Annotated in this window: 69 protein-coding genes, 1 rRNA gene, 1 riboswitch and 1 other annotated feature (1 of these 72 only partly in view); of the genes, 68 read left to right on the plus strand and 2 right to left on the minus strand. The window is 48.6% G+C overall.

All coding sequences use genetic code 11. The annotated features are described in order from the left end of the window. Positions 1-10: 10 nt before the first annotated feature. Positions 11-127 (plus strand): 5S ribosomal RNA (gene rrf, locus EYB31_RS36515). 305 nt (positions 128-432) lie between these two features. Here rrf and EYB31_RS36520 read toward each other — a convergent pair. Together EYB31_RS36520 and EYB31_RS36525 are read right to left on the minus strand one after the other, a co-directional pair. Continuing rightward, on the minus strand, positions 433-1,731 hold the full coding sequence (locus EYB31_RS36520) for an ABC transporter ATP-binding protein (protein WP_131018499.1): 1,299 nt from the start codon (positions 1,729-1,731) through the stop codon (positions 433-435). 15 nt (positions 1,732-1,746) lie between these two features. Beyond that, a complete protein-coding gene (locus tag EYB31_RS36525) occupies positions 1,747-3,471 on the minus strand; it encodes an ABC transporter permease (RefSeq protein ID WP_206105527.1) in 1,725 nt (574 codons plus the stop codon). Positions 3,472-3,738: 267 nt separating this feature from the next. Then, a riboswitch (M-box (ykoK) riboswitch) is annotated at positions 3,739-3,910 on the minus strand. Between the two features lie 290 nt (positions 3,911-4,200). Here EYB31_RS36525 and EYB31_RS36530 point away from each other — a divergent pair. The 67 genes from EYB31_RS36530 to EYB31_RS36860 all read left to right on the plus strand — a co-directional run. Further along, positions 4,201-4,662: a CtsR family transcriptional regulator gene (locus tag EYB31_RS36530; protein ID WP_131018500.1), complete on the plus strand. Its 462-nt coding sequence runs from the start codon at positions 4,201-4,203 to the stop codon at positions 4,660-4,662. Between the two features lie 52 nt (positions 4,663-4,714). Next, positions 4,715-5,233 (plus strand): protein-arginine kinase activator protein McsA, encoded by a 519-nt coding sequence (locus EYB31_RS36535; protein WP_131018501.1) that lies wholly within the window; start codon positions 4,715-4,717, stop codon positions 5,231-5,233. Positions 5,234-5,248: 15 nt separating this feature from the next. Next, entirely contained in the window at positions 5,249-6,316 is a 1,068-nt protein-coding gene (locus EYB31_RS36540) for a protein-arginine kinase McsB (protein WP_131018502.1), read from the plus strand. Positions 6,317-6,395: 79 nt separating this feature from the next. Continuing rightward, entirely contained in the window at positions 6,396-8,837 is a 2,442-nt protein-coding gene (clpC, locus tag EYB31_RS36545; RefSeq protein ID WP_131018503.1) for an ATP-dependent protease ATP-binding subunit ClpC, read from the plus strand. A gap of 169 nt (positions 8,838-9,006) precedes the next feature. Next, a complete protein-coding gene (gene radA / locus EYB31_RS36550; protein ID WP_131018504.1) occupies positions 9,007-10,377 on the plus strand; it encodes a DNA repair protein RadA in 1,371 nt (456 codons plus the stop codon). A 19-nt stretch (positions 10,378-10,396) separates the two neighbouring features. Then, positions 10,397-11,476 (plus strand): DNA integrity scanning diadenylate cyclase DisA, encoded by a 1,080-nt coding sequence (gene disA, locus EYB31_RS36555; RefSeq protein ID WP_131018505.1) that lies wholly within the window; start codon positions 10,397-10,399, stop codon positions 11,474-11,476. 76 nt (positions 11,477-11,552) lie between these two features. Continuing rightward, complete coding sequence (pssA, locus tag EYB31_RS36560; protein ID WP_131018506.1) at positions 11,553-12,281, plus strand: CDP-diacylglycerol--serine O-phosphatidyltransferase; 729 nt, start codon at positions 11,553-11,555, stop codon at positions 12,279-12,281. 133 nt (positions 12,282-12,414) lie between these two features. Next, entirely contained in the window at positions 12,415-13,506 is a 1,092-nt protein-coding gene (locus EYB31_RS36565; protein ID WP_131018507.1) for a PIN/TRAM domain-containing protein, read from the plus strand. A 62-nt stretch (positions 13,507-13,568) separates the two neighbouring features. After that, complete coding sequence (gene ispD, locus EYB31_RS36570; RefSeq protein ID WP_131018508.1) at positions 13,569-14,267, plus strand: 2-C-methyl-D-erythritol 4-phosphate cytidylyltransferase; 699 nt, start codon at positions 13,569-13,571, stop codon at positions 14,265-14,267. Between the two features lie 3 nt (positions 14,268-14,270). Then, a complete protein-coding gene (gene ispF / locus EYB31_RS36575; RefSeq protein ID WP_131018509.1) occupies positions 14,271-14,756 on the plus strand; it encodes a 2-C-methyl-D-erythritol 2,4-cyclodiphosphate synthase in 486 nt (161 codons plus the stop codon). 51 nt (positions 14,757-14,807) lie between these two features. Then, positions 14,808-16,265: a glutamate--tRNA ligase gene (gene gltX, locus EYB31_RS36580; protein ID WP_131018510.1), complete on the plus strand. Its 1,458-nt coding sequence runs from the start codon at positions 14,808-14,810 to the stop codon at positions 16,263-16,265. A 404-nt stretch (positions 16,266-16,669) separates the two neighbouring features. Further along, positions 16,670-17,341 carry a serine O-acetyltransferase gene (gene cysE, locus EYB31_RS36585; protein WP_131018511.1) on the plus strand — a complete coding sequence of 224 codons (672 nt, stop codon included), beginning with the start codon at positions 16,670-16,672 and terminating at the stop codon, positions 17,339-17,341. Continuing rightward, positions 17,322-18,719 carry a cysteine--tRNA ligase gene (gene cysS / locus EYB31_RS36590; RefSeq protein ID WP_131018512.1) on the plus strand — a complete coding sequence of 466 codons (1,398 nt, stop codon included), beginning with the start codon at positions 17,322-17,324 and terminating at the stop codon, positions 18,717-18,719. The genes cysE and cysS overlap by 20 nt, the downstream gene beginning before the upstream one ends. A gap of 10 nt (positions 18,720-18,729) precedes the next feature. Further along, a complete protein-coding gene (locus EYB31_RS36595) occupies positions 18,730-19,149 on the plus strand; it encodes a Mini-ribonuclease 3 (protein WP_131018513.1) in 420 nt (139 codons plus the stop codon). Positions 19,150-19,195: 46 nt separating this feature from the next. Further along, positions 19,196-19,936 carry a 23S rRNA (guanosine(2251)-2'-O)-methyltransferase RlmB gene (rlmB, locus tag EYB31_RS36600; protein ID WP_131018514.1) on the plus strand — a complete coding sequence of 247 codons (741 nt, stop codon included), beginning with the start codon at positions 19,196-19,198 and terminating at the stop codon, positions 19,934-19,936. 11 nt (positions 19,937-19,947) lie between these two features. Next, complete coding sequence (locus EYB31_RS36605) at positions 19,948-20,460, plus strand: NYN domain-containing protein (protein ID WP_131018515.1); 513 nt, start codon at positions 19,948-19,950, stop codon at positions 20,458-20,460. A gap of 122 nt (positions 20,461-20,582) precedes the next feature. Beyond that, on the plus strand, positions 20,583-21,227 hold the full coding sequence (gene sigH / locus EYB31_RS36610) for an RNA polymerase sporulation sigma factor SigH (RefSeq protein ID WP_131018568.1): 645 nt from the start codon (positions 20,583-20,585) through the stop codon (positions 21,225-21,227). A 243-nt stretch (positions 21,228-21,470) separates the two neighbouring features. Continuing rightward, on the plus strand, positions 21,471-21,620 hold the full coding sequence (rpmG, locus tag EYB31_RS36615; RefSeq protein ID WP_131018516.1) for a 50S ribosomal protein L33: 150 nt from the start codon (positions 21,471-21,473) through the stop codon (positions 21,618-21,620). Positions 21,621-21,638: 18 nt separating this feature from the next. Next, a complete protein-coding gene (gene secE, locus EYB31_RS36620; RefSeq protein ID WP_131018517.1) occupies positions 21,639-21,842 on the plus strand; it encodes a preprotein translocase subunit SecE in 204 nt (67 codons plus the stop codon). A 27-nt stretch (positions 21,843-21,869) separates the two neighbouring features. Beyond that, on the plus strand, positions 21,870-22,403 hold the full coding sequence (gene nusG, locus EYB31_RS36625; protein WP_131018569.1) for a transcription termination/antitermination protein NusG: 534 nt from the start codon (positions 21,870-21,872) through the stop codon (positions 22,401-22,403). 106 nt (positions 22,404-22,509) lie between these two features. Then, positions 22,510-22,935, plus strand: coding sequence for a 50S ribosomal protein L11 (gene rplK / locus EYB31_RS36630; RefSeq protein ID WP_131018518.1), 426 nt, complete (start codon positions 22,510-22,512; stop codon positions 22,933-22,935). A 78-nt stretch (positions 22,936-23,013) separates the two neighbouring features. Beyond that, on the plus strand, positions 23,014-23,709 hold the full coding sequence (gene rplA, locus EYB31_RS36635) for a 50S ribosomal protein L1 (protein WP_131018519.1): 696 nt from the start codon (positions 23,014-23,016) through the stop codon (positions 23,707-23,709). 49 nt (positions 23,710-23,758) lie between these two features. After that, positions 23,759-23,909, plus strand: a sequence feature (ribosomal protein L10 leader region). A 78-nt stretch (positions 23,910-23,987) separates the two neighbouring features. Then, positions 23,988-24,500, plus strand: coding sequence for a 50S ribosomal protein L10 (gene rplJ, locus EYB31_RS36640; RefSeq protein WP_131018520.1), 513 nt, complete (start codon positions 23,988-23,990; stop codon positions 24,498-24,500). Positions 24,501-24,554: 54 nt separating this feature from the next. Beyond that, positions 24,555-24,917: a 50S ribosomal protein L7/L12 gene (gene rplL, locus EYB31_RS36645; protein ID WP_131018521.1), complete on the plus strand. Its 363-nt coding sequence runs from the start codon at positions 24,555-24,557 to the stop codon at positions 24,915-24,917. A 136-nt stretch (positions 24,918-25,053) separates the two neighbouring features. Further along, positions 25,054-25,650, plus strand: coding sequence for a class I SAM-dependent methyltransferase (locus tag EYB31_RS36650; protein WP_131018522.1), 597 nt, complete (start codon positions 25,054-25,056; stop codon positions 25,648-25,650). A 348-nt stretch (positions 25,651-25,998) separates the two neighbouring features. Next, positions 25,999-29,535, plus strand: coding sequence for a DNA-directed RNA polymerase subunit beta (rpoB, locus tag EYB31_RS36655; RefSeq protein WP_131018523.1), 3,537 nt, complete (start codon positions 25,999-26,001; stop codon positions 29,533-29,535). Between the two features lie 68 nt (positions 29,536-29,603). Beyond that, complete coding sequence (rpoC, locus tag EYB31_RS36660) at positions 29,604-33,224, plus strand: DNA-directed RNA polymerase subunit beta' (protein WP_131018524.1); 3,621 nt, start codon at positions 29,604-29,606, stop codon at positions 33,222-33,224. A 148-nt stretch (positions 33,225-33,372) separates the two neighbouring features. Next, the gene (locus EYB31_RS36665) at positions 33,373-33,624 is read left to right on the plus strand and encodes a 50S ribosomal protein L7ae-like protein (protein WP_131018525.1); all 252 of its coding nucleotides are present in this window, start codon (positions 33,373-33,375) and stop codon (positions 33,622-33,624) included. A gap of 130 nt (positions 33,625-33,754) precedes the next feature. Continuing rightward, entirely contained in the window at positions 33,755-34,174 is a 420-nt protein-coding gene (rpsL, locus tag EYB31_RS36670; RefSeq protein ID WP_131018526.1) for a 30S ribosomal protein S12, read from the plus strand. A 39-nt stretch (positions 34,175-34,213) separates the two neighbouring features. Continuing rightward, positions 34,214-34,684 (plus strand): 30S ribosomal protein S7, encoded by a 471-nt coding sequence (rpsG, locus tag EYB31_RS36675; protein ID WP_131018527.1) that lies wholly within the window; start codon positions 34,214-34,216, stop codon positions 34,682-34,684. A 33-nt stretch (positions 34,685-34,717) separates the two neighbouring features. Then, on the plus strand, positions 34,718-36,793 hold the full coding sequence (gene fusA / locus EYB31_RS36680) for an elongation factor G (RefSeq protein ID WP_131018528.1): 2,076 nt from the start codon (positions 34,718-34,720) through the stop codon (positions 36,791-36,793). 38 nt (positions 36,794-36,831) lie between these two features. Further along, positions 36,832-38,022 (plus strand): elongation factor Tu, encoded by a 1,191-nt coding sequence (gene tuf, locus EYB31_RS36685; protein ID WP_131018529.1) that lies wholly within the window; start codon positions 36,832-36,834, stop codon positions 38,020-38,022. A 261-nt stretch (positions 38,023-38,283) separates the two neighbouring features. Continuing rightward, positions 38,284-38,592, plus strand: a complete 309-nt coding sequence (gene rpsJ / locus EYB31_RS36690) for a 30S ribosomal protein S10 (RefSeq protein ID WP_005544556.1) — start codon at positions 38,284-38,286, stop codon at positions 38,590-38,592. Positions 38,593-38,652: 60 nt separating this feature from the next. Next, on the plus strand, positions 38,653-39,270 hold the full coding sequence (gene rplC / locus EYB31_RS36695) for a 50S ribosomal protein L3 (protein ID WP_131018530.1): 618 nt from the start codon (positions 38,653-38,655) through the stop codon (positions 39,268-39,270). A 25-nt stretch (positions 39,271-39,295) separates the two neighbouring features. Next, complete coding sequence (gene rplD / locus EYB31_RS36700) at positions 39,296-39,919, plus strand: 50S ribosomal protein L4 (RefSeq protein WP_131018531.1); 624 nt, start codon at positions 39,296-39,298, stop codon at positions 39,917-39,919. Beyond that, entirely contained in the window at positions 39,919-40,209 is a 291-nt protein-coding gene (gene rplW / locus EYB31_RS36705; RefSeq protein ID WP_131018532.1) for a 50S ribosomal protein L23, read from the plus strand. Before rplD ends, rplW begins: the two co-directional genes overlap by 1 nt. A gap of 30 nt (positions 40,210-40,239) precedes the next feature. After that, positions 40,240-41,070 (plus strand): 50S ribosomal protein L2, encoded by an 831-nt coding sequence (rplB, locus tag EYB31_RS36710; RefSeq protein ID WP_131018533.1) that lies wholly within the window; start codon positions 40,240-40,242, stop codon positions 41,068-41,070. A gap of 39 nt (positions 41,071-41,109) precedes the next feature. Next, positions 41,110-41,391, plus strand: coding sequence for a 30S ribosomal protein S19 (gene rpsS / locus EYB31_RS36715; protein ID WP_131018534.1), 282 nt, complete (start codon positions 41,110-41,112; stop codon positions 41,389-41,391). A gap of 54 nt (positions 41,392-41,445) precedes the next feature. After that, entirely contained in the window at positions 41,446-41,778 is a 333-nt protein-coding gene (gene rplV / locus EYB31_RS36720; RefSeq protein WP_131018535.1) for a 50S ribosomal protein L22, read from the plus strand. Between the two features lie 13 nt (positions 41,779-41,791). Further along, complete coding sequence (gene rpsC / locus EYB31_RS36725; RefSeq protein ID WP_131018536.1) at positions 41,792-42,457, plus strand: 30S ribosomal protein S3; 666 nt, start codon at positions 41,792-41,794, stop codon at positions 42,455-42,457. A 2-nt stretch (positions 42,458-42,459) separates the two neighbouring features. Further along, on the plus strand, positions 42,460-42,894 hold the full coding sequence (gene rplP, locus EYB31_RS36730) for a 50S ribosomal protein L16 (protein ID WP_131018537.1): 435 nt from the start codon (positions 42,460-42,462) through the stop codon (positions 42,892-42,894). Continuing rightward, on the plus strand, positions 42,884-43,084 hold the full coding sequence (gene rpmC / locus EYB31_RS36735) for a 50S ribosomal protein L29 (protein WP_131018538.1): 201 nt from the start codon (positions 42,884-42,886) through the stop codon (positions 43,082-43,084). Before rplP ends, rpmC begins: the two co-directional genes overlap by 11 nt. A gap of 24 nt (positions 43,085-43,108) precedes the next feature. After that, entirely contained in the window at positions 43,109-43,375 is a 267-nt protein-coding gene (rpsQ, locus tag EYB31_RS36740; RefSeq protein WP_131018539.1) for a 30S ribosomal protein S17, read from the plus strand. A gap of 35 nt (positions 43,376-43,410) precedes the next feature. Next, positions 43,411-43,779, plus strand: coding sequence for a 50S ribosomal protein L14 (gene rplN / locus EYB31_RS36745; protein ID WP_131018540.1), 369 nt, complete (start codon positions 43,411-43,413; stop codon positions 43,777-43,779). A 45-nt stretch (positions 43,780-43,824) separates the two neighbouring features. Continuing rightward, positions 43,825-44,178 carry a 50S ribosomal protein L24 gene (gene rplX / locus EYB31_RS36750; RefSeq protein ID WP_131018541.1) on the plus strand — a complete coding sequence of 118 codons (354 nt, stop codon included), beginning with the start codon at positions 43,825-43,827 and terminating at the stop codon, positions 44,176-44,178. 33 nt (positions 44,179-44,211) lie between these two features. Further along, positions 44,212-44,754, plus strand: coding sequence for a 50S ribosomal protein L5 (gene rplE / locus EYB31_RS36755; protein WP_131018542.1), 543 nt, complete (start codon positions 44,212-44,214; stop codon positions 44,752-44,754). Between the two features lie 63 nt (positions 44,755-44,817). Then, complete coding sequence (locus EYB31_RS36760; RefSeq protein ID WP_113022649.1) at positions 44,818-45,003, plus strand: type Z 30S ribosomal protein S14; 186 nt, start codon at positions 44,818-44,820, stop codon at positions 45,001-45,003. 31 nt (positions 45,004-45,034) lie between these two features. Next, complete coding sequence (gene rpsH, locus EYB31_RS36765; RefSeq protein ID WP_131018543.1) at positions 45,035-45,433, plus strand: 30S ribosomal protein S8; 399 nt, start codon at positions 45,035-45,037, stop codon at positions 45,431-45,433. A 31-nt stretch (positions 45,434-45,464) separates the two neighbouring features. Continuing rightward, positions 45,465-46,007 (plus strand): 50S ribosomal protein L6, encoded by a 543-nt coding sequence (rplF, locus tag EYB31_RS36770; RefSeq protein WP_131018544.1) that lies wholly within the window; start codon positions 45,465-45,467, stop codon positions 46,005-46,007. Positions 46,008-46,065: 58 nt separating this feature from the next. Beyond that, positions 46,066-46,434, plus strand: a complete 369-nt coding sequence (rplR, locus tag EYB31_RS36775) for a 50S ribosomal protein L18 (protein WP_131018545.1) — start codon at positions 46,066-46,068, stop codon at positions 46,432-46,434. Positions 46,435-46,464: 30 nt separating this feature from the next. Further along, positions 46,465-46,962 (plus strand): 30S ribosomal protein S5, encoded by a 498-nt coding sequence (rpsE, locus tag EYB31_RS36780; protein WP_131018546.1) that lies wholly within the window; start codon positions 46,465-46,467, stop codon positions 46,960-46,962. 11 nt (positions 46,963-46,973) lie between these two features. Continuing rightward, positions 46,974-47,162, plus strand: a complete 189-nt coding sequence (rpmD, locus tag EYB31_RS36785; RefSeq protein ID WP_131018547.1) for a 50S ribosomal protein L30 — start codon at positions 46,974-46,976, stop codon at positions 47,160-47,162. Between the two features lie 36 nt (positions 47,163-47,198). Continuing rightward, positions 47,199-47,642: a 50S ribosomal protein L15 gene (rplO, locus tag EYB31_RS36790; RefSeq protein WP_131018548.1), complete on the plus strand. Its 444-nt coding sequence runs from the start codon at positions 47,199-47,201 to the stop codon at positions 47,640-47,642. Beyond that, positions 47,642-48,943: a preprotein translocase subunit SecY gene (gene secY, locus EYB31_RS36795; protein ID WP_131018549.1), complete on the plus strand. Its 1,302-nt coding sequence runs from the start codon at positions 47,642-47,644 to the stop codon at positions 48,941-48,943. The genes rplO and secY overlap by 1 nt, the downstream gene beginning before the upstream one ends. 86 nt (positions 48,944-49,029) lie before the next feature. After that, positions 49,030-49,680, plus strand: coding sequence for an adenylate kinase (locus tag EYB31_RS36800; protein ID WP_131018550.1), 651 nt, complete (start codon positions 49,030-49,032; stop codon positions 49,678-49,680). Next, entirely contained in the window at positions 49,681-50,427 is a 747-nt protein-coding gene (gene map, locus EYB31_RS36805) for a type I methionyl aminopeptidase (protein WP_131018551.1), read from the plus strand. A gap of 20 nt (positions 50,428-50,447) precedes the next feature. After that, positions 50,448-50,756 carry a KOW domain-containing RNA-binding protein gene (locus EYB31_RS36810; RefSeq protein ID WP_131018552.1) on the plus strand — a complete coding sequence of 103 codons (309 nt, stop codon included), beginning with the start codon at positions 50,448-50,450 and terminating at the stop codon, positions 50,754-50,756. Positions 50,757-50,758: 2 nt separating this feature from the next. Beyond that, complete coding sequence (gene infA / locus EYB31_RS36815) at positions 50,759-50,977, plus strand: translation initiation factor IF-1 (protein WP_009676800.1); 219 nt, start codon at positions 50,759-50,761, stop codon at positions 50,975-50,977. 113 nt (positions 50,978-51,090) lie between these two features. After that, positions 51,091-51,204 carry a 50S ribosomal protein L36 gene (rpmJ, locus tag EYB31_RS36820; RefSeq protein ID WP_003333770.1) on the plus strand — a complete coding sequence of 38 codons (114 nt, stop codon included), beginning with the start codon at positions 51,091-51,093 and terminating at the stop codon, positions 51,202-51,204. 16 nt (positions 51,205-51,220) lie between these two features. Then, entirely contained in the window at positions 51,221-51,589 is a 369-nt protein-coding gene (rpsM, locus tag EYB31_RS36825; RefSeq protein ID WP_131018553.1) for a 30S ribosomal protein S13, read from the plus strand. A 25-nt stretch (positions 51,590-51,614) separates the two neighbouring features. After that, positions 51,615-52,010, plus strand: a complete 396-nt coding sequence (rpsK, locus tag EYB31_RS36830; RefSeq protein WP_131018554.1) for a 30S ribosomal protein S11 — start codon at positions 51,615-51,617, stop codon at positions 52,008-52,010. Between the two features lie 128 nt (positions 52,011-52,138). After that, positions 52,139-53,083: a DNA-directed RNA polymerase subunit alpha gene (locus EYB31_RS36835; protein ID WP_131018555.1), complete on the plus strand. Its 945-nt coding sequence runs from the start codon at positions 52,139-52,141 to the stop codon at positions 53,081-53,083. A gap of 37 nt (positions 53,084-53,120) precedes the next feature. Then, positions 53,121-53,486 carry a 50S ribosomal protein L17 gene (gene rplQ / locus EYB31_RS36840; protein WP_131018556.1) on the plus strand — a complete coding sequence of 122 codons (366 nt, stop codon included), beginning with the start codon at positions 53,121-53,123 and terminating at the stop codon, positions 53,484-53,486. Between the two features lie 101 nt (positions 53,487-53,587). Next, complete coding sequence (truA, locus tag EYB31_RS36845; RefSeq protein ID WP_131018557.1) at positions 53,588-54,367, plus strand: tRNA pseudouridine(38-40) synthase TruA; 780 nt, start codon at positions 53,588-53,590, stop codon at positions 54,365-54,367. A 151-nt stretch (positions 54,368-54,518) separates the two neighbouring features. Continuing rightward, complete coding sequence (gene rplM, locus EYB31_RS36850; RefSeq protein WP_131018570.1) at positions 54,519-54,956, plus strand: 50S ribosomal protein L13; 438 nt, start codon at positions 54,519-54,521, stop codon at positions 54,954-54,956. 20 nt (positions 54,957-54,976) lie between these two features. Continuing rightward, complete coding sequence (rpsI, locus tag EYB31_RS36855) at positions 54,977-55,369, plus strand: 30S ribosomal protein S9 (protein ID WP_131018558.1); 393 nt, start codon at positions 54,977-54,979, stop codon at positions 55,367-55,369. A gap of 253 nt (positions 55,370-55,622) precedes the next feature. After that, positions 55,623-56,154: the 5' portion of a phosphoadenylyl-sulfate reductase gene (locus EYB31_RS36860; protein ID WP_131018559.1), read on the plus strand. The gene runs 161 nt beyond the window's last position; only the first 532 of its 693 coding nucleotides appear in the window; it begins with the start codon at positions 55,623-55,625; its stop codon lies beyond the right edge, outside the window.

Below are 56,154 nucleotides of genomic sequence, written 5' to 3' on the forward strand. Positions count from 1 at the left end.
GCAAAACATGTTTGGTGACGATGGCGGAGGGGAACCACGCGTACCCATCTCGAACACGACCGTTAAGTCCTCCAGCGCCGATGGTACTTAGACCGCAGGGTCTCGGGAGAGTAGGACGTTGCCAAGCAAAGAGTAAGATCCTTCTGTATCAGAGAAGGATCTTTTTTGCATGTATTACTCGTAGAGGACGACCATCGGCATGAGACGCTGGATGTGCTATCAATCTGTACGCGCGTTAGAAAATGACGATGAATCAGACGGCGAAGTTTTGCAGCCACTGGCCGCAGTCAAGACTGAAAGGCATACGGCGTGAAGCCGAAGCATCGTCCTCTGATCGGAGTATTATGGTATACGGGAAATCGGCTGCTCCATTAACGGGCAGCCGATTAGCGTTCTGTATTGAGATTGGGGGGATTTTGAAGCGGATCATTGTTAGTCTATAGTACCGGTAACCTCCTGCTCTAAATACAGATTTTTTGCCTTTTCATCGTAAGCGAACAATTCGGCGTACCTTCCCCAATCGATTAAAATATCCATTTGATGCCCCGCTTCCTCTAAACCAAAGTGTTTTTCGAAGATTTCCAGAAAAAACTCGCGTTCCATCTTATTGTTTGATTTGGAGTGCAGGATCCAGATGATTTTTTCAATCATAGGGACATGCTGCAGTACCTGCTTTTTAAAGATATCTTTTCTTTCCAACACACTGGCGTCAGCAAAATGACGCCCAACTTCAGTTAATGTAATATCGCCGTGTTGGATTTGAGCAAACCCAAGCATTTGAGCGGCTTCGACAATGGGCAGAAAATCCTCCAGGTTCAGACTCAACTGATCTGCCAACCTGTATAAATCAACAGTAATCCCAAGGTCGTCAATCAGCTCGATAAATCCTGTCAGCGCGCCAGCTGGCACTTCTTGCACTTTTTCGATTTTTTTCTTTCTTTCTTCTATCGGTTCAGTTGGTTTAAGCTCCCGTTTCGTGAGTATGGAATAAATTCTGTCCACTAGCCCGGTAAATTGAACGTCTTGCTTATCTCTCCAGTGAGTCATTGGGATAGGAATATCGGCAATAATACGAGCCGGATCCCGGGATAAGACAACCGCCCGGTCAGACATGTAGACCGCTTCTTCGATGCTGTGCGTGACCATAATGATGGATTTGGTAGGGATTTTTTTCTCGGTCCAGAGTTCAAGCAAATCCCGTTTGAGGTTTTCGGCAGTCAAGACGTCAAGGGCCGAGAATGGCTCATCCATTAACAAAATATCCGGTTCCATAACAAGCGCCCGCCCAATGCCAACCCGTTGCCTCATGCCTCCCGATAGTTCTTTGGGGTACGCATTTTCGAATCCGTCAAGCCCTAGCATATCGATGATCGAGAGAGCCTTGCGCATTTTCACGGTTTCAGTGAGATGTTTGTTCTCGAGCCCCAACTTTACGTTTTCAAGCACGGTCAGCCAAGGAAATAAAGCAAACGATTGAAATACCATGCCCACCCCTGGGTTCGCTCCCCGTACCTCTTGACCGCTATAATAGACTGCTCCGTCAGAAGGAGGCACGAGACCGGCAATAATTCGCAGCAAGGTCGATTTGCCGGAACCCGATGGTCCCAAAATAGATACAAACTCACCTTCTACAATCGTTAATTTTATATTTTCCAAGACGCTGACATTTGTTGTATTAGGCGTATCATAGCGCTTGCAGATTTGTTGCAGTTCGATCAAGGTTTGTTTCATGTCGGTTCACACTCCTTATTCAAGATGAAATTTATTTTCTGATACGGCATACAACTTACGCCAGACTAGCCGGTTGATCACTACAACCAACAAACACATCACGACAATACCCCATATGATTTGAGGCCAGTCGCCATGGGTGGTCGCTTGGGCAATAAAAGAACCAAGCCCTGATGCTTCCAATGTATCGTTTTTCCAAGAGACAAGCTCAGACACGATACTCGCGTTCCAAGCCCCTCCGCTTGCAGTAATGCAGCCGGTGACGAGAAACGGAAATATGCTGGGCAAAATCAGCTTGATCCATATTTGGGGACGGCTCAGACGCATGATCGTCGCCGCTTCTTTTAAATCGGATGGGATGGCCATTGCGCCAGCGATAACGTTAAACAAGATGTACCACTGCGTACCCAGCATCATAAGAGGGATTGCGCCTATGTTCATGCTGATTCCAAGCTTGAGATACAGAATCGTAAACAAAGGAAATGCCATATTGGCCGGGAAAGAGGCCAGCACCTGCACAATCGGCTGCGCGATTCTCGATAGCTTCGGGTTCATCCCGATCATCACACCGACGGGTACGGTCCATAACACGGCAAGAACTGTCGATATGAACACGCGAAACGCTGTTTTGAGACCGAGAACGATAACATTCATGATTTCGTCCGGGCCCAGCTTACTAATCTCTAAAATTGCTTCATAGGCATATTTGACAAAAAACACGGCGACGGCGGCCCAAATGATCCACACTGCCGATCTAGTTATAACGGACGGAGGTTTTGGCCAATGAACAGACAAGCTTCTTTGCTTCACACTGCTGGTTATGTCATGGACAAAAATGCTTACGGTGCGTTGAATGCGTTGAATGAACAGCGCACGTTTGATCATGTCATAAACCCATGACGTAGGCGCTTCATTGGCTTCCGATTGCTCATTCTTAAATTTTTGTGCCCATGCCACAAGCGGCCGCCAGAACAACTGGTCGACAAGGCATATTAAGAGGACCATCGCAACAATAGAGTAAATAATGGCCTTTACATCTCCTTGGTCTACAGCGGCAGCCATATACGAGCCGATCCCGGGAAGCTGGATGTCTTGATTCAACACGCTAATGGATTCGCTCGCGGCAAGAAAAAACCACCCTCCGCCAAACGACATCATGCTGTTCCAAACCAAACCGATCATAGAAAAGGGAACTTCGAGTTTGGTAAACCGGGACCATGTGCCAAGCCGGTGAATTTGCGCCGCTTCATGCAGCGGCCGCGGTATCGTTGAAAGGGAATGGTAGAAGCTGAACGTCATGTTCCAAACCTGGCCGGTAAAAATCGCAAATATTGAAGCGCATTCTACCCCCAGCAAGCTTCCGGGGAATAAGGCCATGAACATCAGCACGGTTGCAGATAGGAATCCGAGAACCGGAACGGATTGCAAGATATCGATCGCAGGGATCATAATTTTTTCGGCAAAACGGTGATAGGCGGCAATACGCCCGTACACAAAAGTAAACAAAAGCGATGCTCCGAAAGCAATAAACATTCTGAGCAGGGACCGCCCGGCGTAATAAGGCAGCATTTGCGGAGCGAGGCTTATCGCCGGCTGATCGCTTTCGGAGAAAGGGGCCTGCATCGCCGAGCCCAGACGGGCTGCCAAATAAAAAATCGAGATAAATGCTAAGACAACCAGAATATCGGCAAAGCCGAACTTATATTTGTTGCTGGCATGAAGAAAACCGTTCCATTTCACCGCAAAACCTCCTTTTCAAATAAAAAAGCCCTCCTCACATTGCATGAGGAGAGCGTGAATAATCCGTCCAATTAAACCGCTTCGGCTATATATACCGAGGGCGCACTGGTAGACGGATGCACACGATTCCTTGTCTGCAAAGTACGGGTTATTCGCTTTAATTGCGGCATCTGACTACTACTGTCCATCCCAGTTCCCCCCTTTAGTTCATAAAATATGAAAGCCCCCTGGTTTTGGTCCCAGGGGGCATAAGTTCATAACAAATAAACCGGTTCCCCCTAGTCCAGTTTTAGCACTATACAACGTAAAGAGAGCAGCGCTCTTAGCCACATTATGAAAAGCCTTAATCCGGCGATTCCTGTTCTACCCATTGGCATCTTTCGATATTTCCGGGCAGTGGCCTATGTTTGTATAGGAGCCTCACCTAACGAGGACATATTTAATTCCTTAAGCATCTTACTTCTTCCTGTAATTCATTGTCAATAAGCGGAATAAAAAAATGTGAAAAAGAATTAATTGGAACAGGGTCCGACGTTAATCAAGGGTACTTTTGTAAATACTGTGAGTAGATAAGTATATAAGGTTATCTGACGCTGCTCAACAGACACGTTAAACAGCTCTTGCAAATTGCAGCCAAATCATTATAATGAAATTAAGGTCAAAGAAAGTCAAAGTCAATTTTCACTGCCGGTTATGCAGTGCTAAGCTATGCCGACTGGGGGTAGATTGATGCGTAATGTTTCGGAAGTCATCGAACATTATTTGAAGCAGGTGCTACAGCAAAGTCCCGAAGGAGTCATCGAAATCCAGCGTAACGAGCTTGCAGACCGATTCGAATGTGTTCCGTCCCAAATCAATTACGTGATAAGCACCCGCTTTACACTCGAAAAAGGCTACGTTGTCGAAAGCAAGCGCGGCGGCGGCGGATACATCCGCATTCAGAAGGTCGCGCTGCAATCGCATGGCGAGCTGCTTGATCACATTTTTGGCACCATTGGTTCCATGATTGATCAGAGCGCTTCGGAAGGGCTGCTCTACCAATTGGAAGAGGGCGGCTACATCACGCAGCGGGAAGGCTGCCTCATGAAAGCGGCCATCGCCCGCGAGGTATTGGTATTGAAACTGCCATACCGGGACGAAATACGCGCGAATATTTTAAAAGCGATGTTAATTTCTTTATTAAGCAAGTAAATAAAAGCCAAGAAATGCTCATGCTCAGCAGGATGTGGAGGAGGGAAACTCGATGATTTGTCAAGAATGCGGAAAACGGCCGGCCACGCTGCATTTTACGAAAATCGTGAACGGCGAGAAAACGGAATTTCACATTTGTGAAGCTTGTGCCAGAGAAAAGGGCGAGCTCATCCCCGGCACGGCAAACGGTTTTTCTATCCATAACTTGTTGTCGGGACTGCTCGATTTTGAACCTCCGTCTGCTGCCGCGGTATCAGCGCCGCAACAAACGCTGCGCTGCGAGCAATGCGGTCTAACGTACTCCCAATTCAGCAAGCTGGGGCGCTTTGGATGCAGCTCGTGTTATAAGCATTTTGCCGATCGGCTGGATCCGCTTTTCAAAAGAGTGCATGGCAACGTTACGCATGTCGGAAAGGTGCCTAAACGCAGCGGTGGCATGATCAAGCATAAGAGGGAACTGGAAAATTTAAAAAAAGAGCTATTTCTTAAAATAGAACGCGAGGAATTCGAGCAAGCCGCCGAGCTTAGGGACCAGATTCGCGAGCTGGAAAAAAAAGTGGCTGATGCTTAAGGAGGTGTTTCAGACATGGCGGAAACACATTTTTTTGAAAATGCGCTTAGTGATTGGATGAAGGATGATGGTCCGGACTCCGAGATTGTCGTCAGCAGCCGGATTCGGATCGCCCGAAATTTGAATCCTTCCCCGTTTCCGATGCTGGCCACCAACCAGCAGTCCAAGGAAGTGCTGGACCAAGTATCCGATGTTATTCAGAGTGAAGAGTTTAAGGCAATCGACCATTTTACAATGCTAACCTTAAACGACTTAAACGAATTGCAGAAGCAGGTGCTTGTCGAGAAACATCTGATTAGCCCGGCGCTAGCCAATGAATCTCGCAACGGCGCAGTGATCCTCAGTGATAACGAGTCGGTCAGCATCATGGTCAACGAAGAAGACCATTTGCGGATTCAGTGTTTGATGAACGGCTTCCAAATCAGGGAAGCCTGGGATCTGGCCAGCCAAATCGACGATCAGTTCGAAGCGAAGCTCGATTACTCGTTTGATGAGAGCCGCGGTTACTTGACCAGTTGTCCTACGAATGTCGGCACCGGCATTCGCGCTTCCGTGATGATTCATCTGCCGGCTTTGGTGTTGACTCAGCAGATCAACCGCATTTTATCCGCGATCACGCAGGTAGGCCTGGCGGTAAGAGGGTTGTACGGAGAAGGAAGCGAAGCGTTAGGCAATCTGTTTCAAATCTCCAACCAGATCACGTTGGGCCAGTCGGAAGACGAGATCATCGACAACCTGTATGGGGTCGTAAGGCAGATTATCGAGCACGAACGGGCTGCCCGGCATAAGCTGTATCACGAATGGAAGGCCAAAATCGTAGACCGCGTCAGCCGCTCGTTTGGCATTTTGTCCTACGCGGCGATTATCGACTCCAAGGAAGCGGCGCAGCGCCTGTCGGATGTGCGGCTCGGAGCGGATCTGGGAATTATTCAGAACGTGACGCCAGCGGCTATTAATGAGCTGATGGTTATGACGCAGCCGGCATTTTTGCAGCAATATGCAGGAGAAAAGCTAACGCCTGAAGAAAGAGATATTCGTAGGGCGGAATTAATTCGTCACAAATTTTCGCAAACCGAAGGATGAACACGCACCCGCTGCAGACACGACGATCATTCCATCATAAGAAAAGCGGGGATCTTACTATAATTTGGAGGTGCAGGTTATGATGTTTGGAAGATTTACGGAACGTGCGCAAAAAGTGCTTTCCCTGGCTCAAGAAGAGGCAGTACGCTTAGGCCATAATAACATAGGGACTGAGCATATTTTGCTCGGACTTATTCGTGAAGGCGAAGGCATCGCGGCTAAAGCTTTGATCGCGCTTGGCCTTGGGCTTGAGAAAATTCAAGACGAGGTGGAGTCGCTCATCGGCAGAGGCCAAGAGCAGCCTACCAATATCGCCTACACTCCAAGAGCGAAAAAAGTTATTGAGCTGTCGATGGACGAAGCCCGCAAATTGGGCCATACGTATGTAGGGACTGAGCACATTCTGCTTGGTTTGATCCGTGAAGGCGAAGGCGTTGCGGCAAGAGTGCTCAACAACTTGGGCATCAGCTTGAACAAGGCGCGCCAGCAAGTACTGCAGCTGCTTGGCAGCAGCGAAGTCGTTTCCACCAATCACGGCACCAATGCAAACGTCAGTACGCCTACGCTGGACGGCTTGGCCCGCGATCTTACCGCTTTTGCAAGAGAGGGCAACCTGGATCCGGTTATCGGACGCAGCAAAGAAATTGAGCGTGTTATCCAGGTGCTCAGCCGCCGCACCAAAAACAATCCGGTTCTGATCGGGGAGCCTGGTGTCGGTAAAACGGCGATTGCCGAAGGATTGGCGCAAAAAATCATCAACAACGAGATTCCGGAAACGCTGCGCGACAAGCGGGTAATGACGCTTGATATGGGTTCTGTCGTAGCCGGCACGAAATATCGCGGTGAGTTTGAGGACCGCTTGAAAAAAATTATGGACGAAATTCGCCAAGCCGGGAATATCATTTTGTTTATCGATGAGCTGCATACATTGATTGGCGCAGGCGGCGCGGAAGGCGCGATTGATGCGTCGAACATCTTAAAGCCGGCCTTAGCCCGCGGCGAACTGCAGTGCATCGGTGCGACCACCTTGGACGAATACCGCAAATATATCGAGAAAGACGCCGCACTGGAACGACGCTTCCAACCGATTACCGTCGATCAACCGACACCGGAAGAAGCGATCCAAATCTTGCTTGGCCTGCGCGACCGTTATGAAGCGCATCACCGCGTAAAAATTACCGATGAGGCGATTGAGCAAGCGGTTCGCTTGTCTGACCGCTACATTACCGACCGGTTCCTGCCGGATAAAGCGATCGACCTGATCGACGAGGCCGGTTCCAAAGTAAGGCTCCGTTCGTATACGGTACCGCCGGATCTGAAGAAGCTGGAGAACAAGCTGGAAGACATCCGCAAAGAGAAAGACGCGGCTGTGCAAAGCCAGGAGTTCGAGAAAGCCGCCTCCCTGCGTGATACGGAGCAGAAGCTGCGTGAAGAGCTGGATACGACCCGCAACGAGTGGAAGGAAAAACAAGGCCGTACCGACTCCGAGGTGACTCCGGACGATATCGCCCAAGTGGTAGCCAGTTGGACCGGCATTCCGGTCGTAAAACTTGCCGAAGAAGAAACGGAACGTCTGCTCAAGATGGAATCGATCTTGCACGACCGCGTCATCGGTCAAGAAGAAGCGGTTAAAGCAGTCAGCCGTGCGATTCGCCGGGCAAGAGCAGGGCTTAAAGATCCGAAACGTCCGATGGGCTCCTTTATCTTCCTTGGACCGACCGGCGTAGGTAAAACCGAGCTGGCCAGAGCATTGGCCGAATCGATGTTCGGCGACGAAAATGCCGTTATTCGCATCGATATGTCGGAATATATGGAGAAACACTCCACATCGCGTCTTGTCGGCGCGCCTCCGGGATATGTAGGTTATGAGGAAGGCGGCCAGCTGACTGAAAAAGTTCGCCGTAAGCCTTATTCCGTAGTGCTTCTTGACGAAATCGAGAAGGCGCATCCGGAAGTGTTTAATATTTTGCTGCAGGTGCTGGAAGACGGGCGTTTGACCGATTCCAAAGGCCGTACCGTCGACTTCCGCAATACGCTGATTATCATGACGTCCAACGTAGGGGCCGAAATGATTAAGAAAAACTCGACGCTTGGATTTACCGCGGCGCAGGATGCAGGCAAAGATTACAACAACATGAAGGACAAAGTGATGAGCGAGCTGAAAAAGAGCTTCCGTCCGGAGTTCCTGAACCGTATTGACGAAATCATCGTGTTCCACTCGCTTGATGAAGGACACATTGCCCGTATCGTAACCTTGATGGCGGACGATTTGAGCAAACGTCTGAAAGAGCAAGAAGTCGAATTTATGCTTACCGACAAAGCGAAGGCATTTCTTGCAAAAGAAGGCTTTGATCCGACGTTCGGCGCGCGTCCGCTGCGCAGAGCGATCCAGAAACACATCGAAGACCGTCTATCCGAGGAGTTGCTGAGAGGCAATATCGTCAAGGGTGATAAACTGACTATTGACGAAGCGGACGGAGAACTTGTCGTCAACCGCAATCAGGCTGCCGCGCAAGCTTAAGGCTGCCGATTATATAGGACGTTAAGCAGTAAAGCATTCTGCAAGCTCATCTTGCAGAATGCTTTTTTTGTGTGAAATATCACACTTATTCCATCCGACACCAGCTTTTCATTGCAGGGTATAAATGGTAAACTTTGAAATGGACTCTTTTTACGAACGGAGAAAAGAAATGGCTAAACCAAAAACGAAATTTCAATGTCAGGAATGCGGCACGGAATCGCCCAAATGGCTCGGCAAATGTCCGGGCTGCGGGGCTTGGAACAGTTTTGTCGAGGAAGTGGAGAAAACGGCTGTCAAAACACAAGGCGTAAATTCTTCCCTACTTAAGACGAAAGAAAAGGCAGTTCCGCTCATACATATAGAAAGTAGCCAAGAACAGCGGGTGTGCACCCAACATCAAGAGCTTGACCGCGTGCTTGGAGGCGGGCTAGTCCCGGGTTCGCTCATATTGGTGGGGGGAGATCCGGGCATCGGCAAGTCGACGCTGCTGCTTCAAACTTCATTTGCGCTCGCCGATAAAGGAATGAGGGTGCTTTATATTTCTGGCGAGGAATCGGTTCGTCAGACCAAATTGCGGGCGGATCGGCTTGGCGCGGCATCCCCGCAGCTGTATGTGCTTTGCGAAACCAATTTGGAGCAGATCGAAGAGGCCATTGAAGAGGTCCAGCCGGATTTTATGGTAATTGACTCGATCCAGACCGTTTACCATCCTGCCGTCGCATCGGCTCCCGGGAGTGTGTCGCAGGTACGGGAATGCACGGGACATTTCATGCGGATCGCCAAAATCAAAGGCATCGCTACCGTGCTGGTCGGCCATGTTACCAAAGAAGGAGCTATCGCCGGACCGCGGCTGCTGGAGCATATGGTGGACTGCGTCCTTTATTTTGAAGGGGAGCGGCACCATTCTTACCGGCTGCTGCGGGCGGTTAAAAACCGTTTCGGATCAACGAACGAAATCGGCATTTTCGAAATGCGCGAAACCGGTTTAGTTGAGGTGCAAAATCCGTCGGAATTGTTCTTATCGGAACGGCCGCTAGGAGTATCCGGTTCAACGGTTGTGGCCAGCGTGGAAGGAACGCGCCCGGTTCTGGTCGAGCTGCAGGCGCTCGTATCGCAAACGAATTTTCCGACTCCGCGGCGCATGGCGACGGGAGTCGACTATAACCGGCTGTCTCTTATTGTCGCTGTTTTGGAAAAGCGGATGGGCATGTTTTTGCAAAATCAGGACGCGTATTTAAATGTAGCCGGCGGCGTGAAGCTGGATGAGCCCGCGGTCGATTTAGGCATTGCCGTCAGCATCGCCTCCAGCTTCAAAGAAATTCCGACGCAGCCTTATGATGTGGTGTTCGGCGAGGTAGGTTTGACCGGGGAAGTACGCGGCGTATCGAGAGTAGATCAGCGTGTGCGGGAGGCGCAAAAACTCGGATTTCGGCGCGTGATTTTGCCTGAATCGAGTTTGAAGGGGTGGACACCGCCGCAAGGGATCGAAATTATCGGTGTACAAACAGTAGCGGAAGCATTATCCGCAGCTTTAGCATAAATTGTGAAGGGGCATCATCATGAGTAAAGAAGAAATCAAGAAAGACTTAATGAGCTCGCTGCTGCAGCTCGTTGCGCCTGGGACCCCTTTCCGCGAAGGATTGGAGAATGTGCTGCGAGCCAAAACGGGAGCGCTGATTGTGGTAGGTTACAGCCCCGAGGTCATGGAACTGGTTGACGGCGGGTTTACGATTAATAGCGACTTTTCGGCCAATTACTTATACGAGCTGGCCAAAATGGACGGAGCCATCATTCTGAGCGAGGATTTGAAACGAATCTTATATGCCAATACGCAGTTGATTCCCGACTCGTCCATCCCCTCGACAGAAACCGGTATCCGGCATAGGACGGCGGAACGCGTTGCCAAACAAACGAACAAGCTGGTCGTATCCATTTCGCAGCGCCGCAACATCATCACTTTGTACCAAGGCAACTTACGGTATGCGCTGAAAGATATCGGTGTCATTCTGACCAAAGCCAATCAAGCGATCCAGACGCTGGAGAAGTACAAGTCGGTGCTGGACCAAGCCCTGACCAATCTGGGGGCCGCCGAATTCGAGGAATTGGTGACGCTGCATGAAGTGACCATCGTCGTCCAGCGGACGGAAATGGTATTGCGTATAAAAAATGAGATTAAGCGGTATATTAATGAACTCGGCACGGAAGGCCGCTTAATCCGGATGCAGCTCGATGAGCTGGTGGCCAATACGGAGCATGAAGCTTTCCTGCTGCTCAAGGATTACTCCAAAGAAGGCAGCGACGAGAAAGTCAGGGATATGATGAACGCGATGAAGCGGCTTGCCCCCGACGAATTGCTTGACCACATTCAAATCGTTAAGCTGCTGGGATACCATCAAACAAACAACATTATGGAGGAGAACGTTTCTCCGAGAGGTTACCGTGTGCTGCACAAAATTCCCCGTTTGCCGACGGTTATTATCCATAATCTAATCGACAAATTCGAGGAACTGCCTCAGCTGATGATGGCGACGATCGAAGAACTGGATGAGGTTGACGGCATCGGGGAGGTAAGGGCCCGGACGATTAAAGAAGGGTTAAAACGAATTCAAGAGCAAGTATTTATTGACAGACATATTTAGCTTGCATCCTGTAAAAGGATAGTCTAATATAATGATGAGTATTAGGGTAAAGTAAAACCAGAGGTGGACAAATTACATGATAACCAAATCACTCCCCAGCGTTTTTACGGTAGGGAATTTATTTTTGGGAATTATTTCGATCATTCTCGTCTTTAACAAAAATCCTGAATTGGCAGCGATTTTCGTAATCGTCGCCATGTTATTGGACGGATTGGATGGGCGGGTGGCAAGAGCTTTAAATGCGCAGAGCGAATTTGGCAAGGAATTGGACTCGTTGTCCGATGTGATTTCCTTCGGTGTCGCTCCTGCTTTTATTATGTACGTGACTGCATTTACCGAGTTGAATACGGCTGCGGCTTGGATTGCAACGGCAATCTTCCCGATTTGCGGTGCGTTGCGGTTGGCGCGGTTTAACGTGGTGGCGGGTACTCCGGGGTATTTTATCGGATTGCCGATTCCGGCAGCGGGCGGCGTATTATGTACGCTGGCATTGTTCCATGAGCAGTTGAACACAGTGGTGCTGCTGTTGAGTACTTTGCTGTTGTCTTACCTGATGGTTAGTACGGTGAAATATCCGAACTTTAAAAAAGTGGGTATTCCGAAAGCTGCCATCTGGATTACACCGATTATTGTTGTCATTGCCGTCGGTCTTGCTATAGCGTTTCCAGGCATGCTCTCTAAGATGATTTTTGTTCCGCTGGTCGTTTATGCGCTGTACGGCTTAAAAAAAAACGTTGATCGGCTTCTCTTCAGAAGACGGAAAAAGAAGTCTGTGGAAGAGGTAAAATCGGAAACGATGATGTAATAAGCTGCTGTTGAAAATAAAAGGCATTTATTTTCTTGTGATGAGAAAATAAATGCCTTTTTTGTTTGTTTATCGTTTCCAGTTTTTGTTCATAATTGTAACGAGACTTATACAACTCATTGGAGGTGAACCCATGTTGAAGAAATGGATACAATTGTTTTTTGCCATTATGGGAGGTATGCTTGGGTTTGAGTGGAGTAATACGTGGAGTGAACCGGTATTAAGCGTCATGGGGCCTGCCGTAACGATCGAACAGGTGCCTGGACACGCTTATTGGCTGATGGTGCTGGGGGGGACGGTTGGCTTTGTGGTCAGCGCCTGGGTTGCCGATTTCGGCTATAAGCTGATTCAGCGCGGGGAACAGCGGATCGCCAAAGTACCGATGGCCGATCTTTTGGCGGGAACGACGGGGCTGATGGTCGGCATGCTGGTAGCGGTTGCGCTGCTGGTTCCGGTGCAAAGCGACGGATTAACGGGCATGCTGGTACATATAGGCGTCACGGCGATTCTGAGCATCGTCGGGTTCCGGTTCGGTTATTCCAAGCGGGAAGAGATGATTTCCTTGTTCTCCAAGAGCAAGGTGTCCAAGGATGCGGATAAAGGCGGCAAAGCGTTCGAAGAGCATAAAATTTTGGATACCAGCGTAATTATCGATGGACGCATTGCGGATATTTGCAAAACGGGATTTATCGAAGGGACGCTGGTCATACCCGAGTTTGTGCTTGAAGAACTGCAGCATATCGCCGATTCTTCCGACTTGTTGAAACGCAACAGAGGCCGCAGAGGGCTGGACATTCTCAATAAAATTCAAAAAGAGCTGGATGTAAAGGTGCTGATCTACGAAGGCGATTTCGATGAGATTTCCGAAGTGGACAGCAAATTGGTCAAGCTTGCCAAGGTGCTTCAGGGTAAAGTCATTACCAACGATTTCAACTTAAACAAAGTATGCGAGCTGCAAGGGGTATCCGTGCTGAACATCAACGATTTGGCGAATGCGGTCAAGCCGGTTGTGCTGCCGGGCGAGGAAATATTGGTTCAGGTCATTAAGGATGGCAAGGAGCATGGACAAGGCGTCGCTTATTTGGATGACGGCACCATGATTGTCGTTGAAGGCGGCAGAGAGTTTATTGGAGCCACTTTGGACGTCCTAGTGACAAGCGTTCTTCAGACGTCGGCGGGCCGGATGATTTTCGCCAAACCGAAACTATTGGAAAAAGCGCTCTAAAATCGGTATAGTAAGAGGAGTGAAATTTTGAGCAGCTTTGCATCGCGGGAAGGGGAGCCGAGGTGGGGAAACTTGGCGTAGTCATCGTTGCTGCCGGGAAAGGTTCCCGAATGAGATCTGTGGAAAGCAAGCAGTTTCTGCAGGTCGGGGACAAGCCGATCCTGGTACATACGTTGGAATTGTTTCAACGTATAGGGGCAATCGATTTTATTGTGCTGGTTACGGGGCCGGATGATGTTGCCAGATGCCGCCAATATGCAGTTCGATACCATATTAGCAAGCTTCACAGCATCGTAGTCGGGGGAGCCGAGCGGCAGCATTCCGTTCGGGAGGGGCTTAAGGCATTGCCGCCGGAGGTGGAGCATGTTCTTGTCCATGACGGTGTGCGCCCGTTTGCAAATACGAAAGACATTATCCACTGCTGGAGCAAAGCGGTGGAAACCGGGGCTGCGGTTCTGGCCGTACCGGTCAAGGATACGATAAAAATCGTGGACGAAACGGGTGTCATTCGTTCGACGCCCGATCGGCGAAGCTTGTGGGCTATTCAAACCCCGCAAGCTTTTCGTCGTTCGCTGCTGGAGCAGGCTTATGAACAGGCGGAGCGGGACGGATTTGTCGGCACCGACGATGCCATGCTGGTCGAGCGATTCGGTACGCCGGTGCATGTCGTACAATCCGACTACTACAATATTAAAATTACAACGCCCGAGGATTTGCCATGGGCGGAATGGATTGCGCAAAATGTCAGGGGAGAGGATTAAGAAGTGATACGGGTAGGACAAGGTTTTGACGTGCATCAGTTGGTAGAAGGCAGAAAATGCATAATCGGTGGAGTGGATATCCCGTTCGAAAAAGGGCTGCTCGGCCATTCGGATGCGGATGTGCTGCTGCATGCGATCAGCGACGCGATTCTTGGGGCGCTGGCGTTAGGAGACATCGGCAAGCATTTTCCAGATACGGCTGCGGAGTTTAAGGATGCCGACAGCTATGTGCTGCTGGTACACGTGTGGAAACTGGCGAAGGAAGCGGGTTACGGGCTGGGCAACCTGGATGCGACGATTATCGCGCAGCGGCCCAAAATGGCTCCGCATATACCGGCTATGGTCGCACGTATTGCGGAAGCGCTGGAGACCGAGCCGTCGCAGGTGAATGTGAAGGCGACAACAACGGAGCAGCTCGGGTTCACCGGCAGAGGAGAAGGAATCGCCGCACAGGCGGTTGTTTGCCTTGTGAAAGGTATGCTATCATAACAATTATTATTTTTAGGCGTATTACAGGATAGGCGAGAGGGGTTAATACTGATGACAAGCAACATTCGCGTGCGTTATGCGCCAAGTCCGACCGGTCACCTGCATATTGGGGGCGCACGGACAGCGTTGTTTAATTATTTATTTGCCCGTAAACAGGGCGGCGCATTTATCGTCCGATTTGAAGATACGGATCAAACCCGCCATGTGGAAACCGGAATCGACAGTCAATTAAACGGACTCAAATGGCTCGGCCTTGATTGGGAGGAAAGCGTCGACGTTGGCGGCCCTTACGGTCCTTATTTGCAGACGCAACGTTTGCCGTTATATCAGCCTTATGTCCAGCAATTGCTGGAATCCGGCAATGCTTATGAATGCTTTTGTTCGGAGGAAGATCTGGAGCAGGAGCGGGCGGAGCAGGAAGCGCGGGGAGAAATGCCGCGTTATTCGGGTAAATGCCGCCATCTGACGGCGGAACAAACCGCGGCTTACCGGGCGGAAGGGCGCCAGCCGGCGATTCGCTTTAAAGTTCCGGAAGACAAGATAATCTCTTTTGACGATCAAATTCGCGGTTTGGTGGAATTTGAATCGGGCGGTATCGGCGATTTTATTATCGTTAGGCCAACCGGCATTCCGACTTACAACTTTGCCGTTATTCTTGACGATCATCTGATGAAAATCACACACGTCATCCGCGGGGAAGAGCATTTGTCCAACACGCCGCGGCAAATGATAATGTACGAGGCGTTGGGACTGCCCGCTCCGAAGTTTGCCCATCTGGCGATCATTTTGAACCCGGACCGCAAAAAGATGAGCAAACGCGACGAGTCGCTTATCCAATTCATCGAACAATACCGCGATCTCGGCTATTTGCCCGAAGCGGTCGTCAATTTCATCGCCCTCCTGGGCTGGTCCCCGGGCGGGGAGCAGGAAATGTATTTGATGGATGAGCTGATCGCCGAGTTTAGTCTTGATCGTGTGGCGAAGAGCCCGGCCGTGTTTGATATGGATAAATTAAATTGGATGAACAACCAATATTTGAAGAAAGCAGACCCTGTGATTGTGACGGCGCTTGCCGTTCCTCATCTGCAGAAAGCCGGCCGGATCGGCGAAGCTTTGTCGGAAGAGCAGCAACAATGGGTGACATCGCTTGTAGCGCTGTATCAGGAGCAGCTGAATTACGCGGCGCAAATCGTCGAGCTGACGGAACTGTTCTTCAAGGAAGATGTCGTGTTCGAAGACGACGAAGCGAAGGCGCTGCTTACGGAAGAGTATGTCCCGGTTGTTCTGGGCAGCTTTCTCGGCAAAGCCGAACAGGCGGAGGATTTCTCTCCCGCGGCGATTCAAGCGCTGCTTAAGGAAGTTCAGAAGGAAACGGGCTACAAAGGTAAACAGCTGTTTATGACCACACGTGTCGCTTTAACGGGGCAGATGCACGGCAGGGATTTGAATCATACGATTCATTTGCTTGGAAAAAACAAGGTGGTTGCGCGGCTGAAGAAGTTATTGTAAACAGCGGGCATTTCCGATATACTTATAAACTAACAAGAGGAACAACCCACAATATAATGGCGAAGACCAGGAGAAGTACGTTATTGCGAGGCATCCCCAGAGAGGACAATCGGTTTTGTCCGGCTTATTAAAGCCGAAGATTCCGGCTGCGAGTTGTCCGTTCCCCCTTACCGGAAATGCGCCTGTGAGCTGCAGTGCCGATCTGCTTATCATAGCAGGGTAGGTTCTGCCGGTCCGTTCACGATAAGAACGAATGAAGTTGAAGCTGCCCTACCACGCTGACATGGCGGGCACGGCTAGCTTTAAGCAGAGTGGAACCGCGTCTACACGCCTCTGCAGCCTTATGGGCTGCGGGGGCTTTTTTTGCTTCCAATATCTTTGTGTACGGAAGAAGGGAGACTCACATGTTCAGCAGGATAAAGGAGGACATCGCAGCCGTATTTGATAACGATCCGGCGGCGAAAGGCTGGTTTGAAGTGTTCTTTACGTATGCCGGGCTGCACGCTTTATGGGCGCATCGGCTGGCCCACTGGTTTTATCGGAAACGGCTGTATACCTTGGCGCGTATCATCTCACAAATTAGCCGGTTCATGACGGGGATCGAAATTCATCCGGGCGCGGTGATCGGCCGCCGGTTTTTCATAGACCATGGGATGGGGGTCGTCATCGGCGAAACGTGCGAAATCGGCGACGATGTGTTATTGTACCATGGAGTCACACTTGGCGGCACCGGGAAAGAAACCGGCAAACGCCATCCGACCGTCGGCAATAATGTGGTCATATCCGCAGGAGCAAAAGTGATGGGTTCCTTTAAGGTAGGAGACAATTCGCGTATCGGCACCAATGCGGTTGTCCTGGAGGAAGTACCGCCGAATAGCACGGTGGTGGGCATCCCCGGGCGGGTCGTCAAGCGGGATGGGGTACGGGTAGGCCGCTTGGATCATAGCAACTTGCCCGACCCGGTGCTGGAAATGTTCAGACAGCAGCAGAAGCAGATTGACGAAATGAAACTGGAGCTGGAAACAGCCAAACAAAAGATCGGGGGATCCATTCAGCATGGCGCTCAAAGTGTATAACACACTCACCCGGGCCAAGGAGACGTTCCAGCCGCTCGAGCAGGGCAAGGTCAAGATGTACGTTTGCGGCCCGACCGTATACGACTATATTCACATCGGGAACGCGCGGCCGCTCATTTTCTTCGACGCGGTTCGCAAATATTTGCGTTCGACCGGATATGAGGTAACTTATATCGTCAATTTTACCGATGTCGACGATAAACTGATCCGCAAAGCCGGTGAGCTTGGCGTTACGGTGCCCGAGGTGGCCGATCGGTTCATCAAGCAGTATTACGAGGATACGAAGCTGCTTCAAATCGAGCAGGCGACCGTCCATCCGCGGGTAACGGAAAATATGACCGAGATCATCGCTTTTATCGAGGACTTGGTTGCTCACGGCTTTGCTTACGAGAACGGGGGAGACGTCTTTTTCCGTACGGTGCGGTTTCCCGAGTACGGCAAGTTGTCCCATCAGAATCTGGAGGAGCTGCAGTACGGCATTCGTATTGAGGTGGATGAGCGCAAGGAGAACCCGCAGGATTTCGTGTTGTGGAAGGCTGCCAAGCCGGGGGAAATTTACTGGTCCAGTCCATGGGGCGACGGCCGGCCGGGTTGGCATATCGAATGCTCGGCGATGGTTCGTAAATACTTAGGAACGACAATTGATATTCACGGCGGCGGACAAGATTTGGCATTCCCGCATCATGAATGCGAAATCGCCCAGACAGAGTCGCTGACCGGCCATGCGCTCGCCAATTATTGGCTGCATAACGGTTACATTAATATCAATAATGAGAAAATGTCCAAATCGCTCGGCAACGGGATTACGGTTCATCAAATTTTGAAAACGTTGAGCCCTCAGACGCTGCGGTATTTCATGCTTTCGGCGCATTACCGGAATCCGCTGAATTTCAGCGACGACAACATCGAACAAGTGATCGGCGGTTTGGCCCGCATCGAGAACTGTCTTGCCAACCTGCGCCATCGTCTAAAAACAGCGGGCGAAGGCGCGGCGGATGCCGAGATGATGGAAGCGATCGACCGCATCAAGACGATGTTTCATGAAAAGATGGATGACGATTTTAATACCCCTGATGCGATAACGGCTTTCTTCGAGCTCGTAAACGAAGCGAATCGTTACGTCAACCGGGAACAGGTGACAAAAGCGACAATCGACGCGGTTTTGGAGCAGTTTACGGCGATGGATCGAATTCTGGGCATACTGGCTCCGGTGGCCGATGATCTGCTGGATGAGGAAGTGGACCGTTTGATCCAGGAGCGGGTAGAAGCGCGAAGCGCGAAAAATTGGGCGCGAGCGGATGAAATTCGCAACCTGCTGACGGAAAAAGGCATCATCTTGGAAGATACGGCGCAAGGAATCCGATGGCGCAGAAAGTGAGCATCATAAGATGAACGAACTTTCCTTGTTTTCGTTTGCGCCGGCGCAAGAGCCCAAGCTGATGAACCCGCTGGTGCTCGCTTATATCGGCGACGCTTTCTATGAAATGTTCATCAGACAGTTTGTCGTGTCCCAGCCAAATCAGCGGCCGAATCATCTGCACCGGCAGTCGACCCGTTACGTTTCGGCGAAAGCGCAGTCCAAAGCGCTGACGCGGCTGCTGCCGCTGCTTACCGAAGATGAGCGCTATATGGTGAAAAGAGGGCGCAACGCCAAATCCGGCACCTCGGCCAAAAATGCCGATATTTTGGAATACCGGCACAGCACCGCATTTGAATGCCTTGTCGGGTATCTGTACTACACCAAACAGCTCGAAAGGCTGCATGAATTGTTAATGATCACAATCGAACCGCAGCATGCGGAGTCATAAAGCTTAAAGCTTCGGTCACCCCTGAACATATAAGGAGGCATCGTCCTTGGAAGAATATATTGCCGGCAAACACTCCGTGCTCGAAGCGCTGCGTTCGGGCCGGACCATCAACAAGATATGGATTGCCGAGAACGCTCAGAAGCAGCTGACCCAGCCGATTATCGGCGAAGCGAAGCAGCAGGGCGTGATCGTGCAAACCGTCGACAAACGCAAGCTCGATCAGATGGTGGAAGGCGTTCAGCATCAAGGCGTGGTCGCCCAGGTTGCCGCCTATGACTATGTGGAAGTGGACGATATTTTGGCGCGGGCGCGGGATAAGCAGGAAGAGCCGTTTATTCTGATCCTCGATGAAATCGAAGATCCGCACAACTTGGGATCCATTCTCAGAACGGCCGATTGCACCGGCGTACACGGCGTCATTATTCCGAAGCGCCGCTCTGTCGGGTTAACCGCCACCGTATCGAAGACGTCGGCCGGAGCGATTGAATATGTCCCTGTCGCCCGTGTCACCAATATTTCGCAAACGATCGAAAAGCTGAAGGAGCAAGGTGTGTGGGTTGGCGGAGCTGACGTTGAAGCCAAGCAAAATGTGTACCAGTCCAATTTCAACATGCCTATCGCTCTTGTCATCGGGAATGAAAATAAAGGAATGGGCCGGCTGATCAAAGAAAGATGCGATTTCCTGGTGAAGCTGCCGATGTTTGGACAAATCAATTCGCTCAACGCGTCGGTAGCCGCTTCGGTACTCATGTATGAAGTGGTCCGCCAGCGTACGGCGGTGAAATAGACGGCTTATGTATGGAAGAGTATTTAATTGTCGACGGATACAATATCATCGGTGCTTGGCCGGAGTTGGCCAAGCTTAAGGACAGGAATTTGGAGGAGGCGCGGGATCGGCTAATCGATATTTTAGCCGAGTACCAGTCGTTTTCGGGTCTCAAGACCTTGCTGGTATTCGATGCCTACTACGTTCCGGGTATCGGCGGCAAATACGTGCAAAGCAAGCTGAAGGTGTATTACACGAAGGAAAAGGAAACGGCGGACGAGCTGATCGAACGGCTCGTCAACAATCTGATGGGCCGCCGCCGGACGATTTATGTTGCGACCAACGATATGACCGAACAGCATGTTATTTTTGGCAAAGGGGCGCTGCGGCTGCCGGCCAGCGAATTGCTGACCAAAGTGAGGTTGTCCCGTAAAGAAATCAAGAAACAGATCCAGACGGAGACAAGCAAACGCACGAATCCGCTGGACGGGAACTTATCAGCCGATTTAAAAGCGCTGTTCGAAAAAATGCGGCGTGGAAAATAGGCTTTTTCACCATAATCTATCATTATCGAATCTGTTGACGATGTTAGATTACATAATGTATACTAAATTCAACTATAAGATGGGCAATAGGAATAGCAGTCTTGCAGGCCGGAGGGATTATGGTGAGTGTCGACCTCGGAGAGTTGAGAATGTACGAATATGACCTCAAGCCTGACGAAGATCTTGTTGAGGCGGTCCGCGAAGGCGATAGCGACGCATTGGAGTATTTGATCAACAAATACAAAAACTTTGTGCGCGCGAAGGCAAGATCCTATTTTCTCATCGGGGCGGATCGGGAAGATATTGTTCAAGAGGGCATGATAGGTTTATATAAGTCCATCCGCGATTTCCGCGGAGATAAGTTGGCCTCTTTTAAAGCTTTTGCAGAGCTGTGCATCACCCGCCAAATTATTACGGCCATTAAGACCGCAACCCGCCAGAAGCATATACCTCTTAACTCCTACGTTTCCTTGGATAAGCCGATTTACGATGAAGATTCGGACCGTACGCTGCTTGATGTCATTTGCGGTTCCCGCGTGAGCGATCCTGAGGAACTGATTATCAATCAGGAAGAGTTCACCGGTTTGGAAGACAAGATGGGCGAAATTTTGAGCGATTTGGAGCGGCGTGTGCTGATGCTTTATTTGGACGGCCGGTCGTATCAGGAAATCGCCGTAGATTTAGACCGTCATGTCAAGTCGATTGACAATGCATTGCAACGTGTGAAGCGTAAGCTGGAACGTTATCTCGAAGTAAGAGACGTTTAATTGAATAATAGATGAGAGAGGCTTCGATAAGAAGCTTTTTTTGTTTTTTGCCGTTTATAGCTCTTTATTATTGTGAATAATGTGGAGTATTGAGGTTGGATGGCCTTGTACGTTAATCAGTTTCCCTTGACACGATATATGGCTTATGCTAAAGTTAATTGGGTAGCCCTATTTTTGAGGCGTTTTTTTTGCTGATTAAAAAAGGGAAAAAATTTTGGGGCATGTCCGTAGGAGGTGTACATCATGCGGGTTATTATTACGTTAGCATGCACAAGCTGCAAACAAAGAAACTATGCGTCCACAAAAAACAAGCGCAACCATCCAGACCGCATGGAGTTGAAGAAATATTGCAGATTTTGCAATGAACATACTGCTCATCGCGAGACGCGGTAGGTGCTGGGGGTGTAGCCTGTGTCTTTTTTAGCTAAAATGAAGGGTTCCTTTTCCTTCTTCTCCGACAGCTGGTCCGAGCTGAAAAAAGTGAAGTGGCCAAGCCGTAAGGAAATGATCAGCTATACACTTGTGGTCCTTGGGACTGTAGTCTTTGTCACTGTGTACTTCTACGTGCTGGATCTTGGCATTTCCGAACTGCTTCGTCTCGTTCTTGGGCGATAAGGCGGGGATGAGATGACAACAATGGAAATGGAAACAAGATGGTACGTCGTACATACCTATTCTGGGTATGAAAACAAGGTCAAGGCGAATTTGGAGAAACGCGTCGAATCCATGAATATGGAGGACAAAATCTTCCGAGTGCTAGTGCCGATGGAAGAGGAAATTGTCAATAAAGACGGCAAGAAGAAATCGGTAATGCGCAAAGTATATCCGGGTTACGTGCTGGTCGAAATGATCCAGACCGACGACTCGTGGTATGTGGTCCGCAATACGCCGGGCGTTACGGGATTCGTAGGCTCGACGGGTTCGGGCTCCAAGCCGACTCCGCTTTTGCCGGATGAAGTCGAAGCGATTCTGAAGCATATGGGTATCGAAGCTCCGAAACCGGTTATCGATTTCGAGCTGAAAGAAACCGTACGCGTAAAAGTTGGCCCTTTTGCAAATTTTGTCGGTACAGTCGAAGAGATTATTCCGGACAAACTAAAGCTGAAGGTACATGTCAACATGTTTGGCAGGGAAACCCCGCTTGAGCTGGAGTTTACTCAAGTGGAGAAACTTTGATACATGGTTACATTGGTTTCCATAGGCCGCAGCCGTCAAGGCCGGGCCTAACAGGTGGGAGGGTTCAACCCGTTTAACCACACTACGTGCAGGGAGGTGTCTCACAATGGCAAAAAAAGTTATTAAAATGGTGAAGCTTCAAGTTAACGCAGGTAAAGCGAACCCGGCGCCGCCAATCGGTCCCGCACTCGGTCAAGCTGGTGTTAACATCATGGCGTTCTGTAAAGAATTTAACGCCCGTACTGCAGACCAAGCAGGTTTGATTATTCCTGTAGAAATCACAGTATTTGAAGACCGCTCCTTTACGTTTATCTGCAAAACGCCTCCGGCTGCTGTATTGCTGCGTGTTGCTGCAGGTATCGAGAAAGGTTCCGGAGAACCAAACAAGAAGAAAGTCGCTACCGTAAAACGTGCAAAAGTACGTGAAATCGCGGAGCAAAAAATGCAAGACCTGAACGCGGCTTCCGTTGAAGCAGCTATGCGCATGGTCGAAGGTACTGCTCGCAGCATGGGCGTTGTAATCGAAGACTAATTGCGTTACGGCGCTTATTTGATAAGCGCCACATCAGTGGGAGGATTTTCCGCTAATACCACAGAGGAGGATACATTCATGGCAAAGCATGGCAAGAAATATAATGAAGTTGCTAAGCTGGTCAACCCGGAAACGTTCTATGAAACGGCCGAAGCGATTGAGCTTGTAAAAAAAGCAACTGTTGCCAAATTCGACGAAACCGTTGAAGTGGCAGTTCGTTTGGGCGTTGACCCAAGAAAGCAAGACCAAGCAGTTCGCGGTGTGGTTGTATTGCCGCACGGTACTGGTAAAACCAAACGTGTTCTTGTATTCGCAAAAGGCGACAAAGCCAAAGAAGCGGAAGCGGCAGGCGCTGATTTCGTAGGCGATCAAGACATGATCAACAAGATCCAGCAAGGCTGGTTCGACTTTGATGTGTGCGTAGCGACTCCTGACATGATGAGCGAAGTCGGTAAATTGGGCCGTATTCTCGGCGGTAAAGGTTTAATGCCTAACCCGAAAGCCGGTACCGTTACTTTCGACGTAGCGAAAGCTGTTCAAGAGATCAAAGCAGGTAAAATCGAATACCGTTTGGACAAAGCGGGTCAAATCCACGCTCCAATCGGGAAAGTATCTTTTGATGCCGACAAACTCGCTGAAAACTTTAAAGCGTTGATCGACGCTTTGAACAGAGCGAAACCTGCTGCTGCAAAAGGCGTATACCTGAAGAACATCGCGGTTTCTTCCACGATGGGCCCAGGCGTTCGCGTAAATACACAACCTTACAGAGGTTAGTATTAACTGGTTGACTTTTTCAATCGGCTGTGGTAACCTTATCTGGTCCTAAAAACGAATATTTCTACCGTAGACAGCAGGTGTCCGTTATGGACTTAATATCCCGCCGAGGTGTTATGATACATTTTCTTTGCTTGAACCCAAAGGAAACGAAACGATCATGCCTTCGTAGAGTCTGCGAAGGCTTTTCTATTTGTTGAAAAGCCTTGAAGAAACGGCCGGTGAGAATCCGGAGAAGTCAGTTTTTGCTAGCGCAAAAGCTCTTAGGAGGTGCAAAGATGGCAAACGTAAAAATTATCGAAGCAAAATCCCAACAGGTGTCTGAAGTGGCATCCAAGTTGAAAGATAGTTCCTGTGTGGTTGTTGCAGACTATCGTGGATTAAACGTTAAGCAAGTTACCGAATTGCGTAAACAGTTGCGTGAAGCTGGCGTGGAATTCCAAGTGTTCAAAAACACATTGGTTCGCCGCGCAACCGCAAATGCGGAACTGTCCGAACTCGACGAATACTTGACCGGTCCTACCGCGATTGCTTTCAGTAAAGACGATGTAGTGGCTCCTGCCAAAATCCTTGCGGATTTTGCAAAGAAAAACGACAAGTTGAGCGTGAAAGCGGGCGTTGTAGAAGGCCGCGTTGTAGGCGTAGAACAAATTCAAGAACTGGCAAGCTTGCCTTCCCGCGAAGGTTTGCTTTCCATGTTGCTCAGCGTTCTTCAAGCTCCTGTACGCAACTTCGCCCTTGCGGTTAAGGCTGTTGCAGAGAAGCAAGAAGGCGGCGCGCAAGAAGCTTAATTTCCGGATAACGGACAAAAAAATCATCTTATTTAAGATAATGGAGGTTTAACCATGAGCAAAGAGCAAATCTTAGAAGCAATTAAAGGCATGACTGTTTTGGAACTGAACGATCTGGTTAAAGCAATCGAAGAAGAATTCGGCGTAACTGCAGCTGCTCCTGTAGCTGTTGTAGCCGGCGGCGCAGCACCTGCTGAAGCTGAGCAAACAGAATTCGACGTCATCTTGATGAACGCTGGCGCTTCCAAAATCAACGTTATCAAAGTTGTTCGCGAAATCACAGGTCTTGGCCTGAAAGAAGCAAAAGACGTGGTTGACAATGCACCAAAAGCAATCAAAGAAAAAGTTAGCAAAGAAGACGCTGAAGCTGTTAAAGCTAAATTGTCCGAAGCTGGCGCTACTGTAGAAGTAAAATAAGCTTTTGATCGCATAAAGTCACCCCTTGAAACTTGTTTCAAGGGGTGGTTTTTCTTGAGACTGGAATCTGCGATGGTGAAGGAGTCCATTCCAATCTGAGGAAAGGCCGATTTTCGACGGAGAGGTGGTGAAGCGCTTGTCGGACCATTATTACAGTCAAAAACCCGCGGCCAAACACGATCTGCATACGGTGGAGGAAGTGTTGCGGGGAAACAAGCTGAGTTTTGAAACGGATGCAGGGGTATTCTCCAAAAAGGGCGTCGATTTCGGTTCCAGACTGCTGATCGATACGATGGAAATTGCCCGCAATGCGGCCGTGCTTGATGTAGGTTGCGGTTATGGGCCTATCGGATTGTCTGCTGCGCTTCTTGCTGCTGGCGGTTCGGTCACGATGGTGGATATCAACGAGCGGGCTGTGGAGCTGTCCAGAAGGAACGCCGCCAGAAACCGGATCGCCAATGTGAAAATCGTTCAAAGCGATTTGTTGGCTGAAGTGAAGGAGATGGCTTTTGACGTTGTGCTTACAAATCCGCCGATTCGGGCGGGCAAAGAAACGGTTCACCGGATTTTTGAGCAGGCATATGACGTGTTAAAGCCGGGCGGGGCTTTATGGGTTGTGATCCAGAAGAAGCAGGGAGCGCCGTCGGCGTTTGCCAAACTGGAAACGATCTATGGGCAAACCATTGAGGTTACCAAAGATAAAGGATACCGAATCCTAAAAGCAATAAAATAGATGTGGCAGATGAGTTAAAAAAATTGACTTGACTTTTCGTTTGTGGTATTATTATTTAATGTCAGCATTAAGATTGGGTTTAATGTCTTTAGCTCGCTAAAATGTCAAGAGGGTTTTGTGCTGGCATGAATAAAAATTTACCATTCTACGTATAATGGTAAGATTTTAAGTGAAGGCTACTGGGTATGAAGTAAAACTGGCAGTAGTGTTTGTTTGTGTCGGCGTTTATGAAAAGTATTGATTTCTTACCAAAAAAAACTTCGGCAGAATCGCGGCCGCTCATTCGTTTGATGGACTACGATTGAAGTTTTTTTTGTTTTATTGAGTAGACATGAGGGGTGAATCTAGTTGGCGGGTCATCTTGTTCAGTATGGTCGACGCAAACGCAGGTCTTATGCACGCATCAATGAGGTATTGGAAGTTCCTAACCTGATTGAAATTCAGCAAAAATCTTATCAGTGGTTTTTGGATGAAGGATTGCGTGAAATGTTTCAGGATATTTCTCCGATTCAGGACTTTACGGGGAATCTCGTTTTGGAATTTATCGATTACAGCCTAGGTGAACCGAAGTACTCAGTCGATGAATCCAAGGAACGCGACGTCACTTATGCGGCACCGCTTCGTGTGAAAGTGCGCCTTATCAACAAGGAGACTGGCGAAGTTAAAGAGCAGGAAGTGTTTATGGGCGACTTCCCTCTGATGACGGAGACAGGTACTTTTATTATTAACGGGGCTGAACGGGTTATCGTCAGTCAGTTAGTTCGCTCTCCCAGCGTCTATTTTAGCACGAAAGTGGACAAAAACGGAAAGAGAAATTATACGGCTACTGTAATCCCTAACCGGGGTGCATGGTTGGAGCTTGAGACCGATGCAAAAGATATCATCTATGTTCGGATCGATCGCACCCGTAAAATTCCGGTTACCGTTTTGCTGAGAGCGCTTGGTTTCGGTACAGACGCTGAAATTATCGATTTGCTCGGCGATGACGAGTATATTCGCAACACGTTGGACAAGGATAATACCGATTCGACGGATAAAGCGCTTATCGAAATTTACGAAAGACTGCGTCCGGGTGAACCGCCGACGTTGGATAATGCGCGCAGCTTGCTTGTTGCCCGCTTTTTCGATCCAAAACGATACGATTTGGCCAATGTAGGCCGTTATAAAATTAATAAAAAGCTGCATATCAAGAACCGTTTGTTTAATCAGCGTTTGGCTGAAAGTTTGATCGACCTGGAGACAGGCGAAATTATTGCCGAAGCCGGGCAGTTGATCGATCGCCGCGTGCTTGATGAGATCTTGCCTTACTTGGAAGAGAAGGTAGGATTTAAAGAATATGCGATTGCTAACGGTGTAACGGAATCGGATCGCATTCCGGTGCAAGTCGTTAGTGTGTACTCGCCTATCGAAGACGGCAAAGTTGTGAAGGTCATTGCTAACGGGAAAATTGACAAGTCGGTGAAGCATATCACTCCGGCGGATATCATTTCTTCGATTAATTACTTTATCGATTTGCTGCATGGAATCGGCAGTACCGATGACATTGACCACCTTGGCAACAGACGTCTGCGTTCCGTAGGCGAATTGCTGCAAAACCAATTCCGGATCGGGTTGTCCCGGATGGAGCGCGTCGTTCGTGAGCGTATGTCCATTCAGGATGCGAATGTTATTACGCCGCAAGCGTTGATTAACATTCGTCCGGTTATCGCTTCAATTAAAGAGTTCTTCGGCAGTTCGCAGCTCTCGCAGTTTATGGATCAGACGAATCCGCTTGCCGAGCTGACGCACAAACGCCGTTTGTCCGCACTTGGACCCGGCGGTTTGACGAGAGAACGCGCGGGTTTTGAAGTGCGTGACGTTCACCATTCCCACTATGGCCGGATGTGTCCGATTGAAACGCCTGAGGGACCGAACATTGGTTTGATTAACTCGTTATCCACATTTGCACGGATCAACGAGTATGGATTTATCGAATCGCCGTACCGTTGGGTCGATCCTAAGACGGATATCGTTACAGACCAGATCGCCTATCTGACGGCGGACGAAGAAGATAACTACGTCGTAGCACAAGCTAACGCCGTGCTTACGGATGAAGGCAAGTTTGCTGAAGATTCGGTTATCGTCCGCTTTAAAGACGATATTCTGACTTTGCCGAAAGCCCGTGTTGACTACATGGACGTTTCGCCTAAGCAAGTGGTGTCCGTTGCGACAGCGCTCATTCCGTTCCTTGAAAACGATGACTCCAACCGTGCGCTGATGGGTTCCAACATGCAGCGGCAGGCGGTTCCGCTTCTGATTCCGAAAGCGCCGCTTGTCGGTACGGGAATGGAGCATAAGTCAGCGAAGGACTCCGGTGTATGTATTGTATCCAAATTTGACGGAGTTATTGAAAAAGTTTCGGCCAATGAAATTTGGCTGCGCCGCCAGCAAATGGTTGATGGACGTCTCGTACAAGGGGACATCGTTAAGCATAGACTGCATAAATTTATGCGTTCCAACCAAGGAACGTGCATCAACCAGCGTCCTATCGTGCAAAAAGGCGATATCATCAAAGCCGGCGATATTATGGCTGATGGACCGTCGACCGAGATGGGAGAGCTTGCTCTTGGACGTAACGTGGTCGTAGCGTTTATGACTTGGGAAGGCTACAACTACGAGGATGCGATTTTGCTTAGCCAGAAGCTTGTGAAAGAAGATGTATACACTTCGATTCATATTGAAGAATACGAATCCGAAGCTCGTGATACAAAGCTCGGTCCAGAAGAAATTACGCGCGATATCCCGAACGTAGGGGAAGATGCCCTGAAAAATCTCGACGAGCGCGGCATTATTCGCGTAGGTGCGGAGATTGGCGCCGGGGATATCCTAGTCGGTAAAGTTACGCCTAAAGGCGTGACCGAATTGACGGCGGAAGAGCGCCTGCTTCATGCGATCTTTGGTGAAAAAGCACGCGAAGTCAGAGATACGTCGCTTCGCGTACCTCACGGAACCGACGGTATCGTCGTTGACGTGAAAGTATTTACCCGTGAAAACGGCGACGAACTTCCTCCTGGGGTAAACCAACTCGTTCGTGTCTACATCGCGCAAAAACGGAAAATTTCCGAAGGCGATAAAATGGCCGGACGCCACGGTAACAAAGGGGTTATCGCCCGCATCCTGCCGGAAGAAGATATGCCTTTCCTGCCGGACGGCACACCAGTACAGGTCGTGCTTAATCCACTGGGGGTTCCTTCGCGGATGAATATCGGTCAAGTGCTTGAGGTCCATCTCGGCATGGCGGCCAATATACTCGGCTTTCATACGGCGACTCCGGTATTCGACGGCGCGCATGAATATGACGTCTTCGATGCGATGGAAGAAGCTGGCATGAACCGCAGCGGCAAAACGATATTGTATGATGGACGCACAGGTGAAGAGTTTGAACGTGAAGTAACCGTAGGGATTATGTACATGATTAAACTCGCTCACATGGTCGACGATAAAATCCACGCCCGTTCTACAGGACCATACTCGCTGGTTACGCAGCAGCCGCTCGGCGGTAAAGCGCAGTTCGGCGGACAGCGTTTCGGGGAGATGGAAGTGTGGGCGCTCGAGGCGTACGGTGCGGCTTATACGCTGCAAGAGATTCTGACCGTCAAATCCGATGATGTCGTCGGCCGTGTAAAAACGTACGAATCCATCGTCAAAGGCGAGAACGTGCCGGAGCCGGGCGTTCCGGAATCGTTTAAGGTCTTGATTAAAGAACTGCAAAGCTTGGGTATGGACGTTAAGATCTTGTCAGGCGACGAAAAAGAGATCGAAATGAAAGAAATGGACGATGAGGACGAAGTGACCAGCGATAAGCTGAACTTGAACCTCGAAGGCTCGGAAATGGGTATTGAGTAAGCCGTCAACGTTGCTTGAATAGATTCGTGGATTTGAGATGAAGCACAATTCTTAAGGAGGGCTGCTCCTTGATGGACGTCAACAACTTTGAGTTTATGAAAATCGGCTTGGCCTCGCCGGATAAAATCCGTTCCTGGTCCCGCGGAGAAGTGAAGAAGCCTGAAACGATCAACTACCGGACTTTAAAGCCAGAGAAGGAAGGGCTCTTCTGCGAAAAAATCTTCGGACCGACCAAGGACTGGGAATGCCATTGCGGCAAGTACAAGCGCGTTCGCTATAAGGGTGTAGTCTGCGACCGTTGTGGCGTTGAAGTTACTCGCCAGAAGGTTCGCCGTGAGCGGATGGGGCACATTGAGCTTGCTGCCCCCGTTTCTCACATCTGGTATTTCAAAGGAATTCCAAGCCGTATGGGTTTGGCGCTGGATATGTCGCCAAGATCCTTGGAAGAAATCATTTATTTCGCATCTTATGTTGTAACTGATCCAGGAGATACACCGCTGGAAAAGAAACAGCTTCTGTCGGAGAAAGAATACCGCAGCTACCGCGAGAAGTACGGTTATGCGTTCCAAGCCGGCATGGGTGCCGAAGCTGTGAAGAAGCTGCTCCAGGATATCGATCTGGAGAAAGAAGTCGACACGCTCAAAGAAGAGCTGAAAACCGCTCAAGGTCAGCGCCGTAACCGTGCGATCAAACGTCTTGAAGTTATGGAGGCGTTCCGTAACTCCAAGAACGCGCCAGACTGGATGGTGCTTGATGTACTTCCGGTTATTCCGCCGGAATTGCGTCCGATGGTGCAACTGGACGGCGGACGTTTTGCGACGTCCGACTTGAACGACCTGTACCGCCGCGTCATCAATCGGAACAACCGTCTGAAAAGACTGCTTGATCTGGGCGCGCCGGATATTATCGTGCAAAACGAAAAACGGATGCTGCAGGAAGCCGTCGACGCTTTGATCGACAATGGCCGCCGCGGCCGTCCGGTCACAGGACCGGGCAACCGTCCGCTTAAATCTTTGAGCCACATGCTCAAAGGTAAGCAAGGACGTTTCCGTCAGAACTTACTCGGTAAACGGGTTGACTACTCCGGCCGTTCCGTTATCGTCGTAGGACCGAGCCTCAAGATGTATCAATGCGGTCTGCCTAAGGAAATGGCGTTGGAGTTGTTTAAGCCGTTTGTCATGAAAGAACTCGTGAATAAGGGTCTTGCCCATAATATCAAAAGCGCTAAGCGCAAGGTAGAACGCGTAAGCCCTGAAGTGTGGGACGTTCTGGAAGAGGTCATTAAGGAACACCCGGTTCTGTTGAACCGTGCCCCCACGCTGCACAGACTTGGTATTCAGGCATTTGAGCCGATCTTGGTCGAAGGCCGCGCGATCAAGCTTCATCCGCTCGTATGTACCGCTTACAATGCCGACTTTGACGGTGACCAAATGGCGGTTCACGTACCGTTGTCTGCAGAAGCCCAAGCGGAGGCACGTCTCTTGATGCTGGCTTCGGGCAATATCTTGAACCCGAAAGACGGCAAACCGGTTGTAACTCCATCACAGGATATGGTGCTTGGAAGCTTCTATTTGACGACGGATAACAGATATGCCAAAGGCGCCAACACCATTTTGCGCACCGTTTCGGAAGCTGTATCGTTGTATCACCGCGGTGATGCCGCGCTGCATGCCCGTGTCGCTATTCCGGCCAAAGCGCTGAATAAAACAAGCTTTACGCCTGAACAGCAGGAAGCTGTGCTGATCACAACGATCGGGAAAATTATTTTCAACGAAATCTATCCAACGGATTTCCCTTACATCAACGAAGCGACTAAAGCCAACTTGATGAATGGCATTTCCGATAAGTATTTTGTGTTTGACAAAGGCGGAGATATCCGTAAAGCGATGGCAGAACTGCCGGAAACCAAAGCGGTAGGCAAAGACTACCTGGGCTCCATTATCGCTGAATGTTTCCGTCGCTACCACACGACAAGAACGTCCGTTATTTTGGATGACATCAAACAGCTTGGCTTTACGTATTCGACTCGCGCCGGTATTACGGTCGCCGTGTCGGACGTTATCGTACCGCCGGAAAAAGACAAAGTTTTGCACGAATCGGATGAGAAGGTCCAAACGGTTACCAACCAATACCGCCGCGGGCTGATTACCGACGACGAACGTTACGACCGGGTTATTGCGATCTGGAGTAAAGCAAAAGATGAAATTACCGAAGTGCTGATGAAATCGCTCGACAAGTACAATTCCATCAATATGATGGTTGAGTCCAAGGCGCGCGGTAACAAGTCGCAGATCACTCAGCTTGGCGGTATGCGCGGTTTGATGGCGACACCAACCGGACGTATTTACGAGTTGCCGATTCGCTCCAACTTCCGTGAAGGCCTGACGGTACTCGAGTACTTTATTTCGACGCACGGCGCACGTAAAGGTTTGGCGGATACGGCGCTGCGGACAGCGGACTCGGGATATTTGACACGTCGTCTGGTCGACGTTGCGCAAGACGTCATCGTTCGTGATGAGGATTGCGGAACCGACAAAGGCTTTACTGTCAGCAGAATTCAAGATGGCAAGGAAGTCATCGAAGATCTGTTTGACCGGATTGAAGGACGCTACGCGTTTGAAACGATTCGTCATCCGAAAACGGGTGAGACGATCGTCAGCCGCAACGAACTGATTGAGGCCGGCATTGCCGATGCGATTATCGATGCTGGCATTGAACGCCTGCAGATTCGTTCCGTACTCAGTTGCCGCTCCCGTCACGGGGTGTGCAAACGTTGCTACGGCCGGAACTTGGCTACGGGCCAGTTTGTCGAGATCGGGGAAGCCGTCGGTATTATCGCGGCGCAATCCATCGGTGAACCAGGTACACAGCTGACGATGCGTACATTCCATACCGGCGGTGTTGCCGGAGATGACATCACGCAAGGTCTTCCGCGGATTCAGGAGCTTTTCGAAGCGAGAAATCCGAAAGGTCAAGCGATCATTTCCGAAATCGACGGTGTTGTTAAAGATATTCGCGAAGCGAAAGACCGCCGCGAGATCGAAGTGCAAGGCGAAGCCGAATCCAAGGTGTACGCTGTGCCTTACGGATCCCGTATCCGGGCATCTGTCGGCAAAGAAGTGGAAGCCGGCGACGAGTTGACCGAAGGTTCCATCGACCCGAAAGAAATGTTGCGCATCAAAGGCATCCGCGGCGTGCAGAACTATATCCTTCAGGAAGTTCAGCGCGTTTACCGGAACCAGGGCGTTGAAATCAACGATAAGCATATTGAAGTTATGATTCGCCAAATGCTGCGCAAAATCCGTATTGTCGACGCAGGCAACACGACGCTGCTGCCGGGTTCGTTTGTCGATATTCACGAATACGAAGAAGCGAACAAGGTCGCTTTGTTCTCCGGCGAGGAGCCGGCTGTAGCTAAACCGATTCTGCTTGGTATTACCAAGGCTTCTTTGGAAACAGATTCGTTCTTGTCCGCGGCGTCTTTCCAAGAAACAACCCGTGTTCTTACCGATGCGGCGATCAAAGGCAAAGTGGACCAATTGCTCGGCCTGAAGGAAAATGTTATCATCGGTAAGCTGATTCCGGCCGGTACAGGCATGACCCGTTACCGCAATATCCGGGTAATTGACCCGAATGCGCCGGAAGAAGAATCAAGCGAGGAACTCAAAGAAACCGTTTCGGTGGAGTAGGGGACATGGCTTGCCTTTAGAAAAGACGGTAACGATTTGTTAAATCTTTTTAAAGGCAAGCTTCTTTCTTGACAAGGGCGTTGTCGTTTTGCTAATATATCAAAGTGTGCCATTTGATATGTCTTTCCTGTGCTTTGGAGGATGTACCATGTCTTATGATAAAATAAAGCAGGCAGCGAAACTCAGTATCGGCACAAAGAAAACAACCAAAGTGGTTGAGCAAGGCAAAGCTGTGGAAGTGTTTATTGCAAGAGATGCAGATCCGCGAATTACTAGCAAAATGGCTAACCTTTGCAAAAAGACTGGGGTTCCGGTCACATGCGTCGACTCCATGAAGCAGCTGGGTAAGGCGTGCGGCATCGATGTCGGAGCTGCAATTGCAGCGATTGTAAATGAATAATGAATTCCGGTTTTTGTTTATTCCGAACAGGAAAACAAAAACCTTATCTTTGCTCGTTTATGATTCGCCTGGATCTGTGGGCTTGTGATAAAGATGGATTAGCAGTGAATTTTGGGAAGGAGGTGGCAGTATGCCAACAATTAATCAGCTCGTTCGTAAAGGACGTCAAGCGAAAACGACAAAATCGAAGTCTCCTGCTTTGCAAAGAGGGTTCAACGCACTGAAGAGAGAACAAACGGATATCAGCGCTCCGCAAAAACGCGGTGTCTGCACTCGTGTAGGTACGATGACGCCAAAGAAGCCGAACTCCGCGCTTCGTAAATATGCCCGTGTTCGTTTGACCAACCGTGTTGAGGTAACCGCGTATATCCCGGGTATCGGACACAACCTGCAAGAGCACAGCGTAGTTTTGATCCGTGGCGGCCGGGTAAAAGACCTTCCGGGTGTTCGTTACCACATCGTGCGTGGCGCGCTTGATACTTCAGGCGTAAACAACCGTAAGCAAGCCCGTTCCAAATACGGAGCAAAACGTCCGAAAGTGAAGAAGTAAGATCATACAAGTTTATTTTTTTGGGAAAGGGGGATAACTATGCCTCGTAAAGGTCCAGTTGCAAAAAGAGACGTACTGCCGGATCCGATTTATAACAGCAAGCTAGTTACTCGTTTGGTTAACCGCATCATGATTGATGGAAAGAAGGGTACTGCTCAAACCATCCTTTATAATGCGTTCAACCTGATTCAAGAGCGTACTGGCAAAGAGCCAATGGAAGTGTTCGAAGCCGCTTTGAAAAACATCATGCCCGTACTTGAGGTTAAAGCTCGTCGTGTAGGCGGCGCTAACTACCAAGTACCGATCGAAGTAAAACCAGAGCGTCGTACTTCATTGGGTCTTCGTTGGCTCGTCAACTACTCGCGTTCGCGCGGTGAGAAGACGATGGAAGAAAGACTCGCGCAAGAAATCATCGATGCAAGCAACAATGCTGGCGCATCCGTGAAGAAACGCGAAGACACGCACAAAATGGCGGAAGCAAACAAAGCGTTTGCTCATTACCGCTGGTAGGATTAATTTTATATTTTGGAAGGAGACCATCCAATGGCAAGAGAGTTCTCCTTAAAAGATACGCGCAATATCGGGATCATGGCGCATATCGATGCCGGTAAAACAACTACGACCGAGCGCATCCTTTTCTACACAGGCCGTACTCACAAAATTGGTGAGGTACACGAAGGCGCTGCTACGATGGACTGGATGGAGCAAGAGCAAGAACGCGGTATTACGATTACGTCTGCCGCGACGACGGCTCAATGGAAGGGTCACCGCATCAATATCATCGATACCCCGGGACACGTTGACTTCACTGTAGAAGTCGAACGTTCCCTCCGCGTATTGGACGGGGCAGTTGGCGTGTTTAGTGCGAAAGAGGGCGTAGAGCCTCAATCGGAAACCGTTTGGAGACAAGCGGACCGTTATGGCGTACCTCGTATCGCTTACGTTAACAAAATGGACATCATCGGTGCTGACTTCCTGGCCGTAGTACAGCAAATGCGCGATAAACTCGGCGCAAATGCGGTTGCGATCCAGTTGCCTATCGGTGCTGAGAATGAATTTAAAGGCATGATCGACATCATTGAACAAGTTGCTTATATTTATAAGGACGACTTGGGCAAAGATGTTGACCAAAGCGAAGTTCCTGCGGAGTACAAAGACCAAGTCGAAGAACTTCGTTTGGAACTCGTAGAGAAGGTTGCCGAACTCGACGAAGATTTGACCATGAAATACCTGGAAGGTGAAGAAATCTCCGTTGAGGAGATTAAAGCTGCCCTTCGCAAAGCGGTATGTGATGTTAAAATCTTCCCGGTAGTATGCGGTTCTTCTTACAGAAACAAAGGCATCCAACCGATGCTTGACGCTGTTATCAGCTTCCTGCCGGCTCCTATCGACGTTCCTGACATTAAGGGGACATTGGAAGACGGTACGGAAGTAATACGCAAATCGTCTGACGAGGAGCCGTTTGCAGCGCTTGCTTTCAAAATTATGACTGACCCGTTTGTCGGTAAGTTGACATTCTTCCGTGTGTACTCCGGCGTTCTGAACTCCGGTTCCTATGTTGTTAACGCAACAAAAGGCAAACGCGAAAGAATCGGCCGTATTCTGCAAATGCATGCCAACAGCCGTCAAGAAATCAGCATTGTTTACGCTGGTGACATTGCCGCTGCGGTAGGCCTTAAAGATACAACGACAGGCGACACTTTGTGCGATGAGAAGAATCCGGTTGTTCTGGAATCCATGAACTTCCCGGATCCGGTTATCCAACTTGCAGTTGAGCCGAAAACAAAGGCTGACCAAGATAAAATGGGTATCGCATTGCAAAAACTTGCTGAGGAAGATCCGACATTCCGTGCTCATACGGATGAAGAAACCGGCCAAACGATCATTGCAGGTATGGGTGAGCTTCACCTTGAAATCCTCGTTGACCGTATGCTGCGTGAATTCAAAGTAGAGACGAATGTAGGTAAACCGCAAGTTGCTTACCGCGAAACATTTAAGCAGCCTGCTAAGGTTGAAGGCAAGTTCGTTCGCCAATCCGGCGGCCGTGGTCAATACGGACATTGTTGGGTTGAGTTCGAACCGCTTGAGCCGGGCACTGGCTTCGTCTTCGAAAGCAAAATCGTCGGTGGTTCGATTCCTCGTGAATATGTAGCACCGATCCAAGCTGGTATCGAAGAATCCATGAAAAACGGCGTATACGCTGGCTTCCCGCTTGTGGATATCAAAGCGACCGTAGTGGACGGATCTTACCATGATGTCGACTCCAGTGAGATGGCGTTTAAAATCGCCGGCTCCATGGCGCTTAAAGCGGCTGCTGAGAAATGTAAGCCGGTTCTGCTTGAGCCAATCATGAAAGTCGAAGTTACTGTTCCAGAAGAATATATGGGCGATGTAATGGGCGACCTGAACTCCCGCCGCGGACGTATCGAAGGTATGGACGCTCGTCACGGTGCACAAATTATCCGTGCGAAAGTGCCTCTTTCCGAAATGTTCGGCTACTCCACGACACTTCGTTCCCGTACGCAAGGTCGCGGTGTATATTCGATGGAAATCTCGCATTATGAAGAAGTGCCGAAGTCCATTGCAGAAGAAATCGTTGCAAAGCACAAAGGCGCTTAATATAACTAATAAGTAATTTTTAAGGGAGGCTATTATCAATGGCAAAAGCGAAATTTGAACGTAATAAGCCGCACGTAAATATCGGCACAATCGGTCACGTTGACCATGGTAAAACAACTTTGACAGCGGCTATTACAACTGTATTGTCCAAAAAATACGGCGGTGCTGCTGTAGCATTCGACCAAATCGACAAAGCTCCAGAAGAGCGCGAGCGCGGTATCACAATCTCCACTGCGCACGTAGAATACGAAACGCCTAACCGTCACTACGCACACGTTGACTGCCCAGGCCACGCCGACTATGTTAAAAACATGATCACTGGCGCTGCACAAATGGACGGAGCGATCCTGGTTGTATCCGCAGCTGACGGCCCAATGCCGCAAACTCGCGAGCACATCCTGCTCTCCCGCCAAGTAGGCGTGCCTTACATCGTCGTATTCTTGAACAAATGCGACATGGTTGAAGACGAAGAGTTGCTTGAGCTGGTTGAAATGGAAGTTCGCGACTTGCTGAACGAATACGAGTTCCCAGGCGACGACACTCCAATCGTTCGCGGCGCTGCTCGTGAAGCTCTGCAAAACCCAGACGGTCCTTGGGCCGACAAAATCGTTGAGTTGTTCGAGCACATCGATACTTACATCCCAACTCCTGAGCGCGACACTGACAAGCCTTTCTTGATGCCGGTTGAGGACGTGTTCACGATCACTGGTCGTGGTACCGTTGCTACAGGCCGCGTTGAGCGTGGTGTAGTTAAAGTGGGCGACGAGGTTGAAATCGTTGGTTTGAACGAAGAAACTCGCAAATCCGTATGTACTGGCGTAGAGATGTTCCGTAAATTGCTTGACTCCGCTCAAGCAGGCGACAACATCGGCGCATTGCTTCGCGGTGTTGACCGTAAAGACATCGAGCGTGGTCAAGTATTGGCTAAACCAAACTCAGTTAAGCCGCACACTCAATTCACTGCTCAAATCTACGTCCTGACTAAAGAAGAAGGCGGACGTCATAAGCCTTTCTTCAACGGCTACCGTCCTCAGTTCTACTTCCGTACTACGGACGTAACAGGAATCATCAACATTCCTGAAGGTACTGAAATGGTTATGCCTGGCGACAACATCACAGTTACAGTTGACCTGATCTCCCCGATCGCTATCGAGGAAGGCACTCGCTTCGCTATCCGCGAAGGCGGCCGTACTGTAGGCGCTGGCGCCGTTGCTTCCATCCAAAAATAATTAGTATTATAGAAGAAAGCCTCCATCTTTAACGGATGGGGGCTTTTTCCTTAAAAAAATATGCGTTTATCACGAATTTTCCTTGCTTTCTGTTTTGTTTTTTAATATAATAGTGAACGTTGGTCTGTGACGTTGCGATGATGTGAGAGGTTGCTGACACACCCGGCCCCTTTGCCATGGGGAACAAGCGAGTGCAAAAGTCAGGGGATTTTCACGGAGTATGTCCGATTAAGAAATTGGGCGATAGAAGGAGGGAATTACATGGCAAAGCAAAAAATTCGTATTCGTTTGAAGGCTTATGATCACAGAATTCTGGATCAATCCGCTGAGAAAATTGTGGAAACTGCCAAGCGTTCCGGTGCTGGTGTATCCGGTCCGATCCCGCTTCCGACTGAGAAGCAAATCATTACGATCCTGCGCGCGGTTCACAAGTACAAGGATTCCAGAGAGCAATTCGAGATGCGTACACATAAACGCTTGATCGATATCGTGAATCCGACGCCGCAAACGGTTGATGCTTTGATGCGTTTGGATCTGCCGTCCGGTGTGGACATCGAAATCAAGCTGTAATAAATCGGTTTTGCCAAAATGAGCTAACTTTATAGCACGAAGGGAAAAGAGGTGTCAACAATGAAAGGTATCTTAGGAAAAAAACTTGGGATGACTCAAGTATTTACCGCGGAAGGCAATGTCGTTCCGGTAACGGTAATTCAAGCAGGTCCGTGTGTCGTGCTTCAGAAGAAAGATGCTGAAAACGACGGTTACGCAGCGATCCAGTTGGGTTTTGACGATAAGAAAGCAAAAAACGCCAATAAACCGGAAACGGGTCACGCTAAGAAAGCAGGAGCAGCACCTAAGCGCTACATTAAAGAAATCCGCGGCGCTGAGGGCGAAGTTGGCCAAGAAATCAAGGCTGACATTTTTGCGGAAGGCGAATTTGTTGACGTAACAGGTACATCTAAAGGTAAAGGTTTTACAGGTATTATTAGAAGAAACAATCAATCCAGAGGTCCGATGACTCACGGTTCCCGTTATCACCGCGGTCCTGGTTCGATGGGTTCGATCGCTGCTAACCGCGTGTTCAAAGGCAAAATCTTGCCAGGTCACATGGGTCATGAAACGGTGACGATCCAAAAGCTCGAAATCGTGCGTGTCGATACCGAACGTAATGTATTGCTCGTGAAAGGATCTGTTCCAGGTCCTAAAAATAGCTACGTGAGCGTTAAGGGCTCTGTAAAAAGTCTGTAATTGAAAAAGAAAGGAGGATGTTCTGATGCCTAAAGTAGCAGTATACAACGTAACTGGCGCCCAAGTGGGTGAAGTGGAATTGAATGAAGCAGTATTCGGAATCGAGCCGCACGTACACGTGTTGAACGAAGCCGTACTGATGCAACGCGCTTCCCTGAGACTGGGTACACATAAAGTAAAAGGTCGTTCCGAAGTGCGCGGCGGCGGACGCAAGCCGTGGAAACAAAAAGGAACCGGCCGTGCTCGTCAAGGTAGTATTCGTGCACCGCAATGGAAAGGCGGCGGTATCGTATTTGGTCCGACACCGCGCAGCTATGCTTACAAGCTTCCTAAAAAAGTTCGTCGTTTGGCGATTAAATCCGCTTTGTCTTCCAAAGTGATCGACAACGAAATCATCGTATTGGATCAACTGCAGCTTGCAGCTCCTAAGACGAAAGAATTCGCAGCGATCTTGAAGAACCTTAAGGTTGAGCGCAAAGCATTGATCGTAACATCCGATTTTAATGAAAATGTAGCACTGTCCGCACGTAACATCCCTGGTGTTAAATTCGTGGCGGCTGACGGAATCAGCGTTCTTGATGTAATGGTTTATGACAAATTGATCATTACGAAAGAAGCGGCTGAAAAAGTAGGGGAGGTGCTTGCGTAATGAAAAATCCACGCGATATTATCAAGCGCCCGGTTATTACTGAAAGAACAAGCGATATGATGACTGAGAAGAAATATGTTTTCGAAGTAGATCTTCGCGCCAACAAAACGGAAATCAAACAGGCGATTGAACAAATTTTCAAAGTGAAGGTCGTTAACGTCAACACTCTGAGAATGCCTGCTAAGCCAAAACGCTACGGCCGCTACTCCGGTTACACATCCGAGTGGAAGAAAGCCATCGTTAAGCTGAGCCCGGAAAGCAAAGAACTGGAGTTCTTTGAGTCGGTATAACATCATTCTGTAAAGTAAGGAGGAATCCACGTGCCAATTAAAAAGTACAAACCTACATCACCGGCGAGACGTGCAATGACGGTTTCTACATTTGAAGAAATCACAACATCGCAGCCGGAGAAATCTTTGCTTGCGCCGCTGTTCAAAAAAGCCGGCCGCAACAATCAAGGTAAAATTACGGTTCGTCACCATGGCGGCGGACATAAACGTAAATACCGGATTATCGATTTCAAACGTACGAAAGACGGAATACCCGGTCGCGTTGCTACAATCGAGTATGATCCGAACCGTTCCGCTAACATCGCTCTGATCCATTATGCAGACGGTGAAAAGCGTTACATCATTGCTCCAAAAGGTCTGAAAGTCAATGACACGATTACTTCCGGTCCTACCTCCGATATCAAAGTGGGCAACAGCCTTCCTATGGAAAACATTCCGGTTGGTACAGTTATCCACAACATTGAGTTGAAACCAGGCAAAGGCGGCCAATTGGTACGCGCTGCAGGTACTGAAGCTCAATTGCTCGGTAAAGAAGAAGAGTACGTAACGGTTCGTCTTTCTTCCGGCGAAGTTAGAAAGATCCTTAAAGTTTGCCGCGCAACCATCGGTTCCGTTGGTAACGAAGATCATGAGCTTGTGAGCATCGGTAAAGCAGGCCGTTCCCGTTGGTTGGGTAAAAGACCTGAAGTACGCGGTGTCGTCATGAACCCGAACGATCACCCTCATGGTGGTGGTGAAGGCCGCGCTCCGATCGGACGTAAATCTCCGATGTCTCCTTGGGGCAAACCTACGCTTGGTTATAAAACCCGTAAAAAAGGCAAAGCTTCTGATAAATACATCGTTCGTCGTCGCACGAAGTAATCATTTCGTGACGATATATGTGGGAAGGGAGGATTTCCTATGGGTCGCAGTTTGAAAAAAGGGCCTTTCATTGATGGCTACCTTTTGAAAAAGGTGGAAGTAATGAATGAGGCGACAAAAAAGCAAGTGATTAAAACATGGTCTCGCCGTTCCACGATTTTCCCTCAGTTCATCGGACATACATTTGCTGTTTATGACGGCAGAAAACACGTGCCGGTATACGTAACGGAAGACATGGTTGGACATAAACTGGGTGAATTTGCACCTACCCGTACGTACAAAGGACATGCGGGCGATGATAAGAAAACCGGCAAGCGCTAATCGGCTGCCGATTGAGATAAGCAATATTACTGGAAGTGAGAGGAGGTTTATTCCATGGAAGCGAAAGCAATTGCTAGATACGTGCGCATAGCTCCCCGGAAAGCTCAGCTCGTGGTCGACTTGATCCGCGGCAAGAACGTAGGCGAGGCCATCGCCATCTTGCGTCATACGCCTAAATCCGCATCCCCTATCGTTGAGAAGGTGCTGAACTCGGCTATCGCAAACGCAGAGCACAATCACAGCTTGAACCCGGAAAATTTGGTTGTAAGTCAAGCTTACGCCAACCAAGGTCCGACTCTGAAACGGTTCCGTCCGCGCGCTATGGGCCGCGCAAGCCGTATCAATAAACGTACCAGCCACATTACAATCGTGGTATCTGAAAAATAAGGAGGGATAACGTGTGGGTCAAAAAGTAAATCCGGTAGGTCTCAGGGTTGGTATTATTCGCGATTGGGAATCCAAATGGTTCGCAAACGATAAAGAATTCGGTACCCTGCTGCTGGAAGACGTGAAAATCCGTGAGTACTTGAAGCAAAAGCTGAAAGAATCGGCTGTTTCCCATATCGAAATCGAGCGCGCGGCTAACCGCGTGAACGTGACTATTCATACAGCAAAACCAGGCATGGTTATCGGCAAAGGCGGATCCGAGGTAGAAGTGATCAGAACTTACTTGTCCACATTGACAAAAGGTAAGAAAGTTCATATCAACATCGCTGAGATCAAGAACCCTGAGCTTGACGCTATTCTGGTTGCAGAAAGCATTGCACAACAATTGGAGCGCCGCGTTTCTTTCCGTCGTGCGATGAAACAAGCGATCCAAAGAACGATCAGATCCGGAGCGAAAGGAATCAAAACTGCGGTTAGCGGACGTTTGGGCGGAGCAGAAATTGCCCGTACTGAAGGTTACAGCGAAGGCACTGTGCCTCTTCATACACTGCGTGCGGACATCGACTATGGTACTGCCGAAGCGCATACCACTTATGGTCGAATCGGTGTGAAGGTATGGATTTATCGCGGCGAGGTTCTTCCTACGGCTAAGAAAAAGGCTACGGAAGGAGGCAACTAATCATGTTGGTACCAAAACGTGTAAAACACCGGAAAGAACACCGGGGTAACATGAAAGGCCGTGCTAAAGGCGGTACTGAAGTGCATTTCGGAGAATATGGTCTGCAAGCTATGGAGCCGGCTTGGGTGACGAACCGTCAAATCGAAGCTGCCCGTATTGCGATGACTCGTTATATCAAACGTGGCGGTAAAGTATGGATCAAAATTTTCCCGTCCAAGCCGATTACGCAAAAGCCGCTTGAAGTCCGGATGGGTAGCGGTAAAGGTAACGTAGAGAAATGGGTTGCTGTTGTAAAACCGGGTAAAATTTTGTTTGAATTGGCTGGCGTTAGTGAGGAGATTGCTCGCGAAGCAATGCGTCTTGCTGCTCACAAGCTTCCGATCAAAACGAAGTTCGTGAAAAGAGAAGAAGTGGGCGGTGAAGTAAATGAAGGCTAGTGAATATCGCAACTTAACCACTGCTGAAATTGAACAAAAAATTGCCGGTTTCAAAGAACAGCTCTTTAACCTCCGTTTTCAACTGGCTACAGGTCAATTAGACAATCCAACTCAACTTCAAAAAGTACGCAAAGACATTGCCCGTGCAAAAACGGTGCTGCGTGAAAGAGAACTTGGAATTATCAGCTAATGAAAGCGAAAGGAGGACTTACGAATGAGCGTGGAACGTAACGAGCGCAAAACTCAGCTCGGCAAAGTGGTCAGCAATAAAATGGACAAAACCATCGTTGTTGCTGTTGAAACTTACAAAAAACATGACCTTTACCATAAACGTATTAAATATACGAAGAAATTTAAAGCTCATGATGAGAACAATGAAGCTCAAATCGGCGACACTGTAAAAATCATGGAAACCCGTCCAATTTCCAAGGACAAACGTTGGAGACTGGTTGAGGTTGTTGAAAAAGCAGTTATCGTGTAAACGGCTTGAAGCGAATTTGAAAGGAGGGACTTTCTGTGATTCAAACATTTACCCGTTTGGTTGTCGCTGACAATTCCGGTGCAAAACAATTAATGTGTATTCGTGTATTGGGAGGCACTGGCCGTCGTACAGCAAACATCGGTGATTTGATTATCTGCTCCGTCAAAGAAGCAACACCAGGTGGCGTTGTCAAAAAGGGCGATGTAGTGAAAGCTGTTGTCGTTCGTACGAAGCGCGGTGTGCGTCGTAAAGATGGTTCTTATATCAGCTTTGATGAAAATGCAGCGGTTATCGTTAAGGAAGATAAGAGCCCACGCGGCACACGTATCTTCGGACCAGTTGCACGCGAACTTCGCGACAGAGACTTCATGAAAATCGTATCTCTGGCACCGGAAGTTATCTAATACAAGCGTCAAGCTAGTTCTCTTAGGAAAAGAGGTGGAATCAAAATGCCTAAGCAACCGAAAAAATTGGAATCCCATAACAATAAACTTCACGTGAAAAAAGACGACACCGTGTTCGTTATCACAGGTAAAGACAAAGGTAAAAAAGGCCGCGTTATCGCTTGCTACCCTCGTCAAAACCGTGTGCTCGTTGAAGGCATCAATATGGTGAAGAAGCACTCGAAGCCTTCCCAAATGAATCCGCAAGGCGGAATCATCAATCAAGAAGCTCCGATTCACGTATCGAACGTAATGCTGATCGATCCAAAGAGCGGAAAACCGACCCGTGTCGGATACAAAGTGCTTGAGAACGGAAGCAAAGTCCGTATTGCGAAAAAGTCCGGAGAAGCTATCGATTAATCGTAGAAGCGTAAGAAAGGAGGTAAATGCAGCATGGCAGCAAGAATGAAAGAACGTTTTCTGAATGAAATCACACCTGCGCTTATGCAGAAGTTCAGCTATACTTCCGTAATGCAGGTTCCGAAAATTGAGAAGGTCGTCATCAACATGGGTGTTGGTGAAGCCGTATCGAACTCCAAGGTGCTTGATTCTGCAGTGCAAGATCTGCAAATCATCGCTGGTCAAAAACCGGTGGTAACCAGAGCGAAAAAATCCATCGCAGGCTTTAAACTTCGTGAAAATATGCCAATCGGCGTTAAAGTTACACTTCGCGGAGATCGCATGTACTACTTCTTGGACAAATTGTTCAACGTAGCTCTTCCTCGTGTACGTGACTTCCGTGGCGTATCGAGCAAAGCGTTTGACGGCCGCGGCAACTATACGCTGGGTCTGAAAGAGCAGCTCATTTTCCCGGAAATCGAGTATGACAAAGTGGACAAAACAAGAGGTATGGATATCGTAATCGTCACTACTGCCAAAACAGACGAAGAATCCCGTGAATTGCTCACTCAATTGGGCATGCCTTTCACGAAATAATGAGCCCTAAGGCTTACGATAGAAGTTTTGCAGCGCAAAACTCTTAGGAGGTGTCAGTTTCAAGTGGCAAAAACATCAATGAAAATTAAGCAGCAGCGCGCGCCGAAATTCAAGGTGCAGGCTTATACCCGCTGCGAGCGTTGCGGTCGTCCGCATTCCGTACTTCGCAAATTTAAAATTTGCAGAATTTGTTTCCGTGAATTAGCATACAAAGGCCAGATTCCTGGCGTAAAGAAGGCAAGCTGGTAAACACCCTATTTTCGGGAAGGAGGTTCGTTCCATGGTTATGTCAGATCCAATTGCAGATATGCTTACCCGTATTCGTAACGCGAATGTAGTTCGTCATGAAACAGTAGAAGTTCCTGCATCCAAAATTAAAAGACAGATCGCAGAAATTTTGAAAAAAGAAGGCTTTATTCGCGACGCGGAATATGTTGAAGATAACAAACAAGGGATCATTCGTTTGTTCCTTAAATACGGCCCTAACAATGAGCGTGTTATTACAGGATTGAAAAGAATCAGCAAACCTGGTCTGCGAGTATATGCGAAGAGCCAAGAAGTTCCTCGCGTACTTGGTGGCCTCGGCATCGCGATCATTTCTACGTCCCACGGCGTAATGTCCGATAAAGAAGCTCGTCAGTCCAAATCCGGCGGCGAAGTTATTTGCTACGTTTGGTAATTCATCTTTGAAATGAATGGAGGTGTACAGCATGTCCCGTATTGGTCGTAAAGCCATTACAGTCCCTAGCGGAGTTAATGTAACGCTTGAAAATACATCGATCACGGTGAAAGGCCCTAAAGGCACTTTGTCCCGTGAACTGCATAAAGACATGAAAGTAACAGTTGCTGAGAATGAAATTACTGTTGAACGTCCGTCCGATCATAAATTGCATCGTTCGCTTCACGGTACGACTCGCAGCGTAGTTGCGAACATGGTTACTGGAGTTACTGCAGGTTACGAGAAGTCGCTCGAACTTGTTGGCGTCGGATACCGCGCTAACAAAACCGGCAACAAGCTCGTACTGAACGTAGGTTACTCCCATCCGGTTGAAATCGTACCGGAAAACGGCATCGAATTCGACGTGCCGTCGAACACTAAAATTATCGTAAAAGGTATCGATAAAGAGCTTGTCGGTGCTACTGCCGCTAAAATTCGTTCTGTTCGTGAACCTGAGCCGTATAAAGGCAAAGGCATTAAGTACGAAGGCGAGCGCATTCTTCGTAAAGAAGGTAAAGCCGGTAAGAAAAAATAATGCCGCTTAAGTGATTAAGCGACAGTTACGGACCCAAGAAGAAAGGAGTGAATAGAAGATGATTACAAAAGGCGATAAAAATAAAGCCCGTCTGAAAAGACATCTTCGTGTGCGTAAAAAAATTCAAGGTACGGTTGAACGTCCACGCTTGAATATTTTCCGTTCTTCCAAACACATGTATGCTCAATTGATCGATGATGTAGCAGGTGTAACGATTGCATCCGCATCGACTCAAGATAAAGATCTGAAAGCATCCATCGGAAACGGCGGAAACGTTGAGTCCGCTCGTCAAGTTGGCGCTCTGATCGCACAACGCGCGAAAGAAAAAGGCATCGACAAAATCGTTTTTGACCGCGGCGGATATTTGTATCATGGTCGTGTGCAAGCTTTGGCTGACGCTGCCCGTGAAGCAGGACTTGAATTTTAAACGAAAATGTTAACAAGGAGGTAAACTGACTTGCGTATAGATCCGAACACTTTAGAGCTGACTGAAAAAGTGGTTCATATTAATCGCGTCGCTAAAGTAGTAAAAGGCGGACGTCGTTTCAGCTTTAGCGCACTTGTTGTCGTAGGCGACGGCAATGGCTGGGTTGGCGCAGGGATCGGTAAAGCATCCGAAGTTCCGGACGCCATCCGCAAAGGGATTGAAGATGCTAAGAAAAACCTGATCCATGTACCGCTCGTTGGCACGACGATTCCTCACTTGGTAGTTGGACATTTCGGCGCAGGCGAAGTGCTGCTGAAACCGGCTTCCAAAGGTACTGGTGTTATCGCCGGCGGTCCGGTTCGTGCGGTATTGGAGCTTGCTGGCGTAGGCGACATCTTGACCAAATCGCTGGGCTCTTCCAACTCCATCAATATGGTTAATGCAACTCTTGAAGGTCTTTCCCGTTTGAAGAAAGCTGAAGAAGTTGCTAAGCTTCGCGGTAAAACCGTTGAAGAACTGTTAGGTTAAGGAGGGATACCATGGCTAAGCAATTGCAAGTTACTTTGAAGCGCAGCCTTATTGGTCGCCCGGAGACTCAGCGCCGTACGGTCTCTGCTCTTGGATTGCGCAAGCTTCATCAGTCCGTTGTGCATGCTGATAACGCAGCTATTCGCGGTATGGTGAACCAAGTGCAACATCTGATCGAAGTTAAAGAAATCGAAGCATAATATAGGATTCACATTAAGACTTAAGGAGGTGCAACGATGAAATTACATGAGCTTTCTTCCGCTCCTGGTTCCCGTCAAACTCGTAAGCGCGTAGGCCGCGGTACGGGAAGTGGCATGGGCAAAACATCAACTCGCGGTCATAAAGGTCAAAATGCACGTTCCGGTGGCGGTGTCCGTCCTGGATTCGAAGGTGGCCAAAACCCGCTGTATCGTCGCTTGCCTAAGCGCGGTTTCAACAACGAGCGTTTTGCAACAGTATACGCGATTGTGAACTTGTCCGATTTGAACAAGTTTGCTGAAGGTACCGAAGTGACTCCTGAGCTGCTCATCCAGTCGGGCCTCGTAAAAAATCCGAAAGACGGCATTAAAATCTTAGGAAACGGCGACTTGACTGTGAAATTGACAGTTAAAGCGAATAAGTTTTCTCAGTCTGCTGTTGAGAAAATTCAAGCTGCCGGCGGTCAAACCGAGGTGATTTAATGTTAAGCACCATATCAAACATCTTTAAAGTAGGCGATTTGAGAAGACGTATTTTATTTACGCTCGGTTTGCTGATCGTCTATCGCTTAGGTGCTTTCATTCCGGTGCCTAACATTAATACGGATATTTTGAAGTATCAGGATCAGGCGAATGCTAATGACGTATTCGGCCTCCTGAATACTTTTTCCGGTGGTGCGTTATTTCAATTCTCTATCTTTGCGATGGGGATTATGCCTTACATTACCGCTTCCATCATCGTTCAGCTGCTGTCTATGGACGTCGTTCCTAAGTTCACGCAATGGGCGAAAGAAGGCGAAGTCGGCCGTAAGAAAATGACTCAGATTACCAGGTACGGAACGATTGTGTTGGGTTTGATTCAGGCATTTGGGCTTGCGATCGGGTTTAACCGGATTTATTCCGGACTGGTTGTAAATCCTACTTTTGCAACATATGCTTTGATAGCCATTGTGCTTACAGCCGGTACCGCATTTTTAATGTGGCTTGGCGAGCAGATTACGGAAAATGGAATCGGCAACGGTATATCGATCATCATCTTTGCGGGTATCGTGGCTGCTATTCCGACCGGAATCGGGCAGATCTATCAAACGCAGTTTGCGCAAGCAGGGGATGCACTGTTCCTGAACATCCTGAAAATTGTCGTTGTTGTTGTGGTGATTGTCGGATTGATTGCCGGAGTTATTTTCGTACAGCAAGGCGTACGCAAAATCCCGGTCCAATACGCCAAAAGAGTAGTTGGCAACAAAATGTACGGCGGACAATCAACGCACATTCCGCTTAAAGTGAATGCCGCGGGCGTTATCCCTGTCATTTTCGCGTTGTCGCTGCTGGTGTTTCCACCAACTATCGCCAGTTTCTGGAGAGGTAATGTGGTGGCAGACTGGATTATCACCAACTTGAACTACACACATCCGATCGGTATGGTGCTTTATGTACTGTTGATTATCGGATTTACGTATTTTTATACGTTTGTGCAGATCAATCCTGTACAAATGGCAGATCAAATGAAAAAGAACGGCGGCTACATTCCTGGAATTCGCCCGGGTAAATCGACATCGATTTATCTGACCAAGGTTATGACTCGGATTACCCTTTCCGGTGCATTGTTCTTGGCCGCGATCTCCATTGTGCCTATGCTGTTCGCAACCTTGGCAGGCCTCCCGAATTCCGTCCGGATCGGTGGTACTTCCTTGCTGATCGTGATCGGCGTTGGACTGGAAACGATGAAGCAAATCGAAAGCCAGTTGATTAAACGCCATTACAAAGGTTTTATCAACAAATAGCAGATAGGTACTGATGGTTTTTTTGCGAACTATCGGCACCTATTGTGCTGTTCGTATCGGGGAATAAGGGGAGGAGGAAGTCTGAAATGAACGTCATTTTTATGGGGCCACCTGGTGCCGGCAAAGGCACTCAGGCCGAGCGAGTCGTTAACGAATTCAAGATTCCTCATATCTCTACTGGCGACGCTTTTCGTGCTGCTATGAAGCAAGAAACGCCGCTTGGTGTGGAAGCCAAGAAATACGTTGATCAAGGCTTGCTTGTTCCAGATGAAATCACAATCGGTATTGTACGGGAAAGATTGCAACTAGCTGACTGTAATTCAGGTTTTCTTCTTGACGGTTTTCCAAGAACCATTTTTCAAGCCGAAGCGCTTGACGAGATATTGCATTCCATGGATAAAAAGATCGATTATGTGGTCAATCTTGTGGTGGATCGCAACTTGCTGCTGGCACGTTTAACGGGCCGCAGAATTTGCAAATCTTGCGGTGCAACGTATCATGTGTTGTTCAACCCTCCGGCGAAGGAGAACGTATGCGACAAATGCTCCGGAGAGCTGTATCAACGTTCCGATGATACAGAAGAGAAGGTGGGTACTCGTCTTGACGAGTACATCAGCAAAACGGCACCTCTGCTAGACTATTACGACAAAAAGAACACTTTGCGTCAGGTTAACGGCGAGCAGGATATTGATACGGTTACCGCAGAAATCAGTTCACTATTGCGAGGTCAAGCGTAGATGATCATATGCAAGTCCGAAGCTGAGTTGCACCTTATGAGAATAGCCGGAAAAATTGTTGCCGATACTCATCGTATCATGGCTAAAGCAATTCAACCTGGTGTGACAACCAAGGAACTCGATCAAATCGCTGAAGATTATATTCGCAGCCAGGGTGCAATCCCGTCTTTTAAAGGCTACAACGGTTTTCCTGCCAGTATCTGCGCTTCAACCAATGAAGTTTTGGTACACGGTTTTCCGAACAGCAAAAAGCTGCAGGAAGGAGATATCGTCAGCATTGATATTGGCGCTCAATATCAAGGTTACCACGGTGATTCCGCATGGACTTACGGTGTAGGCGAAATTTCCGATGAGGCGAAAAAACTGCTTGAAGTTACGGAGCGGTCGCTTTATCAAGGTCTTGCTGAAGCTAAGCCGGACGCACGCTTGTATACAATTTCTCATGCGATTCAAAAATGCATTGAAGATGAAGGTTTTTCCGTTGTACGGGAATATGTTGGTCACGGTGTAGGCACGAGCCTGCACGAGGAACCTCAGATACCGAACTACGGAATCCCTGGAAGAGGTCCAAGACTAAAGCCGGGTATGGTTCTTGCGATTGAACCTATGGTCAACATCGGCGAACGCTTTGTCAAAACGCTCGAGGATAATTGGACAGTGGTTACGGTAGATGGCTCGTTGTGCGCGCATTTCGAGCATACGATCGCAATCACGGAAGATGGCTTCGAGATCTTAACTAAAAGCTAAAGCGCAGGTGTTACTTAAGCGTGGGTGAGACGAAGAAACCGCAATTAGGCCAGATTGTAAAAGTGCTGCGCGGCAAGGATGGAAGCAAATATGCGGTTGTGATCGGGATCGTCGATGAGCGGTTTGTGAACATCGCCGACGGCCACAAACGCAGGTTTGACCAGCCTAAGAAGAAAAACGTACTTCATCTTGAATTGCAGGAAACGATTAGCCATGAGGTTGTAAGCAGTTTGCTTGAAACCGGGCGTGTTACCAACGGGAAGCTTCGTCATGTCGTTGACAAGTTTACCCGAGAACTTCAATCTGAAGCGCTAGAGAAAGGAGAATGACTGTGGCCAAAGAAGATGTAATCGAAGTTGAAGGTACAGTGATTGAACCTCTTCCGAATGCTATGTTTAAGGTGGAGCTGGAGAACGGTCATAAGATACTTGCTCATGTATCTGGAAAAATCAGAATGCACTTTATTCGCATCTTGCCAGGGGATAAAGTGACAGTCGAGTTATCGCCTTATGATTTGACCAGAGGCCGTATAACCTATCGTTTTAAATAAATAGTACGGAATAAATAAAGCTCAACTTTTACGAAGCAAGCTTTGCTCCGCAAAGCTAAAGCGAACTCTTACGAAGCAAGTTTGCTCACGCAAACTCTCAGGAGGTAATAACAATGAAGGTTAGACCATCGGTCAAGCCGATTTGCGAAAAATGCAAAGTCATTCGCCGCAAAGGTAACGTTATGGTTATTTGTGAAAATCCGAAGCATAAACAAAAACAAGGATAAGGAGGTGCTCTTGTAGATGGCTCGTATAGCTGGTGTAGACTTGCCTCGTGACAAACGTGTCGTGATCGCGCTCACTTACATCTTCGGGATCGGCAACACAACGGCACAAAAAATCGTTGCTCAAACCGGAATCAATGCGGACACTCGTGTTCGCGATTTGACGGAAGATGAAGTCAGCAAAATCCGTGAGGCTATCGACAAATCGCTGAAAGTGGAAGGCGACCTGCGTCGTGAGATTGCCCTGAACATCAAACGCCTGATCGAAATCGGCTGCTATCGTGGTGTTCGTCACCGCCGCGGCTTGCCTGTTCGCGGTCAACGCACAAAAACAAATGCCCGTACCCGCAAAGGTCCTCGTCGTACGGTTGCTAATAAGAAGAAATAATAAGTAAAGGAGGTTAATCGATCTAATGGCAAAAGCGAAAAAAGTTGTTCGTACAAAACGTCGTGACCGGAAAAATATTGACACCGGAGTGGCTCATATCCGCTCTACATTTAACAATACGATCGTAACGATCACAGACCCTCATGGTAACGCCATTTCTTGGGCAAGCGCAGGAAACCTCGGTTTCAAGGGCTCCCGGAAAAGCACTCCGTTCGCCGCTCAAATGGCAGCTGAATCTGCAGCCAAAGCAGCAATGGAGCATGGCATGAAAGTTGTTGAAGTTATGGTTAAAGGTCCTGGCGCTGGCCGCGAAGCTGCAATTCGTTCCTTGCAAGCGGCTGGTCTGGAAGTCAACCTCATTAAAGACGTAACTCCGATTCCGCATAACGGTTGCCGTCCGCCAAAACGTCGTCGTGTCTAATTGTTTAGACACGTCTGTGGTATAAATATCCAAAACATGTGAATAATGATGTTGAAGGATAGGCATACTACAAATTTTATGTGTTCGTAATCCAGAGGGAAACGACGTTTTGAGGAGGGTTATGTCTTATGATAGAAATCGAAAAGCCGAAAATAGAAACCGTATCGATAAGTGAGGATGGGGCTTACGGCAAATTTGTTGTAGAACCATTGGAGAGAGGCTATGGCACCACGCTTGGCAACTCTCTGCGTAGAATCCTCTTGTCCTCTTTGCCCGGTGCGGCGGTCACTTCCGTTCATATCGACGGAGTGCTCCACGAATTTTCAACCGTTCCGGGAGTATTGGAGGATGTTACGGAAATTATCCTGAACCTGAAAGCATTGTCGTTGAAGATCCACTCCGACGAAGAGAAGGTACTGGAAATCGACGCTGAAGGTGAAGGAAAAGTCGTAGCAGGAGACATACGCGGTGATAGTGATGTTGAGATTCTTAATCCGGATCTGCACATTGCGACACTTTCCTCCGATGCCCGGTTACATCTTAGAATACACGCCAACCGCGGCCGCGGATATGTTCCGGCAGATAAGAACAAAAAAGAGGATCAGCCAATCGGCGTAATCCCTATCGATTCTATCTACACTCCGATCACTCGTGTCAATTACAGCGTCGAGAATACTCGCGTAGGTCAAGTTACTAACTATGACAAACTAACCCTCGAAGTCTGGACCGATGGAAGTATTCGACCGGAAGAAGCTGTAAGCTTGGGCGCTAAAATCTTAACCGAGCATTTGATGCTGTTTGTCGGATTGACAGACGAAGCGAAAGATGCTGAGATTATGGTAGAAAAAGAAGAAGATAAGAAAGAAAAAGTGCTCGAGATGACGATCGAAGAGCTTGATCTTTCCGTTCGTTCTTACAACTGCCTGAAGCGCGCGGGTATCAACACCGTACAAGAGCTGATTACTAAGACGGAAGAAGACATGATGAAAGTCCGCAATCTTGGACGTAAATCATTGGAGGAAGTACAGGAAAAGCTTGAAGAGCTTGGCTTAAGCCTCCGTATGGAAGAGTAGCTATAGAATCACATTAACAAAAAGGAGGTATACGTTCATGGCATACCAAAAGCTAGGTCGTGACTCCAGCGCACGGAAAGCATTGTTCCGTGACTTGGTAACTGACTTGTTCATATACGAACGCATTCAAACAACTGAAGCTAAAGCGAAAGAACTTCGTTCCATCGCTGAAAAGCTGATCACAGTAGCAAAACGCGGAGATCTTCATGCCCGCCGTCAAGTGGCTGCATTCGTTCGCCGCGAAGAGGCGCAAGAAGGTAAAGACGCGATTCAAAAATTGTTCTCTGAGATTGCTCCTAGATACGCCGAGCGTCCAGGCGGATACACCAGAATCCTCAAATTGGGACCTCGTCGTGGCGACGCGGCGCCTATGGTGTATTTGGAACTGGTAGACCGAGCTTAAAATTCAAGGGTAGGGAAAGGGTGGACGGGATCAATTGATTCTGATGAAGCCCTTTTTTTGTACCGTTGGACCCGTGTATACAGGAAGAGCGGGGGGACGATGTGCGAAACATTTGCATGCTTGTAAGCTATGACGGAACGGCTTACAGCGGCTTTCAGACACAGCCAAGCTCAGTGACAATTCAAGAAAAAATGGAAGAGGCCATTAAGCTGCTCACCGGGGAGTCCGTAAAAATCACGGCTTCGGGACGTACCGATGCCGGTGTGCATGCACGTGGACAAGTCATTAACTTTTTAACCTCATCCCAAATACCGATCCGGCGGTGGACACTTGCTATCAATGCCCGTTTGCCCGCGGACATCATCGTTAATGGGGCTGCGGAAGTGGATGAAAGCTTTCACTCAACCCGGTCGGCTATCCGCAAAACATACCGCTATACCATCCGCTGTGGCCGCAACAGAGACGTTTTCCAGCATCATACCGAATATCATCATTATGCCCCCTTGGATGTGGAGAAGATGCGTCAAGCCCTTCAATACTTGCTGGGAGAGCATGATTTTACTTCCTTTTGCTCGATTCGCAGCACGAAGCAATCACATGTACGGACGTTATATGCCGCAACCATAACGGAGTGGGATGAATCGATTCAGGACATTCCGTCCAAGCGGCTTGTTATTGAAATTACCGGCAACGGATTTCTGTATAACATGGTTCGCATCATTGTAGGCACGCTGCTGCAGGTCGGTGAAGGCAAAAGACATCCGGATGATTTTAAAACGATATTGCTCCGCAAAGAGCGCTCTGCGGCGGGTCCGACTGCGATGGCGCACGGACTTATGTTATGGGAAGTTATGTACAAAGAAGCTGTAAAATTCACTTGATTTGGGCGCGATTATGAGGTACAATATCAATTGGCGTTTCTTGATGGCTAACCCACGGCCCCGGTTGAGGAACTCCTTACAGCTTCATTGGATACAAACATAACATTGAAAAATGAACCAACAGAATGTTGATATATTTAGGAGGATACACATGCGTACCACATATATGGCGAAGCCTAATGAAGTCGAGCGTAAATGGTACATCATTGACGCTGCCGGCAAAACGCTTGGACGTCTGGCCAGCGAAGCAGCAAGCATCATTCGCGGCAAACATAAACCGGAATTCACTCCACACGTTGATACAGGCGATTTCGTAATCGTAATTAACGCGGAGAAAGTATTTTTGTCCGGTAAGAAATTGCAAAACAAAATGTACTATCGTCACTCCCTTCATCCGGGCGGTTTGAAAGTGACTTCTGCGCAAGACATGCTGAACACCAAGCCTGAGCGCGTTCTGGAAAGTGCTATTCATGGCATGCTTCCAAAAAACCGTCTTGGCGACGCAATGAAAACAAAGCTGAAAGTATACGCTGGCAGCGAGCATCCGCATCAAGCACAACAACCTGAAGTTTGGGAACTTCGCGGTTAAGGTAAAAGGGAGGACTAATAGTGGCACAAGTTCAATATTACGGTACTGGTCGTCGTAAGCATTCCGTAGCACGTGTACGTCTTGTACCGGGCGAAGGTCGCATCATTATCAATAAAAGAGACATCAACGAATATTTCGGCTTGGAAACGCTGAAATTGATCGTGAAACAACCGCTTAACCTGACTGAAACATTGGGCAAATACGATGTTTTGGTTATCGCTAACGGTGGAGGAACTTCCGGACAAGCAGGCGCAATTCGCCACGGTATTTCCCGTGCATTGCTGAAAGCTGACCCTGAGTTCCGCGGTTCGCTCAAAAGAGCGGGCTTCCTGACTCGTGATCCTCGTATGAAGGAACGTAAGAAGTACGGCTTGAAAGCCGCTCGTCGCGCTCCTCAGTTCTCGAAACGTTAATATTCGGTATCAACGGAAACCCTTCTGCTTATGCAGAAGGGTTTTTTTGCGTGGTCCGAGCACCTTATGCATAACCTCTAAATAGTATAGTGATGTGCCTAATAATTGCTGACGTACTGCAATGGACCACACCATAGGGGCACGTATGAATTTTCATATAACAATTTCATTGACAATCAATAATAAATCATTATATAGTAAAAACATTAATTCATATTGAAATAATCGGAATTAACCAGGAGGTAATTTGAACATGAATTTATTCGAAAAAGAAGAGTTGATTCGTTCAGCAGCCGAGCGCTTCGAGCATGAATCCGCGGAATCTTTGATTAAATGGGCGGTAGAGCAATTCGGCAGCATTACACTGGCTTGCAGCTTTGGCGCAGAAGACGTAGTTCTTGTCGATATGCTGCAAAAAGTTAGTCCGAAGACCGATATTTTTTATCTGGACACGAATGTTCACTTTAAAGAAACATACGAAACAAGGGACAGACTTGAACAGCATTATGGTGTAAAGTTTGTGCAAGTGCTGCCCAAACTGACGTTGGATGAGCAAGCGGAGAAATTCGGAGAAGAGCTGTGGAAGGCGGAACCGAACCAATGCTGCAATATCCGTAAAGTGGAGCCGTTGACTAATATTTTGAGCAAATACGATGCCTGGATTACCGGTATTCGCCGCGATCAAGCTCCAACCCGGGCGAATGCTAAGAAAGTCGAATACGATGCAAAATTCGGGCTCGTCAAATTCAATCCATTGGCAAGCTGGACGACTGAGGATGTATGGA

The sequence above is a fragment of the Paenibacillus thalictri genome (assembly GCF_004307995.1).
Lineage (GTDB): Bacteria > Bacillota > Bacilli > Paenibacillales > NBRC-103111 > Paenibacillus_AF > Paenibacillus_AF thalictri.

What these genes read in the sequence shown, in the direction of transcription:
- EYB31_RS36520 (WP_131018499.1), bottom strand. Translation starts at nt 1,731, where the DNA reads ATGAAACAAACCTTGATCGAACTGCAACAAATCTGCAAGCGCTATGAT.
- EYB31_RS36530 (WP_131018500.1), top strand. Translation starts at nt 4,201, where the DNA reads ATGCGTAATGTTTCGGAAGTCATCGAACATTATTTGAAGCAGGTGCTA.
- EYB31_RS36535 (WP_131018501.1), top strand. Translation starts at nt 4,715, where the DNA reads ATGATTTGTCAAGAATGCGGAAAACGGCCGGCCACGCTGCATTTTACG.
- EYB31_RS36540 (WP_131018502.1), top strand. Translation starts at nt 5,249, where the DNA reads ATGGCGGAAACACATTTTTTTGAAAATGCGCTTAGTGATTGGATGAAG.
- clpC (WP_131018503.1), top strand. Translation starts at nt 6,396, where the DNA reads ATGATGTTTGGAAGATTTACGGAACGTGCGCAAAAAGTGCTTTCCCTG.
- radA (WP_131018504.1), top strand. Translation starts at nt 9,007, where the DNA reads ATGGCTAAACCAAAAACGAAATTTCAATGTCAGGAATGCGGCACGGAA.
- disA (WP_131018505.1), top strand. Translation starts at nt 10,397, where the DNA reads ATGAGTAAAGAAGAAATCAAGAAAGACTTAATGAGCTCGCTGCTGCAG.
- pssA (WP_131018506.1), top strand. Translation starts at nt 11,553, where the DNA reads ATGATAACCAAATCACTCCCCAGCGTTTTTACGGTAGGGAATTTATTT.
- EYB31_RS36565 (WP_131018507.1), top strand. Translation starts at nt 12,415, where the DNA reads ATGTTGAAGAAATGGATACAATTGTTTTTTGCCATTATGGGAGGTATG.
- gltX (WP_131018510.1), top strand. Translation starts at nt 14,808, where the DNA reads ATGACAAGCAACATTCGCGTGCGTTATGCGCCAAGTCCGACCGGTCAC.
- cysE (WP_131018511.1), top strand. Translation starts at nt 16,670, where the DNA reads ATGTTCAGCAGGATAAAGGAGGACATCGCAGCCGTATTTGATAACGAT.
- cysS (WP_131018512.1), top strand. Translation starts at nt 17,322, where the DNA reads ATGGCGCTCAAAGTGTATAACACACTCACCCGGGCCAAGGAGACGTTC.
- EYB31_RS36595 (WP_131018513.1), top strand. Translation starts at nt 18,730, where the DNA reads ATGAACGAACTTTCCTTGTTTTCGTTTGCGCCGGCGCAAGAGCCCAAG.
- EYB31_RS36605 (WP_131018515.1), top strand. Translation starts at nt 19,948, where the DNA reads ATGGAAGAGTATTTAATTGTCGACGGATACAATATCATCGGTGCTTGG.
- rpmG (WP_131018516.1), top strand. Translation starts at nt 21,471, where the DNA reads ATGCGGGTTATTATTACGTTAGCATGCACAAGCTGCAAACAAAGAAAC.
- nusG (WP_131018569.1), top strand. Translation starts at nt 21,870, where the DNA reads ATGGAAACAAGATGGTACGTCGTACATACCTATTCTGGGTATGAAAAC.
- rplK (WP_131018518.1), top strand. Translation starts at nt 22,510, where the DNA reads ATGGCAAAAAAAGTTATTAAAATGGTGAAGCTTCAAGTTAACGCAGGT.
- rplA (WP_131018519.1), top strand. Translation starts at nt 23,014, where the DNA reads ATGGCAAAGCATGGCAAGAAATATAATGAAGTTGCTAAGCTGGTCAAC.
- rplJ (WP_131018520.1), top strand. Translation starts at nt 23,988, where the DNA reads ATGGCAAACGTAAAAATTATCGAAGCAAAATCCCAACAGGTGTCTGAA.
- rplL (WP_131018521.1), top strand. Translation starts at nt 24,555, where the DNA reads ATGAGCAAAGAGCAAATCTTAGAAGCAATTAAAGGCATGACTGTTTTG.
- EYB31_RS36665 (WP_131018525.1), top strand. Translation starts at nt 33,373, where the DNA reads ATGTCTTATGATAAAATAAAGCAGGCAGCGAAACTCAGTATCGGCACA.
- rpsL (WP_131018526.1), top strand. Translation starts at nt 33,755, where the DNA reads ATGCCAACAATTAATCAGCTCGTTCGTAAAGGACGTCAAGCGAAAACG.
- rpsG (WP_131018527.1), top strand. Translation starts at nt 34,214, where the DNA reads ATGCCTCGTAAAGGTCCAGTTGCAAAAAGAGACGTACTGCCGGATCCG.
- fusA (WP_131018528.1), top strand. Translation starts at nt 34,718, where the DNA reads ATGGCAAGAGAGTTCTCCTTAAAAGATACGCGCAATATCGGGATCATG.
- tuf (WP_131018529.1), top strand. Translation starts at nt 36,832, where the DNA reads ATGGCAAAAGCGAAATTTGAACGTAATAAGCCGCACGTAAATATCGGC.
- rpsJ (WP_005544556.1), top strand. Translation starts at nt 38,284, where the DNA reads ATGGCAAAGCAAAAAATTCGTATTCGTTTGAAGGCTTATGATCACAGA.
- rplC (WP_131018530.1), top strand. Translation starts at nt 38,653, where the DNA reads ATGAAAGGTATCTTAGGAAAAAAACTTGGGATGACTCAAGTATTTACC.
- rplD (WP_131018531.1), top strand. Translation starts at nt 39,296, where the DNA reads ATGCCTAAAGTAGCAGTATACAACGTAACTGGCGCCCAAGTGGGTGAA.
- rplW (WP_131018532.1), top strand. Translation starts at nt 39,919, where the DNA reads ATGAAAAATCCACGCGATATTATCAAGCGCCCGGTTATTACTGAAAGA.
- rpsS (WP_131018534.1), top strand. Translation starts at nt 41,110, where the DNA reads ATGGGTCGCAGTTTGAAAAAAGGGCCTTTCATTGATGGCTACCTTTTG.
- rplV (WP_131018535.1), top strand. Translation starts at nt 41,446, where the DNA reads ATGGAAGCGAAAGCAATTGCTAGATACGTGCGCATAGCTCCCCGGAAA.
- rplP (WP_131018537.1), top strand. Translation starts at nt 42,460, where the DNA reads ATGTTGGTACCAAAACGTGTAAAACACCGGAAAGAACACCGGGGTAAC.
- rpmC (WP_131018538.1), top strand. Translation starts at nt 42,884, where the DNA reads ATGAAGGCTAGTGAATATCGCAACTTAACCACTGCTGAAATTGAACAA.
- rpsQ (WP_131018539.1), top strand. Translation starts at nt 43,109, where the DNA reads ATGAGCGTGGAACGTAACGAGCGCAAAACTCAGCTCGGCAAAGTGGTC.
- rplX (WP_131018541.1), top strand. Translation starts at nt 43,825, where the DNA reads ATGCCTAAGCAACCGAAAAAATTGGAATCCCATAACAATAAACTTCAC.
- rplE (WP_131018542.1), top strand. Translation starts at nt 44,212, where the DNA reads ATGGCAGCAAGAATGAAAGAACGTTTTCTGAATGAAATCACACCTGCG.
- rpsH (WP_131018543.1), top strand. Translation starts at nt 45,035, where the DNA reads ATGGTTATGTCAGATCCAATTGCAGATATGCTTACCCGTATTCGTAAC.
- rplF (WP_131018544.1), top strand. Translation starts at nt 45,465, where the DNA reads ATGTCCCGTATTGGTCGTAAAGCCATTACAGTCCCTAGCGGAGTTAAT.
- rplR (WP_131018545.1), top strand. Translation starts at nt 46,066, where the DNA reads ATGATTACAAAAGGCGATAAAAATAAAGCCCGTCTGAAAAGACATCTT.
- rpmD (WP_131018547.1), top strand. Translation starts at nt 46,974, where the DNA reads ATGGCTAAGCAATTGCAAGTTACTTTGAAGCGCAGCCTTATTGGTCGC.
- rplO (WP_131018548.1), top strand. Translation starts at nt 47,199, where the DNA reads ATGAAATTACATGAGCTTTCTTCCGCTCCTGGTTCCCGTCAAACTCGT.
- secY (WP_131018549.1), top strand. Translation starts at nt 47,642, where the DNA reads ATGTTAAGCACCATATCAAACATCTTTAAAGTAGGCGATTTGAGAAGA.
- EYB31_RS36800 (WP_131018550.1), top strand. Translation starts at nt 49,030, where the DNA reads ATGAACGTCATTTTTATGGGGCCACCTGGTGCCGGCAAAGGCACTCAG.
- map (WP_131018551.1), top strand. Translation starts at nt 49,681, where the DNA reads ATGATCATATGCAAGTCCGAAGCTGAGTTGCACCTTATGAGAATAGCC.
- rpmJ (WP_003333770.1), top strand. Translation starts at nt 51,091, where the DNA reads ATGAAGGTTAGACCATCGGTCAAGCCGATTTGCGAAAAATGCAAAGTC.
- rpsM (WP_131018553.1), top strand. Translation starts at nt 51,221, where the DNA reads ATGGCTCGTATAGCTGGTGTAGACTTGCCTCGTGACAAACGTGTCGTG.
- rpsK (WP_131018554.1), top strand. Translation starts at nt 51,615, where the DNA reads ATGGCAAAAGCGAAAAAAGTTGTTCGTACAAAACGTCGTGACCGGAAA.
- EYB31_RS36835 (WP_131018555.1), top strand. Translation starts at nt 52,139, where the DNA reads ATGATAGAAATCGAAAAGCCGAAAATAGAAACCGTATCGATAAGTGAG.
- rplQ (WP_131018556.1), top strand. Translation starts at nt 53,121, where the DNA reads ATGGCATACCAAAAGCTAGGTCGTGACTCCAGCGCACGGAAAGCATTG.
- rplM (WP_131018570.1), top strand. Translation starts at nt 54,519, where the DNA reads ATGCGTACCACATATATGGCGAAGCCTAATGAAGTCGAGCGTAAATGG.